This window comes from Rhabdaerophilum calidifontis (assembly GCF_008641065.1).
GTDB classification, from domain to species: domain Bacteria; phylum Pseudomonadota; class Alphaproteobacteria; order Rhizobiales; family Beijerinckiaceae; genus Rhabdaerophilum; species Rhabdaerophilum calidifontis.
Genome location: NZ_VTRS01000001.1, coordinates 669353 through 721955, shown reverse-complemented (window position 1 = coordinate 721955; position 52603 = coordinate 669353). Strand labels below are relative to the sequence as shown.

The window sequence follows — 52603 nt, the reverse complement described above, 5'->3', positions numbered from 1 at the left end:
CCGAGCCGTTCGAGCAGCGTCGCCTGCGTCAGAACGGGATGCGCAACCGCTCCGCCCCTGCGCGCGGCGATGGCGAGGCTCGAGAAATCGACATGGGCGGTGATGTCCGCCTCGCCGGGATCGGACAGCACGGGCACGAATTCGTGCCGCCGCACCGCCTGCAGCGTCTCGCCGAGCGCGAAGCGGTGATAGCCGTAATCGATGGCGAGCATCATGCCGCCCTGCGCCGCGAGCCGGCCGGCGAGCTTGCGCATGATGTCGAGCGCGATGGGCGAGGTTTCGAACACTGCGCCTTCCGGCCCGTCGAGATCGAGCCCCGGCGTCGGCGCGGCGTGCAGGCCGAGCGCCAGCGCGCCATCCGCGCCGATCCCCACCAGCCGCTCGCGCCATTCCCCGCCCCGGCGCTGGAACTGCCGGACGGGCAATGCGTCGAAGAACTCGTTCGCGAGCACGATGAGCGGCCGATCTTCCGGCAGCGAATCGATCGTCGGGTGCCAGAGCGGGGCCTTGCCGCTCCCCTCCAGCGCCTTCGCCTGCGCGCGCTGCAGCACCGGGCTCGTCTCGACGAGATGCACCGCGATCGCGGCCTCGAAGGCCGGCAGCGCGCGCGCGGCGCGCAAGGCGTCGAGCATCAGCGTGCCACGCCCCGGCCCGAGTTCGACCAGCGCCACCCGCTCCGGTCCGCCGAGGGCCTGCCAGCTCAAGGCCGCCGTCAGCCCGAGCAATTCGCCGAAGATCTGGCTGATTTCCGGCGCGGTGACGAAATCCCCCGCAAGACCGAACGGATCGCGCGTCATGTAATAGCCGTGGCGGGGATGGCCGAGCGCCAGCGCCATGAACCGGTCGAGGCCGATCGGCCCGGAAGCGCGGATTTCGGCGAGCAATTCCGCCGCCAGCGCGCTCACGCCGGACGCTCCGCGATCATGGCCCGCGCGAGCGCGCGACGGACGAGCCAGGCCCCGGCGAGGAAGAGCGGCACCGAGAGCGCCATGCCCATTGTCAGCCAGCCGCCGGCGATGAAGCCGAGATGCCGGTCCGGCTCGCGGAAGAACTCGACGAAAAACCGCGCCGCGCCATAGCCCATGCCGAACAGCCCGGCGAGCAGGCCGGGGCGGCGGAACCCGATCACCCGCACCAGGATGCCGAGCACGACGAGCAGGGCCAGCCCTTCCAGCGCGGCCTCGTAGAGCTGGCTCGGATGGCGCGGCTCCGGCCCCGCGCGGGGGAAGACGATGGCCCAGGGCACATCCGCCGGGCGCCCCCACAATTCGCCATTGACGAAATTCGCGATCCGGCCCAGCAGCAGCCCGATCGGCGCCACCACGGCCGCGAGATCCGCCATGGCGAAGGGCTCGAGCCCGCGCCGGCGCGCGAACAGCATCACCGCAATCGCGGCGCCGACCAGCCCGCCATGAAACGCCATGCCGCCTTTCCAGACCTGCACGATCTCGAGCGGATTCTGGAGATAGAAACCGGGATTGTAGAACAGCACGAAGCCGAGCCGCCCGCCCAGAACCACGCCCAGCGCGGCGAACACGAGGAGATCGTCGAGATCCTCGGGCTTTGGTTGGCGCAGCCCGCCCCAGAGTGCCGAATTGGCCGCAAGCCGCCGCGCATAGGACCAGCCGGCGATCAACCCGGCGATATAGGCGAGCGCATACCAGCGGATCACCAGCGGCCCGATGGACAGGGCGACGGGGTCGAAATCCGGCAGCAGCATCGGCGGGCCTCGCAACGGCGGCGGCGGCGCGGCATTCCGCGCCCCGCTCTGGCGCGATCATCTCTAACGAATGCCGCGCCGCCATGCTAGGAGAGTCGCGTGCCGTTTCGCGCGTCCTGTCTCGCAGCCGCGCGCCAGCCTCTCAGGAATGCCCATGCGTGAACCTCCGACCCGCCTGCTCGATGAACTCTCCCGTGTGATGACCGGCGCCGTCGGCCTTGCGGAAGGCGCGCGCAAGGAGGCGGATTCCTTCCTCCGCAGCCAGATCGAACGCATCCTCGCCGACAGCGAATTCGTCACCCGCGACGAATTCGAGACCGTCCGGCAGATGGCGATCGCCGCGCGCGACGAGAACGAGCGCCTCGCCGAACGCCTCGCGGCGCTGGAGGCCGCAACCAGGAAGTGAGCCGGCAAGCCTCCCGGCGCCTTGCCTGTGGACAGCGCCGAAGACCGGGGGATGGCAGGCATCGGGCGGTTGTGGCGCCGCCCCGAATCCCCGAACGTCCGTTCCGACGCTGACCTTCCGGTCATCGGGCCGCGAGGTCCGGTCCCGCGCCTTAAATGTCGCAAATCCGTTCCAACAAAGCGGGCGACAGCTCGAATCTGGCCATGCTAGGTTCGTTGCAGGGTGATTCGCGCCCTCCGGTTGCCGGCCGGGCGCGAAAAAGTCCGCGTCCGACCATGCGCGCCGAAAGGCGGGCCGGTCCCGGTAAGCGTGGCGTTCCCGGTTCAAGCGATGGACGGGTATTCCCGGCGCGTGCCTCGCGGCGCGACGGTCGGTCATTCCCGAAAAGCGCAGTCCGGTTCGGCGTAGACGACGAGAACAGGCGCGATAGATGACCTTGGTCGACCGTGACATCCCCGCTTCCGACAATCCCGTCGACGTGATCGAGCAGATCGCCACCCGCCACGGCTGGTCCTTCGAACGCGACGATCAGGACGAGATCTCGATCTCGGTCACCGGTCGCTGGTGCGACTACCATCTGAGCTTCACCTGGCTTTCGGAAATGGAGGCGCTGCACCTTGCCTGCGCCTTCGACCTCAAGGTTCCCGAACGCCGCCGCGCCGAAGTGGTGCAGCTGATCGCCAAGCTCAACGAGCAGATGTGGGTCGGCCATTTCGATTTCTGGACAAGCGAGAGCGCCGTGATGTTCCGCCATGCGCTGCTCCTCGCTGGCGGTGCCGACCCCTCGCCCGACCAATGCGAAGCGGCAATGACGATCGCCGTCGAGGCTTGTGAGCGCTATTATCAGGCCTTCCAGTTCGTCGTCTGGGCCGGCAAGAGCGCCGCCGAAGCGCTGGATACGGCCATGTTCGAGACGGCGGGCGAAGCCTGAAGCCGAACGATGCCGGATCGGATGACCATGCCTGACTTCCCGTCCCTCACGATTTTTGGTGCCGGCAAGATGGGCGGCGCCCTGCTCCGGGGCGCGCTCGCCGCCGGCTGGCCCGCCGCCACGATCACGGTGATCGATCCCAACCCGTCTGAAACCCTGCGCGGCGAGGCCGCGGCGACGGGATTCGCGCTCAACCCGGCGCATGTCGCGCCGGCGGGACTGCTGCTCCTCGCGATCAAGCCGCAGGCGCTTGATGCCGCCGCCGGCGCCCTCGCCGCCCATGTCGGGCCGGAAACGATCGTCGTCTCGATCCTCGCCGGCAAGCGCATCGCCGATCTGCGGGCGCGGCTGCCGGGCGCGACGAGGTTCGTCCGCGCCATGCCGAACACGCCGGCGGCGATCGGCCGCGGCATCACCGGCGCCTTCGCGACCGCCGCGCTTGCCGCGCCCGACCGGGCCGCCGTCCAGCGCCTGCTCGCCACTACCGGCCGCGTCGAATGGGTCGATGCCGAGGCGCTCATCGACGCGGTGACGGCGGTCTCCGGCTCCGGCCCGGCCTATGTCTTCCACCTCACGGAATGTCTCGCCCGCGCCGGCGAGACGCTCGGCCTTCCCGCCGATCTCGCGATGCGGCTCGCACGCGCGACCGTCGAGGGCGCGGGCGAGCTGATGTTCCTCGAACCCGATGCGAGCCCGGCGGTGCTGCGGCAGAACGTCACCTCGCCCGGCGGCACCACGGCGGCGGCGCTCGAGCATCTGATGGCCAAGGACGGGCTGGAGCCGCTGATGATCCGCGCCGTCACCGCCGCGCGTGACCGGGCGCGCGCGCTGTCCGGCTGAACGGTTTTCCGGGCCGGCACGGGTTTGCCCTTGTGCCGCCGGGATTGCGGCTTAGCTTAAGGATTGCGATCCGCGAAGGAGACGTCTCATGGCACGCAAGGCCGGTTCCCCCGACAGCCCGGACACGAAGCCCGCCGGCGATCCACGCGCCCGCGCGGTCGATGCGCTGATGGCGCTCGCCGCGGAGATGCGCTGGTCCGAGATCCGCCTCGACATGATCGCCGAGAAGGCAGGGCTCGGTCTCGCCGATCTGCGTGATCTCTTCCCCTCGAAGGGCGCGATCCTTGGCGCCTTCATCCGCCGCATCGACCGGATCGTGCTCGAAGGCCGGCCAGAGGATCTCGCCGATGCCGAAGCGCGCGACCGGGTGCTCGATCTGATGATGCGGCGGTTCGACGCGCTCCTGCCCTATCGGGCCGCGCTGCGGGAGATTTCGCGCGCGTTCCGCGACGATCTCCTCGGGCTTGCGGCGCTGAACCAGCAGGCGCTCAATTCCTGGCGCTACCTTCTCACCTCGGTCGGCATCGATACCGAGGGCCCGCTCGGCATGCTGCGCGTGCAGGGCGCGGTGCTGGTGGCTGCGCGCGCCTTCCCCGTCTTCCTCGACGAGGAAGATGCGACCCTGCCCCGCACCATGGCAGCGCTCGACCGCGAATTGAAGCGCGGCGAATGGATGCTCCGCCGCGCCGAGGGTGTCAACCGGTTGCTGGCCCCGTTCCGGGGCTTCTGCCGCGCGGCGCGCGCATCGCGGGAAACGCGCCGAGACGCGGCGCCGGACGCCGCCTGACCGCCCGGACCGCTGGGCCATGCATCGCAACGACCCGGCGCCGCGCGCGCCGATCGCCTTCGACGATTTCCTCAAGCTCGATATCCGCGTCGGAACGATCCGCGCCGTCGAGCCCTTCCCCGAGGCGCACAAGCCCGCCTTCAAGCTCACGATCGATTTCGGTCCGCTGGGCGTCAAGCGCTCCTCGGCGCAGATCACCCGGCATTACACACCGGAATCCCTGGTCGGGCGGCAGGTGGCGGCGGTGGTCAACTTTCCCCCGCGCCAGATCGGCAGGTTCATGTCCGAGGTGCTCACGCTCGGCTTCCCCGATGCGAACGGCGAGGTGGTTCTGGTGATGCCCGAGCGCCCGGTTCCGGATGGCGGGAAGCTGTTCTAGCGCGGGGTCCGCCCGCGCGGCCCGCATCTCCTCACGCCAATCTTTCGGTTACCGGCATCCGCCTGATCGGGAAATGCCCTAGGCCGGCACCTTGACCCGCGCCCGCAAGCCGCCGAGCGGCGCGTCCTCCAGCACGATATCCCCGCCATGCCCGCGCGCGATGTCGCGGGCGATGGCGAGCCCGAGCCCCGTTCCGGCATGGTCCTGGTTGCGCGCGGCATCGAGGCGCAGGAAGGGGCGGAACACCTCCTCCCGGCTTTCCTCGGGAATGCCGGGGCCATCATCGTCCACCGTCACCGTCAGGAAGCGCTCGTCATGCACGGCGCGGATCTCGATCCGGTCGCCATAGCGCGCGGCATTGGCAACGAGATTGCCGAGCAGCCGCCGGAACGCCTGCGGCCGCACGCTCACGACCGGGTCGCCATCCACCGCGAGCGTGCAGAAATGCCCGCTCCGCTCGGCATCGGCACGGAAGACTTCCAGCAGCGCGCGGATATCGGTCGGCACCGCGCTCTCCGCCGCCTCGCCGCGCGCGAAGGCGAGATAGGCTTCGAGCATCTTGCTCATCTCGTCCACGTCGCGCTTCAGATCCTCGACCTCCGGCCCCGGCTCGATCAGCGCCAGCGAAAGCCGGAACCGCGTGAGGATGGTGCGCAGATCATGGCTCACGCCGTTGAGCATCGTCGTGCGCTGCTCGATCGCGCGCTCGATGCGGCTCTTCATTTCGAGAAAGGCGAGCCCGGCGCGGCGCACCTCGCGCGCGCCGCGCGGTCGGAACTGAACGTCGCGGCCCTTGCCGAAATCCTCCGCCGCGTCCGCGAGCCGCAGGATGGGCCGGATCTGGTTGCGCAGGATAATGACCGCCACGCCGACCAGCACCAGCGAGGAGCCCGCCATCCAGGCGAGAAAGATGTGCGAGTTCGAGGCATAGGCCTGGCTGCGCCGCGCGATGACGCGCATCATCGCGGTATCGAGCAGGATGCGGATCTCGAGAATGGAGGACGAGCCGACCGTGTCGAGCCAGAACGGCCGCCGCACGCGCTGGCGCAATTCGCTCGACAAGGCCTGATCGAGAATGTCGAAAAACGGCTTCTGCACCGGCGGCGGCAGCGGTTCGAGCGGCAGGAAGTCGATATCGAGTCCAAGCCGGCGTTCCGCGATCGCGGCCAGAACCCGCCCCTCGGCATCCTGGGGGAAGCTCTCGTAGATCTCGATCAGCGCCGCGATATCCTGCGTGAGCGAAGCCGAAAGCCGCGCCGTCACCGCCTGCCAGTGCCGCTCCATGAACACATAGGCGACAACCGCCTGAAGCAGCACGACCGGGATGATCACGATCAGCAGCGCCCGCGTGTAGAGCCGCTTGGGCAGCATGCGGTTGATCCAGCGCCCCAGCCGCGCTTCCGCCCGCGCAAAAGGCGCCAGCGCGCGCGCGACCGGCGGCAAGGCGGCAATCCGGGTCGCGAGACGGGCAAGGCCGTGCCAGAGCGCCGCGAGGCCGCGCCCGAGCGTGGCCGTCAGCACCCGCAGGATGCGCCAGAGCATGGCCCCCGCCCGCACCAGACCCGAAAGGCCGCGCACCCGTGCCGTCATCGGTCGATGACCAGCCGGTAGCCGATGCCGCGCACGGTCTGCAGATAGAGCGGATTGGAGGGGTCCGCCTCGATCTTGCGGCGCAGGCGGTTGATCTGCACGTCGATCGTGCGCTCGTTGGCGGCGGTGCCGTTCTCCGCCAGCGCCTCGCGCGGCAGGGTCTCCCCGAGCGCGCCGGCAAGCGCGCGCAGCATCTCGCGCTCACGCTCGGTGATGCGGACATGCTCCTCCTCGCGCCGCAATTCACCGCGCGCGAGATGGAAATGGAACGGCCCGAACCGGATGCTTTCCGGCGCTTGCTCCGACCGCTGCGGCGGCAGCGCCGCGCGGCGCAGGATCGAGCTGATGCGCAGCAGCAATTCGCGCGGGTCGAACGGCTTGGTCATGTAATCGTCGGCGCCGGTCTGCAGCCCGGCGATGCGATCGTCGATCTCGGCCCGCGCGGTCAGCATCAGGATGGGGACCGGCGAATGCGCCCGCAGCGCGCGGGCGAGATCGAGCCCGTTCTCGCCCGGCATCATCACGTCGAGCACCAGGAGATCGAAGACCAGCCCTTCGAGCCGCCCGCGCGCCTCGCGCGCATTCTCGGCGGTCGTCACGCGGTAGCCGTTCTCGGTGAGAAAGCGATGCAGCAGCGTGCGGATGCGCTGGTCGTCATCGACGACGAGGATATGTGGTGCCTCGTCGCTGGGCATGGCCTTGCGTGGGGATATGCTCATCGCCGTCTCCGCCATGGGGCCGGGAACGCCCCGGCCGCGCCTCTATCACGACGCGGCGGGGTCTGTCGCCACCTCCGCGCCGCGCTCGGAATCGATCAGTTCGGCGAGAAACCGGGCGATCACGGGGCGATGCGCCGCGCCGGTCGCGCCCAGCGCCCGCGCAATCCGCGCCCCCTGCATGCCGGCGAGGCCCTGCGCCAGCGCCTGACCACGCGGCGTGAGAAAGAGCAGCCGCTGGCGGCGATCCTCCGCACCGGCGCGCTGCTCGACGAAACCGCCGCGCACGAGATCCTTGAGGACACGCGCGAGGCTCTGCTTGGTGATCTCCAGAATATCGAGCAGTTCCGCGACCGTTAGCCCCTGGTGCCGGTTGATGAAATGCAGCACCCGGTGATGCGCCCGGCCGAATCCGTGCCGGGCCAGCAGCCGGTCCGGCTCACCGACGAAATCGCGATAGGCGAAGAACAGCAGCTCGATCAGCTCGAAATCCGGCCCATCCGGCGGAACAGGCGCCGACGCAGAGTGATTCGCGCCCCGCATGGGCCGATCATCAACGAGGGAGAGGGTCGATTTTCGCATCTTCCGCGGATCCGGCCGACGCGAGGCGCGGCCATTTAAGTCAATGTTGTTGACATATTTCAGATGGATTGTTACCCGTCAAGCCGGTTGACGGGCAATGAAAGTTCGTGCGGCAGCGCAGGATCGGCGTCGCCATTGCCGGCCCGCGCCTGCCCGGCGGGTGCCCCGCCCGGACCGATGCTCAGCCGCCTTGCGCCGAAGCCCCGCCAGGCGCAGGAAACATGCGTTCGGACAGCAAGAAAGGACAGACCATGTCGACCGCCCCGGCCATCGTTCCGTTCGACAAGCGCGACGGCGTCATCTGGATGAACGGCGAGATCATCCCCTGGGGCGACGCGCGGGTCCATGTCCTGACGCATGGCCTGCATTACGGCTCCTGCGTCTTCGAGGGCGAGCGGGCCTACAAGGGCAGGATCTACAAGAGCCGCGAGCATACCGAGCGCCTCATCGCCTCGGCGAAGCTGATGGACATGGAATTCCCCTATTCGATCGAGGTGATCGAGGCGGCCAAGGCGAAGGTGGTCGAACTGAACGGCGGGGGCGATCAATATGTCCGTCCGGTCGCCTTTCGCGGCTCGGAGATGATGGCGGTCTCGGCGCAGCACAACCGCATCCATGTCGCGATCGCCACCTGGTCCTGGCCCTCGATGTTCGATCCCGCCACCAAGATGAAGGGCATCCGCCTCGACATCGCCGAATATCGCCGCCCCGATCCCGCCTGCGCGCCGGTCCATGCCAAGGCGGCCGGCCTTTACATGATCTGCACCCTCTCCAAGCACCGCGCCGAAAAGCGCGGCTATGCCGACGCGATGATGCTCGACTGGCAGGGCCGGGTCGCGGAATGCACCGGCGCCAACATCTTCTTCACGAAGGACGGCCAGATCCACACCCCGCTCGCCGATTGCTTCCTCGACGGGATCACGCGGCGTTCGGTCATCGATCTCGCGCGGAAGCGCGGCATGGAGGTGGTCGAGCGCCGCATCATGCCGGAGGAGCTTGCCGGCTTCAACGAGTGCTTCATCACCGGCTCGGCTGCCGAGGTGACGCCGGTCGCCGAGATCGGCCCCTACCGCTTCACGCCGGGGAATATCAGCCGCACGCTGATGGAGGATTATCTCGTCGAGATCGGCGCAGCCTGACCGCTGCCGGAGGCGGCGCGGGCTCACCAGCGCCGCAGCGCCGCCTCGTCGGCCTCCTTCGCGGAGACCCAATCGCCCGCTTTCCCATCCCGCCCGTGCTCCTTCTTCCAGAAGGGCGCGCGGGATTTCAGGAAATCCATCACGAAATCCGCCGCAAGGAAGGCCGCCTGGCGGTGCGCGGCGGCCGCGGCCACGAGCACGATCGGCTCGCCGGGCCGGATCACCCCGTGGCGATGCACGATACGCAGGCCGAGCACCGGCCAGCGGCCGAGCGCCTCCTGCGCGATGCGCGCGATCTCCGCCTCCGCCATGCCGGGGTAATGTTCGAGTTCGAGCGCGGCGAGCACGCCGCCCTCGTCGCGGCAATGCCCGGTGAAGGTGACGACGCCGCCGATATCGGTCCGCCCATCGGCGAGCGCGGCGATCTCGGCGCCGATATCGAAGGGCGCGCGCTGCACCCGGACGGAGATCGCGCCCTCGGACACGCTCAGCCCCCCGTCATCGGCGGAAAGAAGGCGAGTTCCGCGGCCCCGGCGATGGGCGCCTCGGGCCGGACATGGCGCTTGTCGAGCGCGGCGCGGATGATGCCCGGATTCTCGAAGGCATAGGCATATTCCTCGCCGCGCCCCGCGAGGTGACGCAGCGCGTCGGCGACAGTCGTCACCTCGGGCGGGAAGACGATCTCCTCCTCCGGCCGGCCGACCCGCTCGCGCAGCCAGGCGAAATAGACAACCCGCATCGCATCCCTCCCGGTGGCGGCCCTGCCATGGCAGGCGCCGTTCAATCCTCTTCGACGAGGTGGCGCACTGACGCCTTCATGTAATCGTAGCCGGTAATTATGGTGAGGATCGCCGCGATCCAGAGCAGCGCGAGCCCGATGAACCGCGTCCAGCCGGCGGGCAGCAGCGCATCGCCCGCCGGCCCCGCGATCAGGAACCCGACAGACACGAGCTGCGCCGCCGTCTTCCATTTCGCGAGCCGCGAGACCGGCACGGAGATCTTCACCTCGGCGAGGAATTCCCGCAGGCCCGAGACCAGGATCTCGCGGCTGAGGATGACGATCGCCGCCCAGAGCGACCAGGAGCGGATCGTCCCGTCCGCCACCAGCATCAGCAGGCAGGCGGCAATCAGCAGCTTGTCGGCGATCGGGTCGAGCATCCGGCCAAGCGAACTCTGCTGCGCATAGGCGCGGGCGAGATAGCCGTCGAGATAATCGGTGATGCCGGCAACGACATAAAGCCCGAGCGCCCACCAGCGCATCACCGGATCGAGCGGCCAGAACAGGATGGCGACGATCAGCGGGATCGCCGCGATGCGGCCATAGGTCAGCAGATTGGGCAGCGCGATGGCAATCCGGCGCCGCCCCCGGCGGATCGGGCCGGGGCCGACGCGCCCGCTGGGGCTCTCCGGCACGCTCTCTGTCATGGGTCTAACCATCATGCCGGGGGGGCCGGGTCAAGGGGGCGGGTCAAGCATGCGCAGCCGCAGCGGGGCCGGGCGTTCGCGTCAATTCCCCTTTTCGTGGAAGAAGTCGTAGACGAGCTTGGCCGTGGCGGCGTTGACCCCGGCGACCCGCGCAAGATCCGCCTCGCTGGCGCGGCTGACGGCCTTGGCGGTGCCGAAATGCAGCAGCAGCGCCCGCTTGCGGGCCGGGCCGATGCCGGGGATCTCGTCGAGCGGGTTCTTCCCCATCTCGCGCTTGCGCCGCGCCCGGTGGGTGCCGATGGCGAAGCGATGCGCCTCGTCGCGCAGCCGCTGGATGAAATACAGGGTCGGGTCACGCGGCGGCAGACGGAAGACCGGACGATCGGGCAGGAAGAAGCCTTCCCGTCCGGCATCGCGGTCCGGCCCCTTGGCGATTGCGACCAGCGGAACATCGGTGATGCCGAGTTCGGCCAGCACGCCGCGCACGGCTTCGAGCTGCCCCTTGCCGCCGTCGATCAGCACGAGATCGGGCCATTGCGGCAGCGCCTCGGGATCCTCGAGCGTCTCCGGGCGCGGCGCCTCCTTGAGCAGCCGCGAGAAGCGCCGCCGCATCACCTCGCGCATCATGCCGTAATCGTCGCCGGGAACGAGCTCCTCCGAGCGGATATTGAAGCTGCGGTAATGCGTCTTCGAGAAGCCGCGCGGCCCGGCGACGATCATCGCCCCGACGGCATTGGTGCCCATGATGTGGGAATTGTCGAACACATCGATGCGGCGCGGCGGGGCGGCGAGGCCGAATGCCCGCGCGACCCCTTCGAGCAGCCGCTGCTGGCTCGCGGATTCGGAGAGCCGCCGCCCCAGCGCCTCGCGGGCATTGGTCAGCGCATGCTCGACAAGGCCGCGTTTCTCGCCGCGCTTCGGGCTCAGGATCTCGACCCGGTGCCCGGCACGGTCCGAAAGCGCGCGGGCGAGCAGTGCATGGTTCTCGATCGCCTCGGAGAGCAGGATGAGCCGCGGCGCGGGGCGGGAATCGTAGAATTGCGCGACGAAGCCATCGAGGATTTCCGCCGGCGCCATCGCCCGGTCGGCGCGCGGGAAGAAGGCGCGGTTGCCCCAGTTCTGCCCGGTGCGGAAAAAGAACACTTCGACGCAGCTCTGCCCCGCCTCGGCATGAATCGCGAAGACATCCGCCTCCTCGACCGTGCCGGGATTGATGTCCTGGCTCGCCGTGACGGCGGAGAGCCCGGCGAGCCGGTCGCGATAGCGGGCCGCGGCCTCGAAATCGAGCCGCTCGGCCGCCGCGTGCATCTCGGCGCCGAGCCGCTCGCGGATCGTGCCGGACGTGCCGGAAAGGAACGCCTTCGCCTCGTCGACGAGCCGGGCGTAATCGGCAAGGCCGATCTCGCCGGTGCAGGGCGCGGCGCAGCGCTTGATCTGGAACAGCAGGCAGGGCCGCGTGCGGTTCTCGTAATAGCTGTCGGAGCAGGTGCGGATCAGGAAGGCGCGCTGGAGCGCGTTCAGCGTGCGGTTGACCGCGCCGGCCGAGGCGAAGGGGCCGAAATAACTGCCCTTGCGGTTGCGCGCGCCGCGATGCTTCAGGATCTGCGGCGCAGCATGGTCACCGGTGATGAGGATATAGGGGAACGACTTGTCGTCCCGCATCAGCACGTTGTAGCGCGGCTTGAGCTGCTTGATCAGATTGGTTTCGAGCAGCAGCGCCTCGGTCTCGGTCGTCGTTGTGACGAATTCCATCGCCGCCGTCTCGGCGATCATGCGCGCGATGCGGTTATTGGGCGCATCGCCCCGCGCATAGGAGGCGACGCGGGCCTTCAGGCTGCGCGCCTTGCCGACATAGAGCACCTCGCCGTCGCCCGCGATCATCCGGTAGACGCCGGGCGAGCCCGGCAGGGTTTCCCAGCAGGCGCGGATCACCGCCATGCCGGTCGCAAGCCGCTGCGGCGTCGCCTCGATCTCGACGGGCGGCGCGGGCGGGGTCTCCGGCCCGGCCTCGGCGGAATCCTCGGGCTCATCCGGATCGGGGATCTCCGGGTCGGGGGCGTCAATCGGGGGAAAGCGGGGCGTCATCGCAGCCGAGAAATAGGGATTCGGGCCGAAACGGCAACGAAAAGCACGATGCCTCCGCCCTGTGCGCGAGCGCACGGCGGCAGGCGGAGGCACGGGATAGCTTCTCCCCATCGCCGAGACAGAAAGCGGCGGGAACACGCCCCGCCGAGGATGCCGAGACCCAAGCCTCCCAAGACCCCAGACCCCAGACCCCAGACCCAAGGATGCCTCCGATGACCAGCTTCAAGAAGACCCTCGCCGCCACCGCCGCCGCCCTGACGCTGGCGGTCGCCTTCGCCCCCGCCGCCGAGGCGCGCTATGGCCGCAACGGCTGGCTCGCCGCCGGGCTGATCGGCGGCGCAATCGTCGGCACCGCGATCGCCGCCGGCTCGGTCCATGCCGCGCCGGGCTATTATTACGCCCCGGCCGCCGTCGGCCCGGATTGCTACCGTGTCCGCGAACGCGTCTGGGACGATTACCGCGGTCGCTTCGTCATCGTTCGCCGCACCGTCTGCGAATGACGCTTCCGCCAGGGCGCCGCTCCCCTCCCGCTGCCCGCCGGCTCCCTGGCCGCCCCGCTTCCGAACCGCACGGAAGCGGGGTCCTTGCTTTTGCGGCCCACCGGCCGATGATCCTCGAACATGATTCCGCCGCGCCGGAGCGCCGATGGCCCTGCATTTCTCGCCCGATGAATTCGCCCGCCGCCGCGCCGCGCTGCAGACCCGGATGGAGGAGGGGCGGCTCGACGCCCTGTTCCTGTTCCAGCAGGAGAGCATGTACTGGCTCACCGGCTACGACACCTTCGGATTCTGCTTCTTCCAGTGCCTGATCTTCACGGGCGATGGGCGCATGGCGCTCCTGACCCGTTCCGCCGATCTCCGCCAGGCGCAGCGCACCTCGAACATCCCCGAGATTGAGATCTGGCGGGACGGCGCCGCCGCCGACCCCGCGCGCGACCTGCGGGCGCTTGCGACCCGGATGGACCTCGCCGGCCGGCGCATCGGCTGCGAATTCGAGAGCTACGGCCTTGTCCATGCCAATGGGCGCCGGCTGGAAGCCGCCTTCGCGGATTTCGCGACCCTCGTCGATGCCTCGGCGATCGTCACCGCCTTGCGCGCCGTGAAATCGCCGGAGGAACTGGTCTATGTCCGCGAAGCGGCGCGGCTCTCCGATCGCGCCGACCAGGCGGCAATCGCCGCACTGCGCGCCGGGGCCGACGAGGGCGAGATCCTCGCCGCCCAGCACGCCGCGATCTTCGCCGCCGGCGGCGATTACCCCGCGAACGAATTCATCATCGGCTCCGGCGCCGATGCGTTGCTCTGCCGCTACAAGAGCGGGCGGCGCGTGCTCGACCGCGACGACCAGATCACGCTCGAATTCGCCGGCAGCTTCCGCCATTACCACGCCGCGATCATGCGCACCCATGTCGTCGGCCGGCCGCGGCCCTTGCATCTCGCCTATCACGAGGCGGCGCGCGCCGCGCTCGATGCCTGCCAGGCGGCGATGCGGCCGGGCCGGATGGCGGGCGACATCTTCGCCGCCCATGCCCGGATCCTTGACGAACACGGCCTCGCCGCGCACCGGCTCAATGCCTGCGGCTATTCGCTCGGAGCGAAATTCACGCCCTCATGGATGGACTGGCCGATGTTCTACGCCGACAATCCGTGGATCCTCGAACCGGGCATGGTGCTGTTCGCCCATATGATCCTGATGGATTCCGAGACCGAGACCGCGATGTGCCTTGGCCGCACCTATCTCGTCGGCACCGGCGGCGCGACGCCGATCAACGCGCCCGATCTCGATCTCGTGCTGCGATAGGGGCCGCCGATGCGCCAGGGCGATCGGGGCAGCATCGAAGGCAGCCCGAACGTCTTCATCGACGGCCGCCCGGCGGCAACCCTCGGCGGCCGCACCGGATGCGGCGGCACGCTCGCGGGCGGGGCGGGCCATGTCTTCGTCAACGGCCGGCCGCTCGCCACGGCGGATTCGGGGGCCACCCCCTGCCCGCCGCGCTGACCGAAGAATAACCGGATTGCCTCGAAATCGCGGCGATCGCCGGCACGATTCCTTAGCGCCTGCCGGGTTATCGTGCCCGCATTGCTCCTGGAGGGATCGATGCGCCTCGTTCTTGGATGTCTCGCGCTCGCCGCGCTCACCATCCTGCCCGCCACCGCACAGGATGGCGGCCCCCGTGCCCGCCACGGCGCGCGGGACGGCCATCATCGCCACGGCCATCCGGTGCCCGGCCCGACCGTGATCGTCGAGACCGGCGCGCGCCGGGATCGCTGCGCCGGCCCCAGCCATGGCGGCTCGGCCTCGGCCGTCACGGTCGATGGCGAGACCTTCGCCGTACTGCCGCGTCGCGCCGATCACTGCCCCGCCCGCTGAACGGCGTTTACCATGCTGAGGTCCCGACGCGACCCGGCTCTTCCGCCGCGCCTCCGGCAGGGTTAATAAAGCCCTAACGAAATGTGCCTCCGGGGTCTTCGATGCGTCCCTGCTCGCGCCTCGCGCCGCTCATGCCGCCGATCCTGGCGCCGTTGCTCGCCGCGTTGGCGCTGGCGGGCTGCGCCGGACAATCGATGACCGCCACCGCGCCGGCGAACGCGGCCGGCATGAAGTTCGCCGTGATTTCGGTGCAGGGCCCGCAGCCGGAGACCGCGCAGAAATTCCAGATCCTGCTCGACGAGGCGGCGCGCAGGCGCGGGTTCGAGATCGTTCCCGCCGCGAGCCCCGGCGAGGCGGTGCGGGTCAATGCCTATCTCGATGCCCACACCGCCGCCGACGGCAAGGCCGGTTTCACCTGGGTGCTCGACGCCTCCGGCGACGGCCGCAACCGCGCCGCCCGCGTGAACGGCGCCGCCGCCTCCGACCGGCCGGGCGGCACGCCCTGGAGCGCGCTCGACGAGGCGGCCATGCGGCAGATCGCGGAGGCGGGGCTGACGGATCTGCTCCGCCGGCTTTCCGGTGCGCCGGGCGCCGCCGCGCCCGGCAGCGAGGACGAGGCGCAATAGAGGCATCCCCCCCGCGGGGCACATCCGGGCCAGCCTTGCACTTTCCCTGTGGTGTCACCCCCTTGTCATGTTGAAACGCCACGCCGCGCACGCTACTGGCAGGGCGTGACGGCCGCCGGGGGGGGCCGGAAGCGGAGAGCCGACAGCCATGGACCAGATCAAGCTCGTCGCGGGCAATTCCAACCGTCCGCTTGCGGAGGCGATCGGCGCCTATCTCAGCCAGCCGCTGGCCAAGTGCCAGGTCCGGCGCTTCGCCGACATGGAGATCTTTGTCGAAATACAAGAAAACGTCCGCGGCGAGGATGTGTTCGTCATCCAGTCGACCTCCTTTCCGACCAATGATCACCTGATGGAGCTGCTCATCATCACCGATGCGCTGCGCCGCTCCTCGGCCAAGCGCATCACGGCGGTGGTGCCCTATTTCGGTTATGCGCGGCAGGATCGGAAATCCGCGCCGCGCACGCCGATCTCGGCGAAGCTCGTCGCCAATCTCATCACCGAGGCCGGTGCCGACAGGGTGCTGACGCTCGATCTCCACGCCGCGCAGATCCAGGGGTTCTTCGACGTTCCGGTCGACAATCTCTTCGGCGCGCCGGTGATGGTCCAGGATATCCGGTCGCGCTTCGATCTCCAGAAGGTGACGGTCGTCTCCCCGGATGTCGGCGGCGTGGTGCGCGCCCGCGCGCTGGCGAACCGCATCAACGCGCCGCTCGCGATCGTCGACAAGCGCCGCCCGCGCGCCGGCGAATCCGAGGTGATGAACATCATCGGCGATGTCGAGGGGCATTCCTGCATCCTCGTCGACGATATCGTCGATTCCGGCGGCACGCTGTGCAACGCCGCCGAGGCCCTGCTCGCCAAGGGCGCCTCCGATGTCTCGGCCTATATCACCCATGGCGTGCTCTCCGGCGGCGCGGTGGCGCGCATCACCGCCTCGAAGCTGAAGGAACTGGTGCTGACCGATTCCATCCAACCGACCGAGGCGGTGCGCGTCGCCAAGAATATCCGCGTCATCTCGGTGGCCTCGCTGCTCGGCGAGGCGATCCGCCGCACCGCGGGCGAGGAGAGCGTGTCGAGTTTGTTCGACTGACCTCGAACGCGGCGCGGCCTCACGCCGGCCCGGCTCTTGCTCCGTCCGGCCGTTTGCCCTATACGCGCTCAGCCGCGCGGGCACCCTTGGAGGCTTGGCGGCGGAAGCACGGGGTTCGTGCCGCCCAGCCCGGGCGGTGCCGGCCCCCGTTTTCGTTTGGAGAAAATGATGTCCACCATCAAGCAGCTTGCGGCCACGCGCCGCGAGCGGGTCGGCAAGGGGGCCGCCCGTGCTGTGCGTCGTGAGGGCCGCGTTCCGGCCGTCATCTACGGCGGCGGCCAGGCGCCCGTTTCGATCTCGCTCGACTTCAAGGAAACCAACCGGCTGATCTATGCCGGCCATTTCCTCACCACCGTCTTCGCGATCGATGTCGAGGGCGAGACGATCCGCGCCATCCCGCGCGATTACCAGCTCGACGTGGTGCGCGACTTCCCCGTGCATGTCGATTTCCTTCGCCTCGGCGAAGGCGCGACCGTGCGCGTCGAGGTGCCGGTGCATTTCATCAACCAGGACAAGTGCCCCGGCCTCAAGGCGGGCGGCGTGCTGAACATCGTCCGCCATGCGGTGGAGTTCAACGTGCCGGCGGACAAGATCCCGGATTCGATCACGGTCGATCTCGCGGAGGCCAAGGTCGGCGATTCGCTGCATATCTCGGCGGTGAAGCTGCCCGAAGGCGCGAAGCCCGTGATCTCGGATCGCGATTTCACGATCGCGACCATCGCCGGCACCGCCGCGACCAAGAACGAGGACGGCGAGGCTGAAGGCGCCTGAGCGCTCCTCCGCCGCCCGGCTTGAGCCCGGCCGCCGGCAACCACCCGGCGGCCGTTTCCATGCGGTGAAGCGATGCATCTCCTCGTCGGCCTCGGCAATCCCGGCCAGCGTTATGCCGGCAACCGCCACAATATCGGCTTCATGGCGCTCGACGCCATCCACCGCCAATGGCGCGGAACGCCCTGGCGCGCCCGCTTCCAGGGTCAGACGGCGGAGGCCGTGATCGGCGGGGCGAAGACGATCCTGCTCAAGCCCGAGACCTACATGAACGAAAGCGGCCGCGCGGTCGGCGAGGCGATGCGCTTCTTCAAGATCCCGCTCGCCGGGGTGATCGTCTTCCATGACGAGCTCGATCTGCCGCCGGCCAAGCTGCGGCTCAAGACGGGGGGCGGCAATGCCGGCCATAACGGCCTGCGCTCCATTAGCCAGCATTGCGGCAACGATTACCCGCGCGTGCGGCTGGGCATCGGCCATCCGGGCGACAAGGCGCAGGTGCAGGCTTACGTGCTCAATGATTTCGCGCGGAGCGAGGCGCCCTGGGTCGAGGATCTCTGCGCCGCGATCGCGGCCCATGCCGATCTCCTGCTCGCGGAGCCCGGCCATTTCCAGTCCAAGGTCCATCTGCTGATGGAGGCGCGCGGCCACGGTGCGGCGGAACCGGTGCCGAAAGCCGCGAAAAAGGCTGGACAGGAACCGGATCGCGGCTGAAAAGGCCCCAACCCCTTTCCCCGGCAACCCCTTAACGAACGGAACCGCCATGGGCTTCAAATGCGGCATCGTCGGCTTGCCCAATGTTGGCAAATCGACCCTCTTCAACGCACTGACGCAGACGGCGGCGGCGCAGGCCGCCAATTATCCGTTCTGCACCATCGAGCCCAATGTCGGCGACGTGGCAGTGCCCGACCCGCGGCTCGAGGCCCTGGCCGCCATCGCCGGCTCGAAGGAGATCATCCCCACGCGCCTCACCTTCGTCGACATCGCTGGGCTGGTGCGCGGCGCCTCGAAGGGCGAGGGGCTCGGCAACCAGTTCCTCGCCAATATCCGCGAGGTCGATGCCATCGCCCATGTCGTGCGCTGCTTCGAGGACAGCGACATCACCCATGTCGAAGGCAAGATCGATCCGATCGCCGATATCGAGACGATCGAAACCGAACTGATGCTCGCCGATCTCGACAGCCTCGAGAAGCGCATCATCGCGGTCGAGAAGAAAGCGAAGGGCCAGGACAAGGAAGCGAAAGAGGTTTTCGATCTTATGTCCCGCGCACTCACGCTCCTGCGCGAGGGCAAGCCGGCGCGGCTTGTCGAGGTGAAGCCCGGCGAACGCAAGCTCTTCGAGCAGCTCGGCCTGCTGACATCGAAGCCGGTCCTCTATGTCTGCAATGTCGAGGAAGACTCGGCCGACAAGGGCAACGCCTTCTCGGCGCGCGTGTTCGAGCGCGCGAAGGCCGAGGGCGCGCGCGCGGTGGTCGTCTCGGCCAAGATCGAGAGCGAGATCGCGGTGCTCTCGGCTGAGGAGCAGCGCGAATATCTCGACACCATCGGCCTCGCCGAGCCCGGCCTGAACCGCGTCATCCGTGAGGGCTACGCGCTGCTCGGACTCATCACCTATTTCACCGTGGGCCCGAAGGAGGCCCGCTCCTGGACCATCGAGGCCGGAACGCGGGCGCCGCAGGCTGCGGGCGTGATCCACACCGATTTCGAGAAGGGCTTCATCCGCGCCGAAACCGTCGCCTATCCCGATTACGTCGCGTTCAAGGGCGAGGCCGGCGCACGCGAGGCCGGGAAGTTCCGGCTGGAAGGCAAGGATTACGTCGTCGCGGATGGCGACGTGCTGCATTTCCGCTTCGCGACCTGAACGGCGCGCGCGCCACCCTTCACGATTGGTTTAGACTTTAGTATAACCCTTCTGTCGGTGATCAGGAGGGTTGGCCATGGCTGCGATTTCAAGCCAGTTGCGTCTGATCTATGGCGGCGCGCTTTACGCGCTCCTGTTTCCGCTCGTGTTCCTCGCGACGGCGTTCGAAGCCATCCCGGCCGAATGGCGGCAGGGCTTCAGGGATGGTTTCGTCCTCTCGTTGGGCGCTGCAAGCCTCATGGCTCTCGGGCTGGGGGCCGTGTATGGAATCAGGGTGATGTTCTAGCCGCGGGTCTTCGTCCCGGGCTTTCCGGGACGGGGCTGCCATGCGGGCATTCGAGGATTTCGCGCCGGGCACGCGCGAGAGCTACGGGGTTGCGGTCATCGAGGCAGGCGAGATGCTCGCCTTCGCCCGCGAATTCGACCCGCAGCCGATGCATCTCGATGCCGATTCGGAGCAGGCGCGGCTGATGGGCGGGCTGATCGCCTCAGGCTGGTTCACCGCCGCGCGCAACATGCGCCTGATGGCGGACCATTTCATCCTGCGCTCGACCGGGCTTGGCTCGCCGGGCGTTTCGAGCCTGAAATGGCTCGCGCCGGTGCGGGCGGGCGACCGTCTCTCCGGCACCATGGAGGTGCTCGGGCGCCGCGCTTCGGCGTCGAAGCCAGACCGGGGCTTCGTTGAATTCCGCTTCGATCTCGTCAACCAGGACGGCGTGCGCGTGCTCGAACAGATCAACCTGATCATGTTCGGGCGCCGCGACCCCGGCACGCCGGAGGCTGCTTCAGAAGGCTCGCGAATCCCTCCGCCGCCTGCGGAGGCATTCACGGCCACGCCGACGCCGGGCGCGGAACGGCCGGGCATGATCGAGGACATCGCCCCCGGAACCGTGCTGCGCTTCGGGGAATATGCCTTCACCCGCGAGGCCATGCTGCGCTTCGCCACGGCCTATGACCCGCAGCCCTTCCATCTCGACGAGGCGGCGGGCCGTGCGAGCCATTTCGGCGGGCTCTCGGCTTCCGGCTGGCACACTGCTGCGGCCTGGATGGGCACGGTGATCCGCTTCTGGCAGCAGGCCGAGGCCGGCGGCCACCGCCTGCCAAGGCGCGGCCCGGGCTTCGGCTTCACCGATCTGGTCTGGAGGCGCCCGGTCCTGCTCGGCGACACGCTGACCTATTACGCCCGCATCCTGGAGGCGCGCCGCTCGGCCTCGAAGCCGGGCTGGGGCATCCTCACGCAGCGCAATTACGCGCTGAACCAGCGCGGCGAGGCGGTCTTCGCCTTCACCGGCTCCGTGCTCTGGGAAGCGCGGTCTTAAGCCGCCTGCCCCGCCGCGCCCCACGCCGGTGGAGCGGTCAATGCCCCGCGAAGGCGACGAGCGTGCGCACCGGCACGCCGAGCGCCTCGATCCGCGCCCGCCCCCCGAGATCTGGCAGATCGACGACGAAGCAGGCGGCAGCCACCTCGGCGCCCAATTGCTGGAGCAGCCGCACCGCCGCCGTCGCGGTGCCGCCGGTTGCGATCAGATCATCGACCAGGATGACGCGCTCCCCCCTCGCTGCGGCGTCGAGATGGATCTCCATCTCGTCGGTGCCGTATTCGAGCGCGTAGGAGATCGAGACGGTTTCGTGCGGCAGCTTGCCCTTCTTGCGGATCGGCACGAAGCCGCAGGAGAGCTGATGCGCAACCGCCCCGCCGAGGATGAATCCGCGCGCCTCGATGCCGGCAACCTTGTCGATCCGCGCGCCGGCATAGGGCTGCACCAGCTCGTCCACCGCACGGCGGAAGGCGCGCGGATTACCGAGCAGGGTCGAGATGTCGCGGAACTGGATGCCGGGCCTGGGGTAATCCGGAATCGTGCGGATCGTGTCGCGCAGAAAATCCATCGTCTCGGCCGGTCCTCGCTCCCCGCGGGCGACATGCCCGAATCCGGCGCAGACTAAGCGGGAGATCGCGCGCGGCGCAACGAAAAAGGGGCCCGGAGGCCCCTTCAGCGCCACGCGGGCGGATGCTCAATGCGCGCCCTCGACCCGGGCCCAGATCTTCTTCTTGGTGAAATACAGAAGCCCCGCGAGCAGCAGCAGCCAGAGCATCACCCGGGCGCCGATCCGCTTGCGTTCCTCGAGATGCGGCTCGGCCACCCACATGAGGAAGGCGGAGAGATCGCGCGCCACCTGCTCGCGCGTCAGTGGCGTGCCGTCGGTGTAGAAGCCCGGATCCTGCGGCTTGCCGGCATCATCGAACAGGGCGACCAGCGGATTGGCCATCGCGATCTTGTTGCCGGGGAAATACTTGTTCCAGTGCAGGCCCGGTTCGACCGTCACGCCCGCGGGCGCCGGCTCGTAGCCGGTCAGCAGCGCCGTGATGTAATCGACGCCCTGCTCCTGATACTGGGTCACGATGTCGAAGAGATAGAGCGGGAAGCCGCGCTCATAGGTGCGGGCCTTGGCGATGACCGAGAAATCCGGCGGAACCGCGCCGTTATTCGCGGCCTTGGCGGCCTCCGGGTTCGGGAACGGCTTCGGGAACCGGTCTGCGAGCCGGCCCGGCCGCTCGAACATCTCGCCGGATTCGTTCGGGCCGTCCTGGATCTTGTATTCGGCGGCAAGCGTCTGGATCTGCCCGACGGAGAATTGCGGCCCGCCGGCCTGCACGAGATTGCGGAACGAGAGCTTCTCGAGCCCGTGGCAGGCGGCGCAGACCTCGCGGTAGATCTTGAAGCCGCGCTGGAGCTGGGCGCGATCATAGGTGCCGAACGGCCCCGCGAAGCTCCATTTCTGCGCCGGCGGATGCTCCGCACCGCCTGCGGCAAGCGCCGGCAGGCCGAGCCCCAGCGCCAGGATCGCGCCGAGCAGGGCGGGACGTGAGGATTTGGTCATGATAATCATTCCTTGCTGTCCCATCCGTCACTTCTGCGGCGCAGCATGCGCCCCGGCCGGAACCGCGAGCCCCCCGCCGAGAACCGAATCCGCGATCGAAGCCGGCTGCGGCTGTGGCTTCTCGAACAGGCCGAGCAGCGGCAACGCCACGAAGAAATACGCGAAATAGATCACGGTGAGGATCTGGCCAAAGCCGACCATGTCGAGAACGGTGCGCCCGCCGAGCATGAGCACCGCCTTGTCGGTCGGCTGCGACCCGGTATAGCCAAGCAGAACCGAAACGACCACGAAGGTCCAGAAGCAGATCCGGAAGATCGGCCGGTAGCGCCCCGATTTGACCTTCGAGGTATCGAGCCAGGGCAGGAAGGCGAGCACCGCGATCGAGGCGAACATGGCGATAACGCCGCCGAGCTTGTCGGGGATCGCGCGCAGGATGCCGTAGAAGGGCAGGAAATACCATTCCGGCACGATATGCGCCGGCGTCTTCAGCGGATCGGCCGGGATGTAATTGTCGGCATGGCCGAGGAAGTTCGGATGGTAGAACACGAACCACGCGAACACCATGATGAAGCACACCATCGCGAACAGATCCTTCACGGTCGCATAGGGCGTGAAGGGAACCGTGTCCTTGGCGTAGTTCTTCACCTCGACGCCAGACGGATTGTTCTGGCCGACATGATGCAGCGCCCACACATGGAGGATCACCACGCCGAAAATCATGAAGGGCAGCAGGTAATGCAGCGAGAAGAAGCGGTTGAGGGTCGGATTGTCGACCGAATAGCCGCCCCAGAGCCAGGTGACGATGGTCTCGCCGATCCCCGGCACCGCCGAGAACAGGTTGGTGATGACCGTGGCGCCCCAGAACGACATCTGCCCCCAGGGCAGAACATAACCCATGAAGGCCGTCGCCATCATCAAGAGGAAGATCACGACGCCAAGGATCCACAGCACCTCGCGCGGCGCCTTGTAGGAGCCGTAATACATGCCGCGGAAGATGTGGATGTAGACCGCGATGAAGAACATCGAGGCGCCGTTGGCATGCATGTAGCGCATCAGCCAGCCGTAATTGACGTCGCGCATAATATGCTCGACCGACTGGAACGCGAAATCGACATGCGGCGTGTAATGCATCACGAGCACGATGCCGGTCACGATCTGCGCGACCAGCATGAACATCAGGATGCCGCCGAAGGTCCAGAAATAGTTGAGGTTGCGCGGGACCGGATAGGAGACCGCCGAATCGTGCATGAGCCGGACGATCGGCAGCCGCGCGTCGAGCCAGCGCTCGATGCCGGTCTTCGGCACATAGGTGGAGTGATGCTCAGCCATTCTTCATTCTCACCTTGAAATCAGCCGATGCGGATCTTCGATTCGGACAGGAAGGCGAAGTCCGGAATGTCGAGATTGCGCGGCGCCGGCCCTTTGCGGATGCGCCCGGCATTGTCGTAATGCGAGCCGTGGCAGGGGCAGTACCAGCCGTTATAATCGCCCGAGAAGCCGATCGGCACGCAGCCGAGATGGGTGCAATTGCCGTAGACGACGATCCATTTGTCCTGCGGCTTGCCCTCGAAGGATTTGACGCGCGCGGAATCCGGCTGCTTGTCGATCGTCAGCGCCGCATCGTCCTTCCGCGATTCCTCGATCTCCTTCGCCGTGCGGTGGCGGACAAAGATAGGCTTGCCGCGCCATTTCAGCGTGATCGCCTTGCCCTCGCCCACCGGCGCGAGATCGACCTCGACGGGCGCGCCCGCCGCGATCGTCGAGGCATCGGGCCACATCTGCGAGATCAGCGGCCAGACCGCCGCGCCGCCGGCGACCGCGCCGGCCGCACCGGTGGCAAGGAACAGGAAATCCCGGCGGTTCGGTTCGCTCATCGAATGCTCGGCCACGTCCAATGTCCTTCCTCATCGTTCGGGCCGCGCCCGGCGGAAAGCCGGACCCGGCCTGTGTCAGTTGCGCACAACCACGCCGCGCTGCAATGCGACGCGAAGTCGCCCGGCGCAATCCGGCAGCCGCTGCGCGAGCCCCGCGCCCTGGCTCTGAACCCCCTGCTCACGGGCACAGGCACGCCGGCAGACCCGCAGGCATGCGCGCACCCTGATCAAACCGGTCAATGACATCGAGATCGACGCTTGTCCATCCCCTTCCGGGCGGCTAGAGCCTGCATCCATGGTCGATCCTCAGGAGAACGCCGCCGCGCCGCCCCTGCGGCTGGCGCTATTCGAGCCGGATATCCCGCAGAACGCCGGAACCCTGTTCCGCCTCGCCGCCTGCCTCGGCGTTCCGGTCGATCTCGTCGAGCCGGCGGGCTTCGATGCGAGCGACCGTAATCTGCGCCGGGCCGGGCTCGATTATCTCCGCCATCTCAGCCTGACGCGCCATCTCTCCTTCGCGCATTTCGAGGAATTCCGCCGCCGGGCCGGGCTGCGGCTGGTGCTTGCGACCACGCGCGGCGCGATCGCGCACCATGCCTTCGTCTTCCGGCCCGGCGACATCGTGATGCTCGGGCGTGAATCCGCCGGCGCCACGGCTGCGGTTCATGCGGCCGCCGCAGCGCGGATCGCGATTCCGCTCCGCGCCGGACTGCGCTCGCTCAATGTGGCGGTCGCCGGGGCGATGATCCTCGGCGAGGCCCTGCGCCAGCTCGACGCCTTTCCCGCGCCCCCCGAACCGGCCCGGCCGGATTTCCCGCAGCAGGATGCCCCCCATGCCCTTCCTTGACGATCCCGAGACAAATCACCGCCGCGCGCGCGCCGCCGAATGGTTCCTCACCCTGCAGGACCGCATCCTCGCCGCTTTCGAGGCGATCGAGGCCGCCGCCACCGGCCCGTTCTTCCCCGAGGCGGCGCTTCCCGGCCGCGCCGAGCGCCGGGAATGGACCCGCGAGAACCATGACGGTGCGCCCGGCGGCGGCGGCCGGACGGGGATGCTGCGCGGCCGGGTCTTCGAGAAGGCGGGCGTGCATGTGAGCCATGTCCACGGCAGCTTCGCGCCGGAATTCGCGGGCCAGATCCCCGGCGCCGCCGAGGATCCCCGCTTCGCCGCCGCCGGCATCTCGCTGATCGCCCATCCCTGGAACCCGAACGCCCCGACCGTGCATATGAACACGCGCTTCGTGGTGACCTCCAAGGCGTGGTTCGGCGGCGGCGCCGACCTCACCCCCATGCTCGACCGGCGCCGCATCCAGGAAGATCCGGACAGTCTGCGCTTTCACGCCGCGATGCGCGCGCCCTGTCTCGCGCATGGCCGGGATTACGCCCGCTACAAGGCCTGGTGCGACGAATATTTCTTCCTCAAGCATCGCAACGAGCCGCGCGGCATCGGCGGCATTTTCTACGATTATGTCGATTCCGGCGATTGGGAGGCCGATTTCGCCTTCACGCGTGCGGTGGGCGAGGCCTTCCTCGCCGTCTACCCCGCGATCCTCGAAGCGAACCTCGCCACGCCCTGGCGCGAAGCCGACAGGCACGAGCAGCAGGTGCGGCGCGGGCGCTATGTCGAGTTCAACCTGCTTTACGATCGCGGCACCATCTTCGGACTGAAGACCGGCGGCAATGTCGAATCGATCCTCTCCTCGATGCCGCCGAGCGTGCGCTGGCCGTGACCCCGCCGCTTTGCTTCGGCGGCTCCGTTTTACGGCTGTCATCCACGCCCGCTAGCTCTGCCCCGCCAGCGAGGGAGACAGGCATGTTCAAGATCGGCGATGTGGTGCAGGTGAAATCCGGTGGTCCGGCGATGACCGTGATCGCGCTTGGCGATCAGGTCGAATGCCTCTGGTTCGCCGAGGCGAGCGAGACCTTCCGCCGCGACATGCTGCCGGCGGTCTGCCTCGAGCCGGTCGAGTTCGAGGAAGCCGAGACCGGCGACGAGGATGAGGACGACGACGAGGATTGAGCCGGCTCACCCCGCCGCGAGCCGCGCCTCGAGCAGCGCGCGCTGGGCGGGCAGAGAATCCGGAAGGCCGGCAGCGATCCAGCCGGCCTCGATCTCCGCCAGCATCCGCCCGATCTCGGGGCCCGGCGCCAGCCCGGCCGCGAGGAGATCGGCGCCGGTGATCCGGAAGCGGGGCGCCGGCTGCGCCGCTTCCACAAGCCGTTCCGCGAGCCCGTCCGCGCCGTCCCGCCCCGTGGCGACGCGAAGCACCAAGGCCTCCGCGGCCTGCGCGCCGTGGCGATAGGCAAGGAGGCGGGGCGCCCCGTCGGGCGCGGCGAGCGCGGTGCCGAACGCGCGCAGGGTCGCGATTTCGGCGTTGGAAAGTCGCAGCCGCGCCTGCCAATTCCCGGCCGCGCCGCCGCACAGCGCCGCGAGCCGCGCGATGGCGCCGAGTGTGACGCCGGTCTCAGCAGCCAGAGCCACGGCACGCGCGAACCGCGCCGGATCCGTCGCCGTGCCGATCAGTTCGGCGATGAGCCCCTCCGCCTCGGCCGCCGCCAGCACCGCGCCGGCATGCGGTGCCGCAAGCAGCTTCAGCAATTCCTGCCGGACGCGTTCGCGCGACAGTCGCGCAAGCCCGGCCCGATTGCGAAGAACGGCGGCGAAGCCCTCCGCATCAAGCCGCCCGCCGCCATAGGCGGCGCTGAACCGCAGCAGCCGCAGCGCGCGCAGGTAATCCTCGCGGATGCGCTGATCCGGATCACCGATGAACCGCACGCGCGCCGCCGCAAGATCGTCCCGGCCGCCGAAATAATCGTGGAGCACGCCGTCCGGCCCCATCGACAGCGCGTTGATGGTGAAATCCCGCCGTGCGGCATCCTCGCGGAAATCGCGCCCGAACCGCACCGTGGCGCGCCGCCCGTCGGTATCGATATCGGCGCGCAGGGTCGTCACCTCGAAGGCCCTGCCGGCGTGGACCAGCGTCACGGTGCCATGCTCGATCCCGGTCGGAACCGCCTGCCATCCGGCCGCCGCCGCGCGCCGCATGGTCTGCGGCGGCGGCAGCGTGGTCGCGAAATCGATATCGGCGACCGGCAGGCCGAGCAGCGCGTTGCGCAGCGCGCCGCCGACGATCCGCGTCTCCTCGCCGGGCGGGTTGAGCAGCGCGAGCAGGGCCGCGACCGGCGGATCGTCGAGCAGCAACGCCGGGCCGGCCGCGCGCGTCACTCGATCCGCCCCGGAATGAGCCGGCCGTCGCGGAACACCGCCGGCGCATAGCCGCCGGTCCGGTGCTCGTCGGTGAGCGCGAAGGCGATCAGCGCCAGCACGACCAGCACCAGCCCGATAAGCGACTGGATCTGGAGCGCCCGCGCCTTGAGGATCGCCCGCGCCGCGCGCGGATGGCGCTCCTGCCAGATGAGGAATGCCGCGTAAGAGAGGAAGGGAAGGAGGAAGAACCCCGCCAGTTCGAAGATGATGCGTGCCATCGCTTTCCGTTCCGTGTCGGGCCGCCGCCTCAGCCGATCCGCTCGGCGAGGCTGCGCATGATCCCCGCCGTGACGCCCCAGATATACGCGCCGGGATGGTCGAGGATATAGAATTGCCGCTCGCGGCCGCGGAAGAAGATCCGGCCCGTGCGGTAGCGGTCGAGATCGAGCGCCTCGCCGAGCGGCACCTCGAAGACCCGCGCCACCTCGGCAGGATCGGGGCGCGTCGCCAACTCGGGCGCGACGAGCGCCACCAGCGTCTCGATCCGGTAGCCGGTGCCGGAATAATAGGGCGGCAGATAGCCGAGCGGCGTCACCAGGTCGCGCGCGAGGCCGATCTCCTCCTCCGCCTCGCGCAGCGCCGCCTCGGCCACGCTCTCGCCGGGTTCGATCCGCCCGCCGGGGAACGCGACCTGGCCGGCATGGTTCGACAGATGCGCCGCGCGCTCGGTGAGCAGAATGGTGGCGCCGCCCGGCCGCGCGACGACGGGACACAGCACCGCTGCCGGCTTGGCGCGGGCGATGAAATCCGGCTCGAGCGGCAGGCCGGCGATCACGTGGCAGCCGAACGGCGCCGGTTCCGGTGCGCCGGCGACCGGTGCGGGCAGCAGCAGCCGCGCGGCATCGGCGCGAAACCGCGTCAGCCGGTCCGGCGCATCCGCGCCCCGCGCGGCGCCGCTCATGCCGCCGCCTCCGCGGAGAGCGGAAAGAAGACGCCGCCGGCACTCAGCCCGGCGCGACCCTCGCGGATCTCGATCCGCTCCGCGAGATCGAGCGCCAGCGCCCGCGTGAAGCGCGCCCAGAGATCGCCGCGCACGCGGATATAGGGTTTGAACCCGCCATCCGCCTCGCCCATGAACCGGAGCGGGTGCTCCGCCCCCGCGATGACGATCTCGTCGAGATTGGTGCGGATCGCCAGGCTTTCGCCGGCATCCGTCACGACCGGCGCCATCTCGACGGCAAGGAAGGGCGCATCCTCGACCATGATCCCGACGCGCTCCACCGGCGTCACCAGCACGTAACGCTCGGGATCCTTGCGCAGCACCCGGGCGAAAAGCTTCACCAGCGCCGGGCGGTTGATCGGCGTGCCCATGTAGAACCAGCGGCCGTCACGCGCGATCCGCATGTCGATCTCGCCGCAATAAGCCGGGTTCCAGCGTTCGACCGGCGGCATCGGCCCCGCAGCATGCTCGGCCGCCGCGTCCAGGAAATGCTTCGGAAGCTCGAACCCCGCCATTGCCGCTCCTGCCCGTCATCTTCGGGCCTCTCAGATTTAGGCGTGACCGGAGAAGAGGGGAAGAGCCGTCCATCGCCGGTCCTTCCGCCATGCCGCCGCCATGATTGACCCCTCGACTGCACCTGCGGCCCCGGCCCGCGCGGCATCGCGGATCGGCCACACGAAAACTTGTGCGCGAAACCGGGACCGTCCGGCCTTCGCGCATTGCCGAAGGCGGCGAGCCGCCCCAGACTAACGCTGAATCGGCGCGCGCGGCGCGGCGGCAGGCTTCGAGGAAGGATGGTGCCACATGCGCGAGACATCGGGTGCGGCGGGCGAACCCGCCGATTTCGCCGCCTCTTTCGTCCGCATGGCCGAGGATTCCGCCGCCCATCTGGTTCGTGCCCGCGCCGAGATCGGCAAGGTGATCTTCGGCCAGGAGCGGGTGATCGAGAACGCGCTCGTCACCGTGCTGGCCGGGGGCCATGCCCTGCTCGTCGGCGTTCCCGGCCTCGCCAAGACCAAGCTGGTCGAGACCATGGGCCGCGTGCTGGGGCTCGATGCCCGCCGCGTCCAGTTCACGCCGGACCTGATGCCCTCGGATATCCTCGGCACCGAGATTCTCGAGGAGCCGAGCCCCGGCAAGCGCGCCTTCCGCTTCGTCAAGGGCCCGGTCTTCGCGGAGCTTCTCATGGCCGACGAGATCAACCGCGCCTCGCCCCGCACGCAATCGGCGCTGCTTCAGGCGATGCAGGAAGGCTTCGTCACCATCGCCGGTCAGCGGCATGATCTGCCGAAGCCGTTCCACGTGCTCGCGACACAGAACCCGATCGAGCAGGAAGGCACCTATCCCCTCCCCGAGGCGCAGCTCGACCGCTTCCTGCTCCAGATCGATGTCGATTATCCCGACCGCGACGCCGAGCGCCGCATGCTGATCGAGACCACCGGCGCCGAGGCGAACGAAGCCGGCGCGGTGTTCACCGCCGAGGGCATCCTCGCCGCGCAGCGGCTTGTCCGGCGCCTGCCGGTGGGCGACCAGATCGTCGACGCGATCATCGATCTCGTCCGCTCGGCGCGGCCGGAGCCCGGCACGCCGCTCGGAGAAAAGCTGGTCTGGGGCCCCGGTCCGCGCGCGAGCCAGGCGCTAATGCTCGCGATCCGCGCCCGCGCGCTGATCGACGGCCGGCTCTCACCCTCGCTCGAGGATGTCGCGGCGCTGGCCGAGCCGGTGCTCAAGCACCGCATGGCGCTTTCCTTCGCCGCCCGCGCCGACGGCGAGACGATCGGCGGCATCATCGCGACGCTCACGCGCCGCTTCACCTGAGGAGAAGGGCTTGCGCGGCGAGGAGGCGAGAGCCGTTCCGGGATTTGCGAAAGGGCTTCCCGGCGCCCTGACGGGCGAGGCGGCGCGGCTGGCGGATATCCTGCCGCATCTCGTCGTCGAGGCGCGCAATGTCGCCGCGCAGCTGCAACTCGGCATCCATGGCCGGCGCCGACCGGGACTGGGCGAGGAATTCTGGGAATTCCGCCCCTTCGTCACCGGCGAGGCGAGCCACCGGATCGACTGGCGCCGCTCGGCGCGCGACGATCGGCTCTATGTCCGCGAGCGGGAATGGGAAAGCGCCGCGGCGCATTGGCTCTGGATCGATCTCTCGGCCTCGATGCATTTCGTCTCGCGCCTTGCGGCGCAGCCGAAGCGCGACCGCGCCATCCTGATCGGGCTCGCGCTCGCCGATCTGCTCGTCCATGCCGGCGAACGCGTCGGCCTGCCCGGCCGCACGCATCCGCTCGCCTCGCGCAACATCATCATGCGGCTTGCCGAGGCGATGCTGCGGCCGGGCGCTCCGGAACCGGCCTCGGCGCCGGCCATGCCGGAGGGGCTGCACCTGCGCCGGCACGATCATCTCATCATGATCGGCGATTTCATCCTGCCGCCTGCACAATATGCCGAGCGCGTCGCCGCGCTGGCCGCCTCCGGTATAAAGGGGACGCTGGTGCTGATCCGCGATCCGGCCGAGGAGGACTTCCCCTTCGCGGGCGAACTCGAATTCGAGGGGCTGGAGGAGGTCGATGCCTGGCGGATCGGCGATGCCGCCGAGGTGGCGGGCCGCTACCGCGACCGGATCGCCGCAATCACCGCGGAATTGCGGCGCATCGCCACGCGGCACGGGTTCGGCTTCGTCAAGCATGTCACGCATCGCCCGGCGGCGGAGACCCTGCTCCAGCTCGCGGCGCTGATCGGCGGCCAGCCGGCCTCGGCCGGCGCGGTGCGATAGGAGGCGGGCATGCTTGCGGGTCTCACCTTTCTCGCTCCTCTCGCGCTCGCGGCGCTGATCGTGCTGCCGGCGCTCTACTTCCTGCTGCGCCTGACCCCGCCGCCGCCCCGGCGGCTGCCGCTGCCGACCCTGCCGCTGGTGCGCGACATCCTCGGCCGCGAGCGCGAGCCGGCGCGCACGCCCTGGTGGCTGCTCGCCCTGCGCCTCGCCGCCGCCGCCGCGATCATCCTCGCGGTCGCCGGTCCGCGCTGGCAGCCGCCCGGCGGCCTGCGCGCCGAGAGCGCCTCCGGCCCGCTCCTGCTGCTGCTGGACGACGGCTGGCCCGCCGCCGCGGCCTGGAAAACCCGGATCGAGCGCGCCGCCGCCCTGATCGAAGCCACCATGCAGCGGCCCGTGCTGCTGATCGCCGCGAGCGACGAGCAGCCGGCACGCCAGCCGGAAACCGCGCGCGCGGCATTGTCGCGGCTCAATTCGCTGGCGCCGAAACCCTGGCATCCGCCGCGCGCGGCGATGTTCGAGGCCGCCGCAGCCCTGCTCGCCGCCAGCCCCGATGCCGCCGCGATCTGGATCAGCGACGGGTTGCTGGGCGAGGACGAGGCGCCGCGCATCGCCGCCTTCCGCGCGGCCGCGGGCGAGCGGCTCGACATCATCGCCGCCCCCGCCGCGACGCTGCTGGGCCTTGTCGGCCTCGACCAGAACGCCGAGGGCCTCGAGGCGATCATCCGCCGGCCCGCGGCGGATGGCGCGCCGGCGCCGGGCCTCGTGCGCGCCTATGACGACAAGGGCCGCCCGCTCGGCGATGCCGGCTTCGCCTTCGCCCCCGCCGCCACGGAGGCGCGGGCGCGGCTCGCCCTGCCGACCGAGATCGTCAACGACATCGCCCGGATCGAGATCGCCGATCACCGCTCCGCCGGTGCCGTACAGCTTCTCGACGGCGCGCATCGCCGCCGCCGCGTCGCGCTCATCACCGGCGAGACCGCGGATACCGCGCAGCCGCTTGTCTCCGGCCGCTATTTCCTCGTCCGCGCACTCGAACCCTATTCCGACCTGCGCGAGCCGCCGCGCGGTGTGACCGACCCGATCGGCCGCGCGCTCGAGGAACGGCCCGATATCCTGGTTCTGGTCGATTTCGGCACCCTCTCCGGCGAATCCGCGAGCCAGGTCGCGCGCTTCGTCGAGAATGGCGGCATGCTCGTGCGCTTCGCAGGGCCAGGTCTCGCGGCATCGAGCGACGACTTGCTCCCCGTGCGCCTGCGTCGCGGCGGCCGCATCCTCGGCGGCGCCCTCTCCTGGGACAGGCCGCAGAAACTCGGCGAGATCCCCGAGGGCTCGCCCTTCGCGGGGCTCACGCGCCATGCCGATGTGCGGATCGAGCGCCAGGTGCTCGCCGAGCCCGACAGCGAGCTGATGCGCGCGAGCTGGGCCGTTCTGGAGGATGGAACCCCGCTGGTGACCGGCGCGCAACGCGGGGCCGGGCAGATCGTGCTTTTCCACGTCACCGCCTCGACCGCCTGGTCGAACCTGCCGCTCTCCGGACTGTTCGTCGACATGCTTCGCCGCCTGCTGCTCACGGCCAAGGGTCAGGCGGGCGGCGATTCCGCGCGCGGAGAGGCCGCCGTCAAGCTCGCGCCGCGCCTGACGCTCGACGGGTTCGGCGCGCTCTCCGCCGCCGCCGGCCATGCGCGGCCGATCGATACGCGCCACACGGCACCCGCGAGCCGTGACCATCCGCCGGGCTATTACGGCCCCCCGGAAGCCGCGCTGGCGGTCAATGTGCTCAATGCCTCGGTTGCGCTCGCCGCCATCGATTTCGGCTCCGCCGGCCCCCTTCCGCTCGAGAACGCGCGCGGCGTGGATTTCCGGCCGGCGCTGCTGCTCGTCGCGGCCCTGCTGGTGATTGCGGATTCGCTTGCAGTGGCGCTGCTCGGCGGCGCGATTGCGCGGCTGCGCCGAAGCCCGGCGCCCGCAGCAGGGCTCGGAGCCGGCGGGTTCGGGCTCGCCCTGCTGCTCCTCATCGCGCCCGGCGACGCCATCGCGCAAGGATCGGATCCGCAGGCGGTGCGGCCGGAAGATATCCGCTCCTCGCTACGGCCGCGCCTGGCCTATATCGTCACCGGCAACGCCCAGGTCGACGAGGCGAGCCGCGCCGGGCTCTACGGCCTCGGGCAGATCCTCAGCCAGCGCACCGCGCTCCAGCTCGACGAGCCGATCGGGCTCGATCCGGCGCGGGATGAGCTTGTGTTCTATTCGATGATCTACTGGCCGGTGCTCGCGGGGCAGCCCATGCCCTCCGAGGCGGCGATCCGCGCGATCGGCAATTTCATGCGCCAGGGCGGCACGATGGTGTTCGACACGCGTGACGCCTTCATCCAGCGCTCCGGCGGCCAGCCGACCGCCGAGACCCGCGCCCTGCGCCAGATGCTGGCGACGCTCGACATTCCCGCGCTGGAGCCGATCCCGCGCGATCATGTGCTGACCAAGACCTTTTACCTCCTCGACCGCTTCACCGGCCGCTACGTGACCGGCGACAGCTGGGTCGAGGCCCTGACCGGGCCGAGCGACAGCAAAGTTCCGGCGCGCGCCGGCGACCGCGTCTCGCCGATCATCATCACCTCGAACGACCTCGCCGCCGCCTGGGCGACCGACCGGCTCGGCAACCCGCTCTACCCGCTGGTGCCGGGCGAGCCGCGCCAGCGCGAGATGGCCTATCGCACCGGCGTCAATCTCGTGATGTATGTCTTCACCGGCAATTACAAGGCCGATCAGGTCCATGTGCCGGCGCTGCTCGAAAGGCTCGGGCAATGAATGCCGACCGCCTCACCCTCGATTTCGCGCCCGCCCTGCCCTGGTGGCTGCTCGCCGTGCTCGCGGCGGCGGGCCTCATCGCCGCCGGCTACCTGATCTGGCGCGGCAGGCGCGGGGCCTGGCTGCGGCTCGTCGCGGTGGCGCTGATCCTCGCCGGGCTCGCCGATCCGCGTCTTGTCAGCGAGAAGCGCGACAGGCTGAGCGATATCGTCGCCGTGGTGGTGGATCGCTCCGGCTCGCAGACCATCGCCGGCCGGATGGAGGAGACCGAGGCCGCGCTGCGTTCCCTGACCGAGAGCCTGAAAGCGCGCCCCAACACCGAGATCCGCATCGTGGACGTCTTCGACCGCGACGCGGCGGGAGACGGCACGCGCCTCTTCGAGACGCTCGCCACCGCGACGCGCGACGTGCCGCAGGACCGCCTTGCCGGGATCATCGCCATCACCGACGGCAATGTCCACGATATCCCCGCCGATCGCGGCCGGCTCGGCTTCACCGCGCCGTTCCACGCCCTGGTGACCGGACGCGCGGATGAATTTGACCGCCGGATCGAGCTGGTCGAAGCCCCGCGCTTCGGCATCGTCGGCAAGGAGATCACCGCGACGCTGCGTATCGAGGCCAATGGCGGCCCGGCTGGACCGGTGCGGCTCACGATCCGCCAGAACGGCGAGCCGGTCGGCGGCGCCACCGCCCTGCCCGGCGTTCCGCTGAAACTGGCGCTGAGGATCGATCGCGCCGGCATGAACCTGTTCGAACTCGCGATCGAGACCGCGCCCGGCGAACTCACGGAACTCAACAACCGCCTCGCCCTGCCGGTCGAGGGTGTGCGCGAGAAGCTGCGTGTGCTGCTCGTTTCGGGCGAACCGCATGCCGGTGAGCGCACCTGGCGCAACCTGCTCAAGGCCGATCCGAACGTCGAACTGGTGCATTTCACGATTCTGCGCCCCCCCGAGAAGCAGGACGGAACGCCGACCAACGAACTCTCTCTGATCGCCTTCCCGACGCGTGAACTGTTCGTCACGAAGATCAAGGAATTCGACCTGATCATCTTCGACCGCTACTCGAACCAGACCTTTCTGCCGACGCTCTATTTCGAGAACATGGTGCGCTATGTCCGGGAGGGCGGCGCGATGCTCTTCGCTGTCGGGCCGGAGATCGTGGCGCGGAACGGGCTTCTCTCGACCCCGCTCAACGAGATCATGCCCGCGGAACCGACCGGCACCGTGCTCGAACGGCCCTTCCGCGCCGAGATCACCGATCTCGGCCGCCGCCACCCCGTAACCCGCGGGCTTGACGGCGCGGGCGAACCCGGCGGCGAGCCGCGCTGGGCCCCCTGGTTCCGGCAGATCGCCGCCCGCGCGCGGTCCGGCCAGAGCCTCCTGCACGGGATCGACGATCTGCCGTTGCTGGAATTGCGGCGCGAGGGCAAGGGTCGGGTCGGGCTGTTCCTGTCCGATCATGTCTGGCTCTGGGCGCGCGGCTATGCCGGCGGCGGCCCCTATCTCGACCTGCTGCGGCGGCTCTCGCATTGGCTGATGAAGGAGCCGGAGCTTGAGGAGGAGGCCCTGCGCCTTTCGCTGGGCGGCGGGCGCATCATCGTCGAGCGCCGCACCATCGGCGGTCCGCCGGGTGAGGTCCGCCTCACCGAGCCCGCCGGCGGCGTATCGCCCGTGCCCCTCGCCGAGGCCGAGCCCGGCATCTGGCGTGCCGAAATCGCGATCCGGCGCGCCGGGCTCTACAAGGCGGAGAATGGCGGGCTCGTCGCCTTCATCAATGCCGGCCAGCCCAACCCGCGCGAATTCCGCCAGGTCGTCAGCACCCTTGATGATCTCGCCCCCGTGGCCGAGGCGACCGGCGGCTCCGTGCGGCGGATCTTCGCGCGGGGAAGCCTCGATCTGCCGCGGATCGTCGATATCCGCTCCGGAACCCGCTTCGGCGGCGCGGATTATATCGGCCTGCGCCCCACCGAGGCGACGATCCTGCGCGGGCTGACGGTGACGCCGCTCGGGCTCGGCTTCCTCGGCCTCGGATTGCTGCTCCTGCCGCTGATCGGCGCCTGGCTCGCCGAGGGCGCGCGCCGGCGTGCCAAGGCGGCGGGCTGAGTCAATCGCCACCGCGCACCGCGCCGGTGATCCGCTCCAGCGCCCCCGGCTGAAGTTCCAGCGCGAGGAGCCGCGCCGGATCGACCGGCCCCGGCAGCCGGATGCGGCCCGGCGGCACGCGCCGATAGCCGTGGCGGGAATAATAGGCCTCGTCCCCCACGAGCAGGATCAGGTCGCCGCGCGCCGCCCGCGCCGCCAGCGCGCCGCGTTCGAGCAGCGCCCGGCCGATCCCCCTTCCCTCGAAGGCTGGATCGACCACGAGCGGCCCGAGCATGAAGGCGGGATGCGCATCGATCCGGATCGGCGTCAGCTGCACCGAGCCGACCATTAGCGAGCCGACGCGTGCGACAAAGGCCAGGCTTTCCGCATGCTGCGCCTGCTCGCGGATGCGGAAGGCGGTGCGCGCGAAACGGCCCGGGCCGAATGCCCGCGCCTGAAGACGGTCGACTGCCGCCTCGTCGGCGGCGGATTGCGGTTCGATGGTCACGTCGAGCTGGGTCATGATCGCGGGAGAAGGCGCGGGAACGCGGCCCGTGTCAACCTCCGCCGGCGCGGCGCGCGGGGCTACCAGAACGGATCGGGCGGCAGCCCGTCCAGCACCTCCGCCAGCCGGCGGCGGGTGCCGCCGGTCGTGCCGTCCGGCAGGCCATCAAGCGGGAAGAAGCCGGTTTCCGCGATTTCCCGGTCGGGCGGACGCGGGCCGAGAACGCGGAAATCGCGCAGGACGAACAGCGCCACATGGTCGCGGCGGGAGGCGTCGCGGTTGAAATATACGCCATGCAGCCGTGCCGGACCGGTCAGCGCGATATTGGCCTCCTCGGCCAGTTCCTGCCGCGCGGCGTCGAGCAATGTCTGGCCGGCCTCGACCCCGCCGCCCGGCAGGTGCCAGCCCGGCACATAGGTGTGGCGCACCAGGAAGACCCGCCCCTTAGCGTCGAGCACCATCACCCGCACGCCCAGCGTCATGCCCCGGCTGAGCCAGAACCAGGCATGAAGGAGCCGGGTCACGATCCGGCGCCGCACCCCGCCCGCCGCGATCTTGCCGCTTGACGGATCGGCATGCGCGGGCAACAGGGGGGCCGCTTCCTCCGCGCGGGTGTCGTTCACTTGGAATTCCTGCTGGCCCATCTCTCGGATCCGCATATCGGGCCTCTCCCGCGGATACCGTTCCGCAAGCTGATCAACAAGCGCCTCACCGGCGCGCTGAACTGGCACGGCGCGCGCGCGACGATCCACAGCATGGATGTCCTGGCCGAGATCATCGCTGATCTCGCGCGCCATACGCCCGATCACATCGCGCTGACGGGCGATCTCGTCAATGTCGGGTACGAGCCGGAATTCCCGCAGGCCATGGCGGCGGTGCGCAGCCTCGGCGATGCCGGATCGGTCTCGATCGTGCCGGGCAACCACGATGCCTATATCCGCGAATCGCTGCCGGCCATGGAGCGGGTCTTCCGCCCCTACATGCTGGGCGATGGCGCCGAGGGGCCGTGCCGCTTCCCCTATCTGCGGCGGCGCGGCGGCGTGGCGCTGATCGGCGTCAATTCCGGCGTGCCGACCCTGCCTTTCATGGCGACCGGCCGTGTCGGCGAGGCGCAGCGCGCGGCGCTCGCCGATCTCCTCGACAGCACGCGGCAGGAGGGCCTGTTCCGCGTCGTGATGATCCATCATCCGCCGCTGAAGACCGTGACGCGCTTCGGACGAAACCTCATGGACCAGCGGAAGATGGCGGAGCTGCTCGGCCGCCACGGCGCCGAACTCGTGCTGCACGGGCACAACCACCGCCATTCGCTGGCCGAGATCACGGGACCGGCCGGGCCGGTTCCGGTGCTCGGCGTCGCCTCGGCCTCCGCGGTGCCGGGCACGCCGGGGCATCTCGCCGAATACCACCTGATCGCGATCAACCCCGCCGCGCGCACGGCGCGGATCACGCGCCGCGGCACGCCGCGCGGCGGCGGGCCGGTGACGACGCTCGCGGAATTCACGCTGCCTCGAACCGCTCGTTAACCAAGATGACGGCATAATCCGAGCATTCTCTCAGCAGAAGGCGCGAGCCGTGTCGGTTGCCCAGCAGGTCGAGCAGGACGAAATCAACCCGCCGGACGGCGATGTTCCCGGCGCCTCGCCCGCGACGCGCCGCGTGCTCGCCGCGCTCTATCGCGATGCGATCCCCTATACGCTGAAGCTGCTGCCGCCGGAGGCCAACACCCCCGAGAGCATGGCGGCCGCCTGCGATTGCGAACTGCCCTTCATCGTGCTCAGCGCGATGTTCCGCGGCAAGGCGACCAAGAAGCCCTATCTGCTGCTGCATTCAGCAACTTCGCCGATCAGCGAGAAGCTGCTCGGCGCCACAGTGGGCGAAAATCTCGCCCGCGCCGATGCCGAATCGGCGCTGCGCATCACCGGCTTCCCGCTCGAAGCGATCCCGCCGGTGGCGCTGCTGAACCGCGTGCCGATCATGATGGATTCCGCCGTCACCCGCTTCGCGCGCATCTGGGTTCCCGCCGGCAGTGCGGATGCCATGGTCTCGGTGCCGACGCTGGTGCTCGCACGCGCCATCTCCGCGCGGCTCATCCGCCTCGACGCCTGATCCTCAGCCGGCCACGCCGAGCTTCTTCTGCAGGCTCGTCGACGAGGTCGTGTACTGGAACACGATCCGCTTCTCGGGGAAGACATAGCGGTGCACCTTCTGCGCCGCGAGCGCCCCTTCGTGGAAACCGGACAGGATCAGCTTCAGCTTGCCGGGATAGGTGTTGATGTCGCCGATGGCGAAGATGCCCGGCACATTGGTCTCGAACTTCTCGGTGTCGACCGGAACCAGGTTCTCGTGCAGCGCAAGGCCCCAATCGGCGATCGGGCCGAGCTTCATCGTCAGCCCGAAGAAGGGCAGCAGCGTATCCGCGGCGATGGTGAAGGTCTCCCCGGCATTGCCCCGGCATTCCACCGCCTCGAGCGCCGGCGGCGCGCCGCGCAGGGCGGTGATCTGGCCGATGCGCAGATCCATCGCGCCCTCGGCGACCAGCCGGCGCATCCGCTCGACGGAATGCGGCGCGGCGCGGAACTCGTCGCGCCGGTGCATCAGCGTCACCCGCCTGGCGAGCGGCTGGAGGTTCAGGGTCCAGTCGAGCGCCGAATCGCCGCCGCCGACGATCAGCACCGACCGGTCGCGCAACTGCTCGACCCGCCGCACGGCATAGAAGACCGAATGCCCCTCATAAGCCTCGATGCCCTCGATCGGCGGCTTCTTGGGCTGGAACGAACCGCCGCCGGCGGCGATGATCAGCGTCCGCGCCTCGAACATGGTGCCGACATCGGTCGCGACGCGGAAGCACGGCGCCTCGGCGGTGCCCAGCACCTCGACCGCCGCGACCATCTCGCCGAAATGGAAGCTCGGGGAAAAGGGCGCGATCTGCGCCATCAGGTTGTCGATGAGCTCCTGTCCCGAAATGACCGGATAGCCGGGGATGTCGTAGATCGGCTTTTCCGGGTAGAGTTCGGCGCATTGGCCGCCCGGTTTCGGCAGGATATCGACGACATGGGCGCGGATATCGAGAAGCCCGAGTTCGAACACCGCGAAGAGCCCGACGGGCCCGGCCCCGATGATCAGGCAATCGGTCTTGATCGGCGCGTCGTTCGACATAGTGTTCCCCGGTAATGACCCGAGCGGCTTTGTGGCAACAAACCCCGCGGCTTGGCAAGCATGCGCCGCACATGCCGGCCATGCGGCGCGAAACGGACCGGACGATGGATTTCCTAGACGAATACCGGCTCCGGCCGGACCCCGCCGATCCGCGGCTTTCGGTCGCGGTCACCGGTGTCAACGAGGCCGGCGAACCGGTCGAGACCCGCGTCACGGTCGAGCGGGCGCTGACTCTGTTCCTCAATTCCCGCGAGATCGTCACCATGATGACGATCGGCGATCATCCGGAATATCTGGCGCTCGGCTATCTGCTCAACCAGAACATGCTGCGGCCGGAAACGCCGGTCACGGGGATCGATTACGACGACGATCTCGGCGTCGTCGTCGTGCGCACCGAGGCCGAGACGGATTTCGAGGAAAAGCTCAGGAAACGCACCCAGACCTCCGGCTGCGCGCAGGGCACGATCTTCGGCGATCTCATGGACGTGATCGAGAACGCCCGCCTGCCTGCGACACCCCTGCGCACCTCCTGGCTCTACGCGCTGACGCACAAGATCAACCAGACCCCCTCCCTTTACCTCGAATCGGGCGCGATCCACGGCTGCGTGCTCGCCCGCGAGGATCGGCCGCTCGTCTATATGGAGGATGTCGGGCGCCACAACGCGGTAGACAAGATCGCCGGCTACATGCAGCACCACGCCATCGACCCCGCCGACAAGATCTTCTACACGACCGGACGGCTGACCTCCGAGATGGTGATCAAGACCGTGCGCATGGGGATCCCGGTGCTCGTCTCGCGCTCCGGCTTCACCGCCTGGGGAGTTGAACTCGCCCGCAAGGCGGGGCTGACGCTGATCGGCCGCGCGCGCGGCAAGCGTTTCGTCGCGCTCGCCGGCGCCGGGCGGCTGATCTTCGACCAGGATCTCGCCTATGTGCCGGACGAGGGCGCGCGGCACCGCCGCAAGGGCGCGCGCGCCGCGGAGGACGCGGAATGAGCGCGGAACTTGCCGTCGTTCTCCTCGCCGGCGGGCGCGCGACGCGCATGGGCGGCGGCGACAAGCCGCTGCTCACGGTCGGTGGCCAGCCCATTCTCGCACGCGCCATCGCCGCGACCACCGGGCCGGGGCGCGCGCTCGTGCTCAACGCCAATGCCGATCCCGGCCGTTTCGCCGCGTTCGGCCTGCCCGTCGTGGCGGATGCGACGGGCGATTATCCCGGCCCGCTCGCCGGCATCCTCGCCGGGCTCGACTGGGCCGCCGCCCATACACGCACGCGTGACCTTCTCTCCGTGCCGGGCGATTGCCCCTTCCTGCCCCCCGATCTCGCCGAGCGGCTGGAGGCGGCGCGGCGCGCGGCCGGAACGCCGTTCGCCTGCGCGGGCTCGGGCGGCTGGACGCATCCCGTGATCGGGCTCTGGCCGCTCGCGCTGCGCGAGGATCTGCGGGCCGCGCTGGCAGCCGGCGAGCGCAAGATCGATCGGTTCACCGCCCGCCATGGCTGCGCCACCGCAGAATGGCCGGTCGAGCCGGTCGACCCGTTCTTCAATGTCAACACCCCGGAGGACCTCGCGCGCGCCGAGGCGGTCGCCGTGCATCTCGGGCAAGGCAGCTCCGGCTGAGGAGCCCGGACAGGGCCTGCCGTCCCGGATATGGTTCCGGGGCATTTTCTGTGATCGACCGGTAGCCACCGGCGCGTGAAATGCTCTAGAATAAGTATAAAATCGGGCGTCCCGCCCGGAGAACCGCTGGAGGAGAGCATGAAGGCTTTTATTGTGTCGCTCATCGTGATGGTCGCGGTCGCGGCCGGGGCCTCGGTCGTGCTCAACAGCCAATTCCAGAAATCGGCGGACGAGGCCTACACGACCTCCGGCGCGCGGATCGATCGCGCGCATTGAGGTTTCAGGCGAGGAGCGCCGCGAAGGGCAGGTAGCCGACCGCATCGCCGGGGGCAACGGCGAGGCATTCCTCCCCGAGTTCGACGAAACCATCCGATTCGGTCAGCGATGAGACGAGCGCGGCGCCGTCGCGCGGGAAGAGGCGGGCGATGACGCCTCTCTCAGCGTCGCGCACCAGCGAGACGCGGACATATTCCCGCCGCTCCGCCTTCTTGCGATAGGCAAAACCGGCCACGGCCGGCACCGGCATCGGCCGGACGGGGGCCGCGCCGGCGAGCAGGTCGAGCACCGGCCCCACGAAGCGCGTGAAGGTCACGAAAACCGCCGCCGGATTGCCGGGCATGCCGAGAAAGGGCCGGCCGGCGATCGTTCCCATGGCGATGGGCCGGCCGGGCTTGATCGCCAGCCGCCAGAAATTGAGCCGTCCCGCGGCCTCGACCGCCGCCTTGACGTGATCCTCCTCCCCGGTCGAGACCCCGCCGCTGGTGACGAGCGCCTCGCAGCGCTCTGCTGCGGCGGCGAGCGCGCGGGCGATCGCGTCGCGGTTATCGGGCAGGATGCCGAGATCGACGGGCTCCATGCCGCGCGCGGCGAGCAGACCCGCGAGCATCGGCCGGTTGGAATCGAACTGCGCGCCCGGCGGCAGCGGGCCCGAACCGGGCTCGACCACCTCGTCGCCGGTGGAGAACAGGCCGACACGCAATGGCCGGCGTACGCGGACCCGGCCGAGCCCCAAAGCCGCCAGCGCCGCCACGTGCTGCGGACGCAGGCGCGTTCCGGCGCGGAGCGCCACGGCACCGGCGGCGAAATCCTCCCCGGCGAAGCGGCGGTTGGCGCCGGGCGCCAACCCCGGCGGCAGCCGGACATGATCGCCCTCGACGCGCACATCCTCCTGCATGAACACGGTATCGGCGCCGGGCGGCATCATCGCACCGGTAAAGATCCGCGCCGCGCTGCCGGGCGCGAGCGGCGCGACACCGCGCGTGCCAGCTGGAATTCGCACCGAGATCGGCAGCCGCGTCTCCCCCGCGCCGGCGAGATCCGCATGCCGGACAGCGTAGCCGTCAACCGCGGAATTGTCGAAACCGGGCACGGCGGCGGGCGCGACGACATCATCCGCGAGCACCCGCCCGCAGGCCGCGCCGAGCGCGACCTCCTCCGGCGCAGCGACGGCGCCGAGACGGGCCGCGAGATCGTCGAGCGCGGCATCAAGCCGCAGCAGGGCCATGCCGGCCGAAAAACAATCCGAACTGAGCTGCGCCACCTGCCTGCCTCCGCCTGCGCCGCAGGGCCTCAATCGAAAATCATGCCCGGTGGCACCGCGAGATTGATGACGAGATTGGCCAGCGTCTCCGCATCGTCAAGGGCGACTTGCGGCAGGGCCACATCCGGGAAGGGCGCATCGGTCGCGATCGCGCGGATCGCCGGATCCTGCGGGTACAGCGGCGGCTTGCCGTTCGCAGCCCGGAACACCTCGATCTTCGGATGCCGCTCGCGCTTGAACCCTTCGATGATCACGTAATCGACCGGCGCCATGCGCTTGAGCAGCCGACCGAGCGTCCATTCCGGCTCGTCGCGCAATTCCCGCATCAGCGCGATCCGCTTGGCGGAACTCACCAGAACCTCGGTGGCGCCGGCCATGCGGTGGGCATGGCTATCCTTGCCGGGTTGATCGACATCGAAACGGTGATGCGCGTGCTTGAGGGTCGAGACGCGCGCACCGCGCCCGACGAGGACGGGAATGAGGCGCGCCAGGAGGGTGGTCTTGCCCGAGCCGCTCCAGCCCGCGAGGCCGATGATCCGCATGCGTTTTTCCAGAAAAAAGGGCGCCGAGCGGCGCCCTCTAGCTCCAAACGGACGATTTGTCACGCCAGCGATGGCACTGGTGTCACTCCGCAGGCTGCGCGGAGCCGATGATCGCCGGTGTGCCCTTGCGCGCCATCTCCTGCTCGACCCAGAGCGAATGATGCTCCTTCGCCCAGTTGAGATCGACCTCGCCGGACCCCATCGCATCGAAGGCGCCCTCCATGCCGACCGAGCCGATATAGATATGGCCGAGGATCAGCGCCATCATCAGATAGGCGACGGTGCCGTGGATGGTCGCATGCCATTGCACATCGGCGATCCCCTCCTGTGTCGGGAACAGCAGATGCCAGCCGGAAAGGGCGAGGAAGAAGCCGCCCACGACCACGCTCCAGAAAACGATCTTCTGCCCGCCATTGAAGCGCTTCGCCGGCGGATGCCCCTTGCCGAGCAGGCCACCGCCGGCCGCGAACCAGCCGAGATCGGTGCTGTCCGGGATATTGTCCTTGATCCAGACGAGAAAGGTGAGCACCACGCCGAGCATGAATGCGAAGCCGACGAAGTTATGGGTCAGCTTGGCGAATCCGGCCCAGGCGGCGAAGGCTTCGGGGCCCATCACCGGCGCAAGGATGGTCTTGCCGAAGGTGACATTGATGCCCGTCAACGCAAGCACCAGGAAGCTCGTCGCGGTGAGCCAATGCGTCACCCGCTCCACGGAGCCGAAGCGGAGGATGCGCATCGTCGAAGCGCCGGCATCGATGCGGATCCGGCCGCGCAGCATGTAAAACCCGACGAGCAGCGCCAGCATGCCGAGCAGTGCTACCGCGCCGATGCGCGGCAGCGTCTCCTGGTTGAAGGCCCGCCAATCGCGCCCCGGCTGGATCAGGCTCGCCGCCTGCGCGTTGGGAATCGTAACCCGGCCGGTGATCGCGGCGCCGGGCTTCAGTGCGTCGAGAAGCTGCTGCTCCTTGACCGATTGTGCGGTGGGGTTGACGCTGCCCTGAGCACGTGCCGCCTCGGGAGCAGCAGCCAGAGCCAGAGCCAGGATGAAAGCGGCCAGTCCGCCGCGCAGGATAGTCGAGAGCCGGTTCAGCACGTCAGCCTCCGCTGATTCTCAGGTTTGCCTCGAAGGCGGCCGGCCTGAGCGCCGCCCGCCGCCGCTGGGCACGCTTAGATCGCGATCGTCTCCTTGTAGGCGACCTTCCAACCCCAGGCGCCGGAACCATAGCCGCGCTTGGCCACCCGCTCCTTGTAGATCTGGGCGATGATGTCGCCGTCGCCGGCGAGCAGCGCCTTGGTCGAGCACATTTCCGCGCAGAGCGGCAGCTTCCCCTCCGCGAGGCGGTTTCGGCCGTATTTTTCAAGTTCTGCGGGCGAACCGTCGGCCTCCGGGCCGCCGGCGCAATAGGTGCATTTGTCCATCTTGCCGCGCGAGCCGAAATTCGCGGTCTTGGGATATTGCGGCGCGCCGAACGGACAGGCGTAGAAGCAATAGCCGCAGCCGATGCACAGATCCTTCGAGTGCAGCACCACCGCATCGGCCGTGGTGTAGAAGCAATTGACCGGGCAGACGGAGGCGCAGGGCGCATCCGTGCAATGCATGCAGGCCATCGAGACGGAGCGCTCGCCGGGTTTGCCGTCATTCAGCGTCACGACGCGGCGCCGGTTGATGCCCCAGGGCACCTCGTGCTCGTTCTTGCAGGCGGTGACGCAGGCATTGCATTCGATGCAGCGATCCGCGTCGCAGAGAAATTTCATGCGGGCCATGTTTCATTCCCTCCTTATGCCGCGCGGATCTGGCAGAGCGTGGTCTTGCCTTCGTGCATGCCCGTCACCGGATCATAGCCGTAGGTGGTCACGGTATTGACGCTCTCGCCGAGAACGACCGGATCGGCCCCCTTCGGATATTTCGAGCGCTGGTCCACCCCCTGGAAATAGCCGCCGAAATGGAACGGCATCCAGGCGACGCCCTTGCCGACGCGTTCGGTGACGAGCGCCTTGACACGCGCCTTCGAATTGCTCTCGGGCCCGAACACCCAGACCCAGGCGCCATCGCGGATGCCGCGATCAGCTGCATCCGCCGGGTTGATCTCGACGAACATGTCCTGCTGGAGTTCGGCGAGCCACGGGTTGGAGCGCGTCTCCTCGCCGCCGCCTTCATATTCGACGAGCCGCCCCGAGGAGAGGATCAGCGGGAATTCCTTGGCAATTCCCTTGTCCAACGCCGCCTTCTGCACCGTGAACCCGATATTCGGCATGCGGAAATGCCGGTAATCGGCCCGGGTCGGGTATTTGGCGACCAGTTCGGTGCGGGGCGAATAGATCGGCTCGCGATGGACGGGGATCGGATCCGGCAGGTTCCAGGCATTGGCGCGGGCCTTGCCGTTTCCGAACGGAATGCAGCCATGCTCCAGCGCAACGCGCTGGATGCCGCCCGAGAGGTCGATCGCCCAGGAGACGGCATCGGGGTTGTTGCCGCCGATCCGGTTGATCGTGGCGAGTTCGCTCTCGGTGAGGTCCTTGTCCCAGCCGAGCTTCTTGAGCACGCCGAGCGTGAATTGCGGGTAGCCGTCCTTGATCTCGGAATCCTTGGAATAGGACCCTTCGGCAAGCAGGTTGACCTTCTTCTTGCTGCCGTCCGGCTGCGGCTCCTCGTATTCGACGCCGAAACGGGCGCGGAAGGTGCCGCCGCCATCCTTGACGTGCAGGTTGGTGTTGTAGAGGTGATGCGTGCCGGGATGACGGTATTCCGGCGTGCCCCAGCACGGCCAGGGCAGACCGTAATAATCGCCGGCGATCTCGGGCGGTGCGTCCTTGGGCGCCCGGAGCGTCACGATGTCGAACTTGTCCTGGTGCTTCATATGCGCCTTGAGCCGCTCCGGCGACTGGCCGCAATAGCCGGTGGACCAGCCGCCGCGATTGATCTCGCGAAGGATGGATTCGGCTTCGGGCTCCATGCCGTATTTGCCCTTCACCATCGTGATGTTCTTGAACATCCGGTCGGCGAAGCCGAGCTTCTCGGCGAACTTGTAGATGACCCAGTAATCGTTCGCGCTTTCGAAGATCGGGTCGACGATCTTCTCGCCCCATTGAATCGACCGGTTCGAGGCCGTGCGCGAGCCGTCGCACTCGAAGCTCGTGCAGGCCGGCAGGAGATAGGTGCCGTTCTTGCGGCCCGAGATATGCGCGAAGGTCGTCGGATGCGGATCGACGATGACCATCAGATCCAGCGCCTCGAGCCCCTTCACCATTTCCGGCATGCGCGGGATGGTGTTGCCGCCATGGCCCATGACGAACACGCCCTTGAGCGTATCGCGCTGCTGAACCTGGTCCTTCGGCATCGTCACCGCGTCGAACCAGCGAGTCGAGGGAATGCCAGGGACATTCATCATCGACGTTTCCTTGCCGTCCGGCGCCTTGGTCACGTCGAAGCGGCTCTTGAACCACTCGAAATCCGTTTCCCAGACGCGGGCCCAATGGCGCCAGGCCGCATCGTCGAGGCCGTAATAGAGCGGCAGCGTCGTCACATCGAGGCCGAGATCGGTCGCGCCCTGCACATTGGTGTGGCCGCGGAAGATATTGGCGCCGACGCCCTGCCCGCCGACATTGCCGGTGGCGAGCAGCAGGATGCAGAAGGCGCGGACATTGGCGGTGCCGACCGTGTGCTGCGTCGCGCCCATGCACCAGATGAAGGTCGAGGGCTTCTCGGTTGCGAAGGCCTTGGCGACCTTCTCAAGCTGCGCGCCGGGGATGCCGGTGACGCGCTCCACCTCGTCCGGCGTCCATTTCTCGACCTCCTTGCGCACCATATCCATGCCGTAGACGCGCTGGGCGATGAACTGCTTGTCCTCCCAGCCGTTCTTGAAGATGTGGTACAGCATGCCCCAGATCACCGGAATGTCGGTGCCTGAACGGAAGCGGACATATTCCGTCGCATGCGCCGCCGTGCGGGTCATGCGCGGATCGATGACGATCACATTGGCGCGGTTCGTTTCCTTGCCGGTCAGGATATGCTGCATCGAGACCGGATGCGCCTCCGCCGCATTCGACCCCATGAAGATGATGGTCTTGGCGTTGCGGATATCGTTGTAGGAATTGGTCTGCGCGCCGTAACCCCAGGTATTCGCAACACCGGCAACGGTCGTCGAGTGGCAGATGCGCGCCTGATGATCGACGTTGTTCGTGCCCCAATAGGCCGCGAATTTGCGGAAGAGGTAGGCGGCCTCGTTGGTGAATTTCGCCGACCCGAGGAACCAGACCGATTCCGGCCCGGATTTCTCGCGTATCTCAAGCATCTTCTTCGAGATTTCGTCGTAGGCGACATCCCAGGAGATGCGCTGCCACTCGCCGTTGACGAGTTTGAGCGGATATTTCAGCCGCCGCTCACCCTTGACGAGTTCGCGCACCGCCGCGCCCTTGGCGCAATGCGTGCCGCGGTTGATCGGGCTGTCCCAGGCCGGCTCCTGGCCGACCCAGACCCCCTCCTGCACCTCGGCCTTGACCGTGCAGCCCACCGAGCAATGCGTGCACATATTGGTCCGGATCTCGACCGGCTTGCCCGGCTTCGGCATCGAGGCCCGGGCCTCGCGCACCGAGCCGAACCCGATCGACCCGAGCGCTGCAAGCCCGCCGGCCGCGATGCCGGAACGCCGCAGGAAGGTGCGGCGATCGAGCCGCTCGGCACCGGTGGCCGCGAGCGACGCGGCGAACGAACTGCGGGCGGCAGACGCATCCTTGCGCTTGATCAGCATGGCGTTTCCCTCAGTAACGGTTGGTCGCGTAATATTTCTTGACGTGGTCCGTTTCCTTGTACCGCGCCTTCTTCTTCTCGCCGTCGTTTTCGGAAGCCCTGGCCGCCTCCCCGACCGCGACCCCGCCGGCAGCGGCCGTCGCGCCGAGGAGCCCCGCACCGAGGAAACCGCGGCGCGAGCGGTCCACGATCTCCCGGCCTTCGTCCTTCGTCCTGCTCATGTCCGTGCTCCCTCAATCGTTCCGGTCTCGACCGGGCCATCCTGATGATCGTCGAGCGCGAAAGCCTCGCACTCCAGACGGATGAATGCGGCGCCCAGCCGCCCGACGGCGCGGTAGAACCGCGCAGCCTCGGCCCTAGCGAGATCTTCGAAGAACCGCTCCGCCCAGGGGGCGAGATGGCGCGAGAAGAACCGGCGCTCCTCCCCGGCCTCGGCGGCGAAGCGCCGCCCCGCAAGCCCGGCCATGGTTTCAAGGAGGTAGCCGATATGGTCCTCGGGCTCGCTCATGCCCTCGCCGCGCGCGATTCCAAGGCGCTTCATGTCGCTCCGCACCCGGACGAGCGGCCGCTCGTAGAGAAAACCGGTGAGATAATAGGAGGCATAGGGCAGCAATTCGCCGCGCCCGATGCCGATGAACAGGTCGAAATGCTCGCGCGCGACCCGCCCGGCATCGACCTCCCCGGCCGCCTGCCCCAGCGCCGCGAGCGCCGGGCCGAGGGCGCTCTCATCCGCCACGCCCGCAAGACCGGAAAGCTCCGCGACGATGGTCTCGTCCGGAACATGGTGGATGAGATTGGCGAGCAGCAGGTAGAGCCGGGCCCGCGCCTCGTCGATCGCATCCGGCGCCTGAAGATCGGAAGTCGGCTCAGGATAGAGATCCGGCCGCAAGAGCGAGCGCGGCACCGACGTCACGCCCTCGACGGCAACCACCCGCTCGGCGGGAACCTTTGTCCAGCTTGAAACCGAGGGCTGTGCAACGCCGATGCGGCGAGCGAGAGCGGAAACGCCGCCTGCGGCGCGGATCGCCAGCTGCAATCCCTGATCTCTCATTTCCACCCTTGCTGCGGCGTTGAAGGCCGTCTTTTGGAAATACAATCATTCAAAATTATAGGCGGAACCTATGCCACGGCAAGGGAAAAACGCCGGTCAGACCGGAACTGCGCCACCATGTCGCCGCCGGACAGGTTGACGTTGATTTTCCTTGCGAATTTCCAGCTCCGGTGCGTCCGGATCCGGTTCGCGCGGTGCGTCCTCCGGCCTTGAGGACACCGGAAGCGCCGGCTCGGCGGGCGGCGGATCGCCCGACATGTCCGGAACGGCCGGCGTCACGGCCTCTCCTGATAAGACCGATTCCTGTTCGATCACCCCTTCCATCCCAGCCGGTGCGGGCGGGGGGGCGGCGCCGGTCATCCGGCTGAGATGAGACGGCAGATCGAACCCGGTCTCCAGGGCCCCAAAGCCCGGGATCGCGGCGGGATCGTTGAAGTCCCAGGCGTAATCGGCCGGTCCGATATAGCTGCGGATGAAGGGATCCTCACTCCAGATCCGCCTCAGCGCGGCGTTGCGCAGCGCGTCCGGCACCTCCTTGCGCAGGAAATCGCGGATATCGCTTTCGGCGGTCAGGCTCTCGACCGGCGGCAGGCTGGCGGGGTCGAAGGGCTCCGCCTCGGCTTCCATCCCGTCCGCCGGCGCGGGTGCGTCCACGGCCGCGGGCAGGGCTGGCTCCACCGCCTCCGGCCGCGCCGCGGCGCGCTTGCGGCGCGACCAGCGCCCGAGAAAGCCGCCCTCATCCGCCATGATCGCCTCCCCGTCCCGGCCGGCGGCGGCCGAGTCCGTCGGGATCGGCGCGGTCACGCTTGCGCTTGAAGAAATCCCGCTCGACATGATGTTCGTCGACGAAAGCGGCGAGCGCGGCGGCGATTTCCGGCGCCATCGGCACGGTGCCGACAAGATTGGCCTCGGATTCGGCATGCGCCTCGCCTTCCGCGGGATCGGCCGTGACGGTGACGAGCGTCAGCGTCGCATCGAGCGCATCCTCCCGCATCACCACCCAGAGCTTCGGCGCGCCGCTGAGGAGATTGTCGCGATAGCGCGCCGTCTCGACCGAGGAGAAGACGAGGTTTTCCGCGCCGACATAATAGCGCTCGCCCGTCTCGTCCCGCGCGATCAGGGTCATGCGGGCCGCAGCCGGAATCCCCGTCAGCACCGCCTCGACCGACCAGGTATGGTCGATCCAGGGGCTTGCCGCCTTGCGCTTCTCGGCGATGACGCCGACGGGGATCGACATTTCCGGCATGCCGCCTCCTCAGCCCTGATCCGGCGCCAGCGGCAGGCCGGCGACGAGATTCTGCGGCTTGATCCGCATCAGCCGGTCCGGATCCATGGCGAGGATCGCGAAGCCCTGCCCGCCGCGCTGCGCGCTGAGGATGCGCGGATGATCGGGCAGCGTAAAGGTGAACAGCGCGAGCACCCGCGCACGGGCCTCTTCCGCCAGCGCCTCGCCCCGCCAGAGGCGGTTGCCGATCGCCGTGGCTTCGGCATCGAGCGCCAAGAACCACGTGAAGCGCGCGTTCTCGAAACCCTCGACCGGTCGGAATTCCGGCGTGAAGCCGAGCAGGTGCCGGGTCCAGATCGCCATGGCGCGGGCGAGCGCGGGGCGCCCGTGCTCGGGATCGGTGAGATCGAACACCAGGTCATGCGCATCCGAGCGCGCCGCATAGCCTCCGGCATTCGCCGGCTTGAGCACTTCAAGCTCGGTGACGGCCGGCCCGCCGAGCATGTTGAGCAGCGGCGAATGCTGCCGGTCATGCTCGTGCAGCGCGATGGCTTCCTCGTCCGCGAGCAGGAGCGAGCCTTCATGCACCGTGACGCGCTGGGGGCGGAAGAAGCATTCCGCCGCCCGCAGCACATGCGCGTCGCGGATGCCGTCGAACGCATTGCGCGCGACGAGATGCGTCAGATGCTGCACGAAGAGCGGCGGGATCCGACCCATCCCCCCGCGCAGAAGCGCGAGGTAGGCCGCCTCCAGCGTCGCATGCGCGAGCAGATGGTCGCGGAAGGCGAGGAAGAGCCCGAAATTCTCGCGCGCATCGGCATCGGCGATCAGCGCGATCTCGTCGGGCGGGATGGCGGCACGCGGCGCGGCCAGGAGGCGCGCATGTAGCCCCCGCTCCACCGGGCAGGCCTCCGCCGGCGGCATCAGTTCTGGCCGGGCGAGATAGGCCTTGAGGAATTCGTCGGTGACGACAAGCCCGCCATGATCGGCGCGATCGACGAGATGATGCCCGCTTGCGACCCAGAAATCCGGCGCGCCGGCATCCCGCGGCTCGGCCGGCGCCTCCGCCATCCCCTCGGCCGCTCCCGTCATGACGCTTCCTTCCCTATCGCAAGCCCCGCCAGATCGACCCGCTCCTCGACATCCGGCTCGTCCGCGATCTCGACGAAGGTGAAGGCGCGCGAATGCCGCTCGTCGGTGCCCGGCAGCAGCGTGCGGAAGCGCTCGACGATCTCGCCATTCTCGACGCTGCGATGGATCGCGACAAGCGTCCCCACCGGCGGCTCGGCGAGTTCCTCGGCATAGGCGATCTCGGCCTCGGCCGCCGCCCGCGCGGCCGAGGCGTCCGGGGCGCCGCATTCGGCGAGAAGCCGCGCGGCGAGTGCGTCGACAAGGCCCGCACGCTCCCCCGCATCCGCCTCGACGATCGTCACCAGCGTCGACCAGCCGAAGCTCGAAACCCCGAGCAGCCCGGACCGGAACGCCGCCCGCTCCTTGCCGATCAGCGTTTCGACCGGCCGCTCCCAGAACAGGAAGGTGCCGGGCACCGCCCATTCGCCCGGCTCCGCCGCACGGGTGAAGACGAAGGCATCCGACGGATCGAGCCGGATCGTGCGCAGCAGCCTCGCCATGTCAGCCCCGCGGCTCGCCGGTTTCGGGATCGCGCCATTCCGGCGCCGCGCCCCCCTCCGGGAAGGGGAGGCGGCGCGGGGCGCCGCCGCCTTCGTCGATGAGCAGGTCGCCGTTCTCGTCGATGCCCCGCCGCTTCGCGCCGCGCCCCGTCTCGAGGCGGGACAGATAGCGCGGGCCGATCTCGCGCATGCCCTTCTCCGACCAATTGTCGACCTCGACCAGGAATTGCCGGGAGAAGGAGGCCGAGACGCCGGCGGGGTTCCAGGCCATGAAGCCCTCATCGTCGAGCGTGGTGATGCCGGGGCCGAGCCCCATCCCCTGATCCCGGACCCCGCCGGCCCGGACCATGGCGCCGAAGATCAGCCAATCGGGCGTCTCATCCGCGCTGCAACCGTCCGGCCAGGCGATCCGGCCGCCGCCGATCAGCGCGCCGTCGAAATGGAGCGCGCCGGGATAATGGAAGCCGATCGGCTTCTCCGGCGGCGCGAGCAGGGCCAGCGCCTCGGCGAGCGCGTTCATGCCGGCAAACAGGATCTTCCGCGCGATCCGCAGCGGTTCCTGCGGTTCGAGGGTGATCGCAAACTCGATCAGCTCGAAGCGGCCGACATAATGCAGGCTCCCGGCGCCGCGATACGCCTCCCCGGAAGCCTGCGCCGCCGC

At 68.8% G+C, this 52603-nt stretch carries 61 protein-coding genes (2 of these 61 cut by a window edge); 29 read left to right on the top strand and 32 right to left on the bottom strand.

Annotated features, from left to right (window positions below; genetic code table 11):
- Both FWJ24_RS03510 and lgt read right to left on the bottom strand, forming a co-directional pair.
- A protein-coding gene (locus FWJ24_RS03510; protein ID WP_150286373.1) for a class I SAM-dependent methyltransferase crosses the window boundary here: on the bottom strand, positions 1 to 905 show its 5' portion. It extends 187 nt beyond the left edge of the window; the window shows 905 of its 1092 coding nt (coding positions 1-905); the start codon lies at positions 903 to 905; the stop codon falls past the left edge of the window.
- A complete protein-coding gene (gene lgt / locus FWJ24_RS03505) occupies positions 902 to 1720 on the bottom strand; it encodes a prolipoprotein diacylglyceryl transferase (RefSeq protein WP_150286372.1) in 819 nt (272 codons plus the stop codon). Before lgt ends, FWJ24_RS03510 begins: the two co-directional genes overlap by 4 nt.
- A gap of 154 nt (positions 1721 to 1874) precedes the next feature.
- On the opposite strand from lgt, the gene FWJ24_RS03500 reads away from it, so the two are divergent.
- The 5 genes from FWJ24_RS03500 (at position 1875) to FWJ24_RS03480 (ending at position 5063) form a co-directional block, all read left to right on the top strand.
- Entirely contained in the window at positions 1875 to 2126 is a 252-nt protein-coding gene (locus FWJ24_RS03500) for an accessory factor UbiK family protein (protein WP_150286371.1), read from the top strand.
- 430 nt (positions 2127 to 2556) lie between these two features.
- Positions 2557 to 3057: a type III secretion system chaperone family protein gene (locus FWJ24_RS03495; RefSeq protein ID WP_150286370.1), complete on the top strand. Its 501-nt coding sequence runs from the start codon at positions 2557 to 2559 to the stop codon at positions 3055 to 3057.
- Positions 3058 to 3078: 21 nt separating this feature from the next.
- On the top strand, positions 3079 to 3897 hold the full coding sequence (gene proC, locus FWJ24_RS03490) for a pyrroline-5-carboxylate reductase (RefSeq protein WP_150286369.1): 819 nt from the start codon (positions 3079 to 3081) through the stop codon (positions 3895 to 3897).
- An 88-nt stretch (positions 3898 to 3985) separates the two neighbouring features.
- Positions 3986 to 4684 carry a ubiquinone biosynthesis protein COQ9 gene (locus FWJ24_RS03485; RefSeq protein WP_150286368.1) on the top strand — a complete coding sequence of 233 codons (699 nt, stop codon included), beginning with the start codon at positions 3986 to 3988 and terminating at the stop codon, positions 4682 to 4684.
- 19 nt (positions 4685 to 4703) lie between these two features.
- Positions 4704 to 5063, top strand: coding sequence for a tRNA-binding protein (locus FWJ24_RS03480; protein ID WP_150286367.1), 360 nt, complete (start codon positions 4704 to 4706; stop codon positions 5061 to 5063).
- Between the two features lie 78 nt (positions 5064 to 5141).
- Here the strand turns inward: FWJ24_RS03480 and FWJ24_RS03475 are convergent, their stop codons facing one another.
- From FWJ24_RS03475 to FWJ24_RS03465, 3 genes are read right to left on the bottom strand one after another with little or no spacing between them, the layout of a single operon-like run.
- Entirely contained in the window at positions 5142 to 6605 is a 1464-nt protein-coding gene (locus FWJ24_RS03475; RefSeq protein WP_150286366.1) for an ATP-binding protein, read from the bottom strand.
- Positions 6606 to 6649: 44 nt separating this feature from the next.
- Positions 6650 to 7372 (bottom strand): response regulator, encoded by a 723-nt coding sequence (locus FWJ24_RS03470; protein WP_246155491.1) that lies wholly within the window; start codon positions 7370 to 7372, stop codon positions 6650 to 6652.
- A gap of 45 nt (positions 7373 to 7417) precedes the next feature.
- Positions 7418 to 7912, bottom strand: coding sequence for a MarR family winged helix-turn-helix transcriptional regulator (locus tag FWJ24_RS03465; protein WP_246155489.1), 495 nt, complete (start codon positions 7910 to 7912; stop codon positions 7418 to 7420).
- Between the two features lie 290 nt (positions 7913 to 8202).
- Here FWJ24_RS03465 and FWJ24_RS03460 point away from each other — a divergent pair, with 290 nt between their 5' ends.
- Entirely contained in the window at positions 8203 to 9090 is an 888-nt protein-coding gene (locus FWJ24_RS03460) for a branched-chain amino acid aminotransferase (RefSeq protein ID WP_150286363.1), read from the top strand.
- Positions 9091 to 9113: 23 nt separating this feature from the next.
- On the opposite strand, the gene FWJ24_RS03455 is transcribed toward FWJ24_RS03460, so the two are convergent.
- The 4 genes from FWJ24_RS03455 to uvrC form a co-directional block, all read right to left on the bottom strand.
- The gene (locus FWJ24_RS03455; RefSeq protein WP_150286362.1) at positions 9114 to 9575 is read right to left on the bottom strand and encodes a molybdenum cofactor biosynthesis protein MoaE; all 462 of its coding nucleotides are present in this window, start codon (positions 9573 to 9575) and stop codon (positions 9114 to 9116) included.
- A gap of 2 nt (positions 9576 to 9577) precedes the next feature.
- Positions 9578 to 9829, bottom strand: coding sequence for a molybdopterin converting factor subunit 1 (gene moaD / locus FWJ24_RS03450; RefSeq protein WP_150286361.1), 252 nt, complete (start codon positions 9827 to 9829; stop codon positions 9578 to 9580).
- Between the two features lie 41 nt (positions 9830 to 9870).
- Complete coding sequence (gene pgsA / locus FWJ24_RS03445; RefSeq protein WP_150286360.1) at positions 9871 to 10515, bottom strand: CDP-diacylglycerol--glycerol-3-phosphate 3-phosphatidyltransferase; 645 nt, start codon at positions 10513 to 10515, stop codon at positions 9871 to 9873.
- Between the two features lie 81 nt (positions 10516 to 10596).
- Positions 10597 to 12600 (bottom strand): excinuclease ABC subunit UvrC, encoded by a 2004-nt coding sequence (gene uvrC / locus FWJ24_RS03440; RefSeq protein ID WP_150286359.1) that lies wholly within the window; start codon positions 12598 to 12600, stop codon positions 10597 to 10599.
- A 212-nt stretch (positions 12601 to 12812) separates the two neighbouring features.
- Between uvrC and FWJ24_RS03435 the strand changes: the two genes are divergently transcribed.
- The 11 genes from FWJ24_RS03435 (at position 12813) to FWJ24_RS03385 (ending at position 20628) form a co-directional block, all read left to right on the top strand.
- Positions 12813 to 13100, top strand: coding sequence for a hypothetical protein (locus FWJ24_RS03435; protein ID WP_150286358.1), 288 nt, complete (start codon positions 12813 to 12815; stop codon positions 13098 to 13100).
- 145 nt (positions 13101 to 13245) lie between these two features.
- Positions 13246 to 14397, top strand: a complete 1152-nt coding sequence (locus FWJ24_RS03430) for a M24 family metallopeptidase (protein WP_150286357.1) — start codon at positions 13246 to 13248, stop codon at positions 14395 to 14397.
- A gap of 9 nt (positions 14398 to 14406) precedes the next feature.
- Positions 14407 to 14595 (top strand): PAAR domain-containing protein, encoded by a 189-nt coding sequence (locus FWJ24_RS03425; RefSeq protein ID WP_150286356.1) that lies wholly within the window; start codon positions 14407 to 14409, stop codon positions 14593 to 14595.
- Positions 14596 to 14694: 99 nt separating this feature from the next.
- A complete protein-coding gene (locus tag FWJ24_RS03420) occupies positions 14695 to 14967 on the top strand; it encodes a hypothetical protein (RefSeq protein WP_150286355.1) in 273 nt (90 codons plus the stop codon).
- Between the two features lie 101 nt (positions 14968 to 15068).
- Positions 15069 to 15593 (top strand): hypothetical protein, encoded by a 525-nt coding sequence (locus FWJ24_RS03415; RefSeq protein WP_150286354.1) that lies wholly within the window; start codon positions 15069 to 15071, stop codon positions 15591 to 15593.
- A gap of 148 nt (positions 15594 to 15741) precedes the next feature.
- A complete protein-coding gene (locus FWJ24_RS03410) occupies positions 15742 to 16683 on the top strand; it encodes a ribose-phosphate pyrophosphokinase (protein ID WP_150286353.1) in 942 nt (313 codons plus the stop codon).
- Positions 16684 to 16851: 168 nt separating this feature from the next.
- Positions 16852 to 17454 (top strand): 50S ribosomal protein L25/general stress protein Ctc, encoded by a 603-nt coding sequence (locus FWJ24_RS03405; RefSeq protein WP_150286352.1) that lies wholly within the window; start codon positions 16852 to 16854, stop codon positions 17452 to 17454.
- Between the two features lie 72 nt (positions 17455 to 17526).
- Positions 17527 to 18162 carry an aminoacyl-tRNA hydrolase gene (gene pth, locus FWJ24_RS03400; RefSeq protein WP_150286351.1) on the top strand — a complete coding sequence of 212 codons (636 nt, stop codon included), beginning with the start codon at positions 17527 to 17529 and terminating at the stop codon, positions 18160 to 18162.
- A gap of 49 nt (positions 18163 to 18211) precedes the next feature.
- Positions 18212 to 19309 carry a redox-regulated ATPase YchF gene (ychF, locus tag FWJ24_RS03395; protein WP_150286350.1) on the top strand — a complete coding sequence of 366 codons (1098 nt, stop codon included), beginning with the start codon at positions 18212 to 18214 and terminating at the stop codon, positions 19307 to 19309.
- Positions 19310 to 19385: 76 nt separating this feature from the next.
- On the top strand, positions 19386 to 19595 hold the full coding sequence (locus FWJ24_RS03390) for a hypothetical protein (protein WP_150286349.1): 210 nt from the start codon (positions 19386 to 19388) through the stop codon (positions 19593 to 19595).
- 40 nt (positions 19596 to 19635) lie between these two features.
- Entirely contained in the window at positions 19636 to 20628 is a 993-nt protein-coding gene (locus FWJ24_RS03385; protein WP_150286348.1) for a MaoC family dehydratase, read from the top strand.
- A 37-nt stretch (positions 20629 to 20665) separates the two neighbouring features.
- Here FWJ24_RS03385 and FWJ24_RS03380 read toward each other — a convergent pair whose 3' ends face one another.
- The 4 genes from FWJ24_RS03380 to petA form a co-directional block, all read right to left on the bottom strand.
- A complete protein-coding gene (locus FWJ24_RS03380; protein WP_150286347.1) occupies positions 20666 to 21196 on the bottom strand; it encodes an adenine phosphoribosyltransferase in 531 nt (176 codons plus the stop codon).
- A gap of 126 nt (positions 21197 to 21322) precedes the next feature.
- Positions 21323 to 22189, bottom strand: coding sequence for a cytochrome c1 (locus FWJ24_RS03375; RefSeq protein ID WP_150286346.1), 867 nt, complete (start codon positions 22187 to 22189; stop codon positions 21323 to 21325).
- A 27-nt stretch (positions 22190 to 22216) separates the two neighbouring features.
- The gene (locus tag FWJ24_RS03370) at positions 22217 to 23518 is read right to left on the bottom strand and encodes a cytochrome b (RefSeq protein ID WP_150286345.1); all 1302 of its coding nucleotides are present in this window, start codon (positions 23516 to 23518) and stop codon (positions 22217 to 22219) included.
- Between the two features lie 20 nt (positions 23519 to 23538).
- Entirely contained in the window at positions 23539 to 24063 is a 525-nt protein-coding gene (petA, locus tag FWJ24_RS03365; RefSeq protein WP_166443573.1) for a ubiquinol-cytochrome c reductase iron-sulfur subunit, read from the bottom strand.
- A gap of 295 nt (positions 24064 to 24358) precedes the next feature.
- Between petA and FWJ24_RS03360 the strand changes: the two genes are divergently transcribed.
- The 3 genes from FWJ24_RS03360 (at position 24359) to FWJ24_RS03350 (ending at position 26083) form a co-directional block, all read left to right on the top strand.
- Complete coding sequence (locus FWJ24_RS03360) at positions 24359 to 24910, top strand: tRNA (cytidine(34)-2'-O)-methyltransferase (protein WP_150286343.1); 552 nt, start codon at positions 24359 to 24361, stop codon at positions 24908 to 24910.
- Positions 24897 to 25793: an oxygen-dependent coproporphyrinogen oxidase gene (gene hemF, locus FWJ24_RS03355; RefSeq protein ID WP_150286342.1), complete on the top strand. Its 897-nt coding sequence runs from the start codon at positions 24897 to 24899 to the stop codon at positions 25791 to 25793. The genes FWJ24_RS03360 and hemF overlap by 14 nt, the downstream gene beginning before the upstream one ends.
- A gap of 83 nt (positions 25794 to 25876) precedes the next feature.
- Positions 25877 to 26083: a YodC family protein gene (locus FWJ24_RS03350; RefSeq protein WP_150286341.1), complete on the top strand. Its 207-nt coding sequence runs from the start codon at positions 25877 to 25879 to the stop codon at positions 26081 to 26083.
- A gap of 6 nt (positions 26084 to 26089) precedes the next feature.
- Here FWJ24_RS03350 and FWJ24_RS03345 read toward each other — a convergent pair whose 3' ends face one another.
- From FWJ24_RS03345 to FWJ24_RS03330, 4 genes are read right to left on the bottom strand one after another with little or no spacing between them, the layout of a single operon-like run.
- Positions 26090 to 27289 (bottom strand): CCA tRNA nucleotidyltransferase, encoded by a 1200-nt coding sequence (locus FWJ24_RS03345; protein ID WP_150286340.1) that lies wholly within the window; start codon positions 27287 to 27289, stop codon positions 26090 to 26092.
- On the bottom strand, positions 27286 to 27549 hold the full coding sequence (locus tag FWJ24_RS03340) for a DUF6111 family protein (RefSeq protein WP_150286339.1): 264 nt from the start codon (positions 27547 to 27549) through the stop codon (positions 27286 to 27288). The genes FWJ24_RS03345 and FWJ24_RS03340 overlap by 4 nt, the downstream gene beginning before the upstream one ends.
- Positions 27550 to 27578: 29 nt before the next feature.
- The gene (locus FWJ24_RS03335) at positions 27579 to 28232 is read right to left on the bottom strand and encodes a CoA pyrophosphatase (protein WP_150286338.1); all 654 of its coding nucleotides are present in this window, start codon (positions 28230 to 28232) and stop codon (positions 27579 to 27581) included.
- A complete protein-coding gene (locus FWJ24_RS03330) occupies positions 28229 to 28786 on the bottom strand; it encodes a DUF1285 domain-containing protein (protein ID WP_150286337.1) in 558 nt (185 codons plus the stop codon). The genes FWJ24_RS03335 and FWJ24_RS03330 overlap by 4 nt, the downstream gene beginning before the upstream one ends.
- A 289-nt stretch (positions 28787 to 29075) precedes the next feature.
- Here FWJ24_RS03330 and FWJ24_RS03325 point away from each other — a divergent pair, with 289 nt between their 5' ends.
- The 4 genes from FWJ24_RS03325 to FWJ24_RS03310 are packed head-to-tail and all read left to right on the top strand — an operon-like array spanning position 29076 to position 35948.
- The gene (locus tag FWJ24_RS03325) at positions 29076 to 30089 is read left to right on the top strand and encodes an AAA family ATPase (RefSeq protein ID WP_425468887.1); all 1014 of its coding nucleotides are present in this window, start codon (positions 29076 to 29078) and stop codon (positions 30087 to 30089) included.
- Positions 30090 to 30099: 10 nt separating this feature from the next.
- Positions 30100 to 31041, top strand: a complete 942-nt coding sequence (locus tag FWJ24_RS03320) for a DUF58 domain-containing protein (RefSeq protein ID WP_246155488.1) — start codon at positions 30100 to 30102, stop codon at positions 31039 to 31041.
- A 9-nt stretch (positions 31042 to 31050) separates the two neighbouring features.
- The gene (locus FWJ24_RS03315) at positions 31051 to 33846 is read left to right on the top strand and encodes a DUF4159 domain-containing protein (protein ID WP_150286335.1); all 2796 of its coding nucleotides are present in this window, start codon (positions 31051 to 31053) and stop codon (positions 33844 to 33846) included.
- Entirely contained in the window at positions 33843 to 35948 is a 2106-nt protein-coding gene (locus FWJ24_RS03310; RefSeq protein WP_150286334.1) for a hypothetical protein, read from the top strand. Before FWJ24_RS03315 ends, FWJ24_RS03310 begins: the two co-directional genes overlap by 4 nt.
- Before the next feature lies 1 nt (position 35949).
- Here FWJ24_RS03310 and FWJ24_RS03305 read toward each other — a convergent pair whose 3' ends face one another.
- Entirely contained in the window at positions 35950 to 36450 is a 501-nt protein-coding gene (locus FWJ24_RS03305) for a GNAT family N-acetyltransferase (protein ID WP_150286333.1), read from the bottom strand.
- A 62-nt stretch (positions 36451 to 36512) separates the two neighbouring features.
- Positions 36513 to 36986, bottom strand: coding sequence for an NUDIX domain-containing protein (locus FWJ24_RS03300; RefSeq protein ID WP_425468897.1), 474 nt, complete (start codon positions 36984 to 36986; stop codon positions 36513 to 36515).
- A 69-nt stretch (positions 36987 to 37055) separates the two neighbouring features.
- Between FWJ24_RS03300 and FWJ24_RS03295 the strand changes: the two genes are divergently transcribed.
- Together FWJ24_RS03295 and FWJ24_RS03290 are read left to right on the top strand one after the other, a co-directional pair.
- Positions 37056 to 37955 carry a metallophosphoesterase family protein gene (locus tag FWJ24_RS03295; RefSeq protein ID WP_166443572.1) on the top strand — a complete coding sequence of 300 codons (900 nt, stop codon included), beginning with the start codon at positions 37056 to 37058 and terminating at the stop codon, positions 37953 to 37955.
- 49 nt (positions 37956 to 38004) lie between these two features.
- The gene (locus FWJ24_RS03290; protein WP_150286330.1) at positions 38005 to 38538 is read left to right on the top strand and encodes an aminoacyl-tRNA deacylase; all 534 of its coding nucleotides are present in this window, start codon (positions 38005 to 38007) and stop codon (positions 38536 to 38538) included.
- A 3-nt stretch (positions 38539 to 38541) separates the two neighbouring features.
- On the opposite strand, the gene FWJ24_RS03285 is transcribed toward FWJ24_RS03290, so the two are convergent.
- Complete coding sequence (locus tag FWJ24_RS03285; RefSeq protein WP_150286329.1) at positions 38542 to 39588, bottom strand: NAD(P)/FAD-dependent oxidoreductase; 1047 nt, start codon at positions 39586 to 39588, stop codon at positions 38542 to 38544.
- Positions 39589 to 39668: 80 nt separating this feature from the next.
- On the opposite strand from FWJ24_RS03285, the gene FWJ24_RS03280 reads away from it, so the two are divergent.
- The 3 genes from FWJ24_RS03280 (at position 39669) to FWJ24_RS14570 (ending at position 41482) form a co-directional block, all read left to right on the top strand.
- A complete protein-coding gene (locus FWJ24_RS03280) occupies positions 39669 to 40583 on the top strand; it encodes a formate dehydrogenase accessory sulfurtransferase FdhD (RefSeq protein WP_246155486.1) in 915 nt (304 codons plus the stop codon).
- A complete protein-coding gene (gene mobA / locus FWJ24_RS03275) occupies positions 40580 to 41206 on the top strand; it encodes a molybdenum cofactor guanylyltransferase MobA (protein WP_150286328.1) in 627 nt (208 codons plus the stop codon). The genes FWJ24_RS03280 and mobA overlap by 4 nt, the downstream gene beginning before the upstream one ends.
- A gap of 138 nt (positions 41207 to 41344) precedes the next feature.
- Complete coding sequence (locus FWJ24_RS14570; RefSeq protein ID WP_166443571.1) at positions 41345 to 41482, top strand: hypothetical protein; 138 nt, start codon at positions 41345 to 41347, stop codon at positions 41480 to 41482.
- Positions 41483 to 41486: 4 nt separating this feature from the next.
- Here the strand turns inward: FWJ24_RS14570 and FWJ24_RS03270 are convergent, their stop codons facing one another.
- The 12 genes from FWJ24_RS03270 to FWJ24_RS03215 form a co-directional block, all read right to left on the bottom strand.
- Entirely contained in the window at positions 41487 to 42746 is a 1260-nt protein-coding gene (locus tag FWJ24_RS03270; RefSeq protein WP_150286327.1) for a molybdopterin molybdotransferase MoeA, read from the bottom strand.
- Positions 42747 to 42775: 29 nt separating this feature from the next.
- On the bottom strand, positions 42776 to 43288 hold the full coding sequence (gene mobB / locus FWJ24_RS03265) for a molybdopterin-guanine dinucleotide biosynthesis protein B (RefSeq protein ID WP_150286326.1): 513 nt from the start codon (positions 43286 to 43288) through the stop codon (positions 42776 to 42778).
- 82 nt (positions 43289 to 43370) lie between these two features.
- Complete coding sequence (locus FWJ24_RS03260) at positions 43371 to 44381, bottom strand: formate dehydrogenase subunit gamma (protein WP_150286325.1); 1011 nt, start codon at positions 44379 to 44381, stop codon at positions 43371 to 43373.
- Between the two features lie 74 nt (positions 44382 to 44455).
- Positions 44456 to 45052 carry a formate dehydrogenase FDH3 subunit beta gene (gene fdh3B, locus FWJ24_RS03255; protein ID WP_150286324.1) on the bottom strand — a complete coding sequence of 199 codons (597 nt, stop codon included), beginning with the start codon at positions 45050 to 45052 and terminating at the stop codon, positions 44456 to 44458.
- Positions 45053 to 45066: 14 nt separating this feature from the next.
- Complete coding sequence (locus FWJ24_RS03250) at positions 45067 to 48036, bottom strand: formate dehydrogenase subunit alpha (RefSeq protein WP_150286323.1); 2970 nt, start codon at positions 48034 to 48036, stop codon at positions 45067 to 45069.
- 10 nt (positions 48037 to 48046) lie between these two features.
- On the bottom strand, positions 48047 to 48256 hold the full coding sequence (locus tag FWJ24_RS03245; RefSeq protein ID WP_150286322.1) for a formate dehydrogenase: 210 nt from the start codon (positions 48254 to 48256) through the stop codon (positions 48047 to 48049).
- Complete coding sequence (locus FWJ24_RS03240; RefSeq protein WP_150286321.1) at positions 48253 to 49086, bottom strand: molecular chaperone TorD family protein; 834 nt, start codon at positions 49084 to 49086, stop codon at positions 48253 to 48255. The genes FWJ24_RS03245 and FWJ24_RS03240 overlap by 4 nt, the downstream gene beginning before the upstream one ends.
- Positions 49087 to 49182: 96 nt before the next feature.
- Positions 49183 to 49833, bottom strand: coding sequence for a DUF3306 domain-containing protein (locus tag FWJ24_RS03235; protein ID WP_166443570.1), 651 nt, complete (start codon positions 49831 to 49833; stop codon positions 49183 to 49185).
- Positions 49823 to 50332: a DUF3305 domain-containing protein gene (locus FWJ24_RS03230; RefSeq protein WP_150286319.1), complete on the bottom strand. Its 510-nt coding sequence runs from the start codon at positions 50330 to 50332 to the stop codon at positions 49823 to 49825. The genes FWJ24_RS03235 and FWJ24_RS03230 overlap by 11 nt, the downstream gene beginning before the upstream one ends.
- Before the next feature lie 9 nt (positions 50333 to 50341).
- Positions 50342 to 51382 carry a DUF6352 family protein gene (locus FWJ24_RS03225; RefSeq protein WP_150286645.1) on the bottom strand — a complete coding sequence of 347 codons (1041 nt, stop codon included), beginning with the start codon at positions 51380 to 51382 and terminating at the stop codon, positions 50342 to 50344.
- 17 nt (positions 51383 to 51399) lie between these two features.
- Positions 51400 to 51942: a DUF6505 family protein gene (locus tag FWJ24_RS03220; RefSeq protein ID WP_150286318.1), complete on the bottom strand. Its 543-nt coding sequence runs from the start codon at positions 51940 to 51942 to the stop codon at positions 51400 to 51402.
- Position 51943: 1 nt separating this feature from the next.
- Positions 51944 to 52603 carry the 3' portion of a biotin/lipoate--protein ligase family protein gene (locus FWJ24_RS03215; protein WP_150286317.1) on the bottom strand. 93 nt of this gene lie beyond the right edge of the window, so only the last 660 of its 753 coding nucleotides appear in the window; its start codon lies beyond the right edge, outside the window — the gene reads right to left on this strand; it ends in the stop codon at positions 51944 to 51946.

Excerpts from the sequence above, each read along its gene's own strand:
- lgt (WP_150286372.1), bottom strand. The coding sequence starts at position 1,720 with ATGCTGCTGCCGGATTTCGACCCCGTCGCCCTGTCCATCGGGCCGCTG.
- FWJ24_RS03500 (WP_150286371.1), top strand. The coding sequence starts at position 1,875 with ATGCGTGAACCTCCGACCCGCCTGCTCGATGAACTCTCCCGTGTGATG.
- FWJ24_RS03495 (WP_150286370.1), top strand. The coding sequence starts at position 2,557 with ATGACCTTGGTCGACCGTGACATCCCCGCTTCCGACAATCCCGTCGAC.
- proC (WP_150286369.1), top strand. The coding sequence starts at position 3,079 with ATGACCATGCCTGACTTCCCGTCCCTCACGATTTTTGGTGCCGGCAAG.
- FWJ24_RS03485 (WP_150286368.1), top strand. The coding sequence starts at position 3,986 with ATGGCACGCAAGGCCGGTTCCCCCGACAGCCCGGACACGAAGCCCGCC.
- FWJ24_RS03480 (WP_150286367.1), top strand. The coding sequence starts at position 4,704 with ATGCATCGCAACGACCCGGCGCCGCGCGCGCCGATCGCCTTCGACGAT.
- FWJ24_RS03475 (WP_150286366.1), bottom strand. The coding sequence starts at position 6,605 with ATGCTCTGGCGCATCCTGCGGGTGCTGACGGCCACGCTCGGGCGCGGC.
- FWJ24_RS03470 (WP_246155491.1), bottom strand. The coding sequence starts at position 7,372 with ATGAGCATATCCCCACGCAAGGCCATGCCCAGCGACGAGGCACCACAT.
- FWJ24_RS03465 (WP_246155489.1), bottom strand. The coding sequence starts at position 7,912 with ATGCGGGGCGCGAATCACTCTGCGTCGGCGCCTGTTCCGCCGGATGGG.
- FWJ24_RS03460 (WP_150286363.1), top strand. The coding sequence starts at position 8,203 with ATGTCGACCGCCCCGGCCATCGTTCCGTTCGACAAGCGCGACGGCGTC.
- moaD (WP_150286361.1), bottom strand. The coding sequence starts at position 9,829 with ATGCGGGTTGTCTATTTCGCCTGGCTGCGCGAGCGGGTCGGCCGGCCG.
- pgsA (WP_150286360.1), bottom strand. The coding sequence starts at position 10,515 with ATGACAGAGAGCGTGCCGGAGAGCCCCAGCGGGCGCGTCGGCCCCGGC.
- uvrC (WP_150286359.1), bottom strand. The coding sequence starts at position 12,600 with ATGACGCCCCGCTTTCCCCCGATTGACGCCCCCGACCCGGAGATCCCC.
- FWJ24_RS03435 (WP_150286358.1), top strand. The coding sequence starts at position 12,813 with ATGACCAGCTTCAAGAAGACCCTCGCCGCCACCGCCGCCGCCCTGACG.
- FWJ24_RS03430 (WP_150286357.1), top strand. The coding sequence starts at position 13,246 with ATGGCCCTGCATTTCTCGCCCGATGAATTCGCCCGCCGCCGCGCCGCG.
- FWJ24_RS03425 (WP_150286356.1), top strand. The coding sequence starts at position 14,407 with ATGCGCCAGGGCGATCGGGGCAGCATCGAAGGCAGCCCGAACGTCTTC.
- FWJ24_RS03420 (WP_150286355.1), top strand. The coding sequence starts at position 14,695 with ATGCGCCTCGTTCTTGGATGTCTCGCGCTCGCCGCGCTCACCATCCTG.
- FWJ24_RS03415 (WP_150286354.1), top strand. The coding sequence starts at position 15,069 with ATGCGTCCCTGCTCGCGCCTCGCGCCGCTCATGCCGCCGATCCTGGCG.
- FWJ24_RS03410 (WP_150286353.1), top strand. The coding sequence starts at position 15,742 with ATGGACCAGATCAAGCTCGTCGCGGGCAATTCCAACCGTCCGCTTGCG.
- FWJ24_RS03405 (WP_150286352.1), top strand. The coding sequence starts at position 16,852 with ATGTCCACCATCAAGCAGCTTGCGGCCACGCGCCGCGAGCGGGTCGGC.
- pth (WP_150286351.1), top strand. The coding sequence starts at position 17,527 with ATGCATCTCCTCGTCGGCCTCGGCAATCCCGGCCAGCGTTATGCCGGC.
- ychF (WP_150286350.1), top strand. The coding sequence starts at position 18,212 with ATGGGCTTCAAATGCGGCATCGTCGGCTTGCCCAATGTTGGCAAATCG.
- FWJ24_RS03390 (WP_150286349.1), top strand. The coding sequence starts at position 19,386 with ATGGCTGCGATTTCAAGCCAGTTGCGTCTGATCTATGGCGGCGCGCTT.
- FWJ24_RS03385 (WP_150286348.1), top strand. The coding sequence starts at position 19,636 with ATGCGGGCATTCGAGGATTTCGCGCCGGGCACGCGCGAGAGCTACGGG.
- FWJ24_RS03380 (WP_150286347.1), bottom strand. The coding sequence starts at position 21,196 with ATGGATTTTCTGCGCGACACGATCCGCACGATTCCGGATTACCCCAGG.
- FWJ24_RS03375 (WP_150286346.1), bottom strand. The coding sequence starts at position 22,189 with ATGACCAAATCCTCACGTCCCGCCCTGCTCGGCGCGATCCTGGCGCTG.
- FWJ24_RS03370 (WP_150286345.1), bottom strand. The coding sequence starts at position 23,518 with ATGGCTGAGCATCACTCCACCTATGTGCCGAAGACCGGCATCGAGCGC.
- petA (WP_166443573.1), bottom strand. The coding sequence starts at position 24,063 with ATGAGCGAACCGAACCGCCGGGATTTCCTGTTCCTTGCCACCGGTGCG.
- FWJ24_RS03360 (WP_150286343.1), top strand. The coding sequence starts at position 24,359 with ATGGTCGATCCTCAGGAGAACGCCGCCGCGCCGCCCCTGCGGCTGGCG.
- hemF (WP_150286342.1), top strand. The coding sequence starts at position 24,897 with ATGCCCTTCCTTGACGATCCCGAGACAAATCACCGCCGCGCGCGCGCC.
- FWJ24_RS03350 (WP_150286341.1), top strand. The coding sequence starts at position 25,877 with ATGTTCAAGATCGGCGATGTGGTGCAGGTGAAATCCGGTGGTCCGGCG.
- FWJ24_RS03340 (WP_150286339.1), bottom strand. The coding sequence starts at position 27,549 with ATGGCACGCATCATCTTCGAACTGGCGGGGTTCTTCCTCCTTCCCTTC.
- FWJ24_RS03335 (WP_150286338.1), bottom strand. The coding sequence starts at position 28,232 with ATGAGCGGCGCCGCGCGGGGCGCGGATGCGCCGGACCGGCTGACGCGG.
- FWJ24_RS03330 (WP_150286337.1), bottom strand. The coding sequence starts at position 28,786 with ATGGCGGGGTTCGAGCTTCCGAAGCATTTCCTGGACGCGGCGGCCGAG.
- FWJ24_RS03325 (WP_425468887.1), top strand. The coding sequence starts at position 29,076 with ATGCGCGAGACATCGGGTGCGGCGGGCGAACCCGCCGATTTCGCCGCC.
- FWJ24_RS03315 (WP_150286335.1), top strand. The coding sequence starts at position 31,051 with ATGCTTGCGGGTCTCACCTTTCTCGCTCCTCTCGCGCTCGCGGCGCTG.
- FWJ24_RS03310 (WP_150286334.1), top strand. The coding sequence starts at position 33,843 with ATGAATGCCGACCGCCTCACCCTCGATTTCGCGCCCGCCCTGCCCTGG.
- FWJ24_RS03305 (WP_150286333.1), bottom strand. The coding sequence starts at position 36,450 with ATGACCCAGCTCGACGTGACCATCGAACCGCAATCCGCCGCCGACGAG.
- FWJ24_RS03285 (WP_150286329.1), bottom strand. The coding sequence starts at position 39,588 with ATGTCGAACGACGCGCCGATCAAGACCGATTGCCTGATCATCGGGGCC.
- FWJ24_RS03280 (WP_246155486.1), top strand. The coding sequence starts at position 39,669 with ATGCGGCGCGAAACGGACCGGACGATGGATTTCCTAGACGAATACCGG.
- mobA (WP_150286328.1), top strand. The coding sequence starts at position 40,580 with ATGAGCGCGGAACTTGCCGTCGTTCTCCTCGCCGGCGGGCGCGCGACG.
- FWJ24_RS14570 (WP_166443571.1), top strand. The coding sequence starts at position 41,345 with ATGAAGGCTTTTATTGTGTCGCTCATCGTGATGGTCGCGGTCGCGGCC.
- mobB (WP_150286326.1), bottom strand. The coding sequence starts at position 43,288 with ATGCGGATCATCGGCCTCGCGGGCTGGAGCGGCTCGGGCAAGACCACC.
- fdh3B (WP_150286324.1), bottom strand. The coding sequence starts at position 45,052 with ATGGCCCGCATGAAATTTCTCTGCGACGCGGATCGCTGCATCGAATGC.
- FWJ24_RS03250 (WP_150286323.1), bottom strand. The coding sequence starts at position 48,036 with ATGCTGATCAAGCGCAAGGATGCGTCTGCCGCCCGCAGTTCGTTCGCC.
- FWJ24_RS03245 (WP_150286322.1), bottom strand. The coding sequence starts at position 48,256 with ATGAGCAGGACGAAGGACGAAGGCCGGGAGATCGTGGACCGCTCGCGC.
- FWJ24_RS03240 (WP_150286321.1), bottom strand. The coding sequence starts at position 49,086 with ATGAGAGATCAGGGATTGCAGCTGGCGATCCGCGCCGCAGGCGGCGTT.
- FWJ24_RS03235 (WP_166443570.1), bottom strand. The coding sequence starts at position 49,833 with ATGGCGGATGAGGGCGGCTTTCTCGGGCGCTGGTCGCGCCGCAAGCGC.
- FWJ24_RS03230 (WP_150286319.1), bottom strand. The coding sequence starts at position 50,332 with ATGCCGGAAATGTCGATCCCCGTCGGCGTCATCGCCGAGAAGCGCAAG.
- FWJ24_RS03225 (WP_150286645.1), bottom strand. The coding sequence starts at position 51,382 with ATGGCGGAGGCGCCGGCCGAGCCGCGGGATGCCGGCGCGCCGGATTTC.
- FWJ24_RS03220 (WP_150286318.1), bottom strand. The coding sequence starts at position 51,942 with ATGGCGAGGCTGCTGCGCACGATCCGGCTCGATCCGTCGGATGCCTTC.